We start from the raw sequence: 57,287 nt of genomic DNA on the forward strand, positions 1-57,287 counted from the left end.
AGCCGCGAGCCGGCAACGGCCGGCTCCTATGGCCCGGCTCCCGTCCGCCTCTTTACTGTGCGACGGCTGTTCGAACACCACCGCATCGGGCGGAACGTTACCGTATCGCGATCACATGACCACTTCGACGCCCTCGCCGGGCGACTTGCCTGACACCCGTTCGGATTCCAGGGCTTGCTGAAGGATGACGACGGCTGCCGCCTGGTCGATCACGGACCGGCCCTTCTTCGACTTCACGCCCGAGGCGCGCAAGCCCTGACTGGCCGTGACCGTGGTCATCCTCTCATCCACGAGCCGTACCGGAACAGGAGCAATCCCTTCCGCGAGCTCCTGGGCGAAAGCACGGACCTTGACCGCGGCGGGACCCTCGCCCCCCTTGAGGGAGCGAGGGAGTCCGACGACGACCTCGATCGGCTCGTACTCCTCGACGAGCTGCCGCAACCGGCGGTGGGCGGCCGGGACGTCACGTCCCGGGACCGTCTCCACCGGTGTCGCCAGGATCCCGTCGGGGTCGCACGAGGCGACCCCGATCCGGGCGTCCCCGACGTCGATCGCGAGCCGACGTCCTCTGCGCATGTCCGCGGCCCTTACTTGGCCGTCTCGGCGACGAGGCGCTGCACCGCGTCGATGGCGTCGCCGACGGCGGCGGGGTTCTGGCCACCGCCCTGGGCGACGTCCGGCTTGCCGCCACCGCCGCCACCGAGGGTCTTGGCGGCGGCCCGGACCAGCTCGCCGGCCTTGAGGCCGCGCTCACGGGCGGCCTCGTTGGTGGCGATGACCGTCAGCGGCTTGCCGCCCGACAGGGTGAACAGGGCCACGACGGCGGCCCGTCCGCCCTGGATGCGGCCGCGCACGTCGAGGACCAGCTTGCGCAGGTCGTCGGCGCCCGTGCCGTCCGGGACCTGACCGGTGACCAGGGCCACTCCGTTGACGTCCTTGGCGGACTCGACGAGACCGGCGGCGGCCTGGAGGACCTTCTCCGCGCGGAACCTCTCGATCTCCTTCTCGGCGTCCTTCAGCTTGCCGAGCATGGCGGAGATCTTCTCCGGAAGCTCCTCCGGGCGGCCCTTGACCAGTTCCTGGAGCTGGGCGACGACCGTGTGCTCACGGGCCAGGAAGTTGTACGCGTCGACGCCGACCAGGGCCTCGATGCGTCGCACGCCGGAGCCGATGGACGACTCGCCGAGCAGCTTGACCAGGCCGAGCTGGGAGGTGTTGTGCACGTGGGTGCCGCCGCACAGCTCCTTGGAGAAGTCGCCGATGGTCACGACGCGGACGCGCTCGCCGTACTTCTCGCCGAACTCGGCGATGGCGCCCTGCTTCTTCGCCTCGTCCAGGCTCAGGATCTCGGCGTGCACGTCCAGGTCCCGGGCGAGCACCTCGTTGATCTGCTGCTCGACGTCGGTCATCACGGCCGTCGGGACGGCGGACGGGGAGCCGAAGTCGAAGCGGAAGCGGCCGGGCTGGTTCTCGGAACCGGCCTGGGCGGCCGTCGGGCCGAGGGCGTCGCGCAGCGCCTGGTGCGTCAGGTGGGTGGCCGAGTGGGCGCGGGCGATGGCCGTACGACGGCGTACGTCGATGGCGGCCTGGGCCTTGGCGCCTACGGTGACCTCGCCGACCTGGACGACGCCCTTGTGGACGTACACGCCCGGGACGGGCTTCTGGCAGTCGCGGATCTCGATGACGGCACCGGTGTCGACCCGGATGCGGCCCGTGTCACCGATCTGGCCGCCGCCCTCGGCGTAGAACGGGGTGCGGTCGAGGACGATCTCGACCTCGTCGCCCTCGGTGGCGGCCGGGGAGGAGACGCCGTCGACGAGGATGCCGACGACCGTCGACTCGACCTCGGTGCGGTCGTAGCCGATGAAGTCGGTCTCGCCGGCGGCGTCGGCGATCTGACGGTAGGCGCCGAGGTCGGCGTGGCCGGACTTCTTGGCCCGGGCGTCGGCCTTGGCCTTGTCCCGCTGCTCCTTCATGAGCCGGCGGAAGCCGTCCTCGTCCACCGAGAGGCCCTGTTCGGCGGCCATCTCGAGGGTGAGGTCGATCGGGAAGCCCCAGGTGTCGTGGAGCAGGAACGCCTTGTCGCCGGCGAGGACCGTGCCGCCGGTCTCCTTGGTGTCGGTGATGGCCGTGTCGAGGATGTTCGTGCCGGCCTTCAGCGTCTTGAGGAAGGCGGCCTCCTCGGCGAGGGCCACGGTCTCGATCCGCTGCCGGTCGCTGACCAGGTCCGGGTACTGCTGGCCCATCATCTCGATGACGACGTCGACGAGGTCCTTGACGACCGGACCGGTGGCGCCGAGCAGCCTCATGTTGCGGATGGCGCGGCGCATGATGCGGCGCAGCACATAGCCGCGGCCCTCGTTGCCGGGGCTCACGCCGTCGCCGATGAGCATCACGGAGGTGCGCATGTGGTCGGTGACCACGCGCAGCGACACGTCGGACTCCGGGGCGGCGCCGTACGCGACCCCGGTCAGTTCGGTGGCCTTCTTGATGACGGCCATCGAGGTGTCGATCTCGTACAGGTTCTGCACGTCCTGCAGGATCATCGCGAGGCGTTCCAGGCCGAGGCCCGTGTCGATGTTCTTGCTGGGCAGGTCGCCGAGGATCTCGAAGTCCTCCTTCGAGGTGCCCTCGCCGCGCTCGTACTGCATGAAGACCAGGTTCCAGATCTCCACGTACCGCTCGTCGTTGACGGCCGGGCCGCCCTCGACGCCGAACTCGGGGCCGCGGTCGTAGTTGATCTCGGAACACGGGCCGCAGGGGCCGGGAACGCCCATGGACCAGTAGTTGTCCTTCTTGCCGAGGCGCTGGATGCGCTCGGCCGGGACGCCGATCTTGTCGCGCCAGATGGTCTCGGCCTCGTCGTCGTCGAGGTAGACCGTGATCCACAGGCGCTCCGGGTCGAGCCCGTAACCACCCTTGTCCTGGGGCGTGGTGAGCAGCTCCCAGGCGTAGGTGATGGCACCTTCCTTGAAGTAGTCACCGAAGGAGAAGTTGCCGCACATCTGGAAGAACGTGCCGTGCCGCGTGGTCTTGCCGACCTCTTCGATGTCGGGCGTGCGCACGCACTTCTGCACGCTGGTGGCGCGCGCCCAGGGAGCCTTGACCTCACCGAGGAAGTACGGCTTGAAGGGGACCATGCCGGCGGGGACCAGGAGCAGAGTCGGGTCGTCCGCGATGAGCGACGCCGAAGGGACGACGGTGTGACCGCGCTCCTCGTAGAAGCTCAACCAGCGGCGGCGGATTTCAGCCGACTCCATCAGTGGTCCTCATTCCGGTTGTACGAGTACGTCGTGTTGTCGATGTACTTGATCTGCTTGTTGTCGCCCGACTGCTCGCCGCCGATCGCGGCGATGCGGCGCTGCGTGGGCAGTTCGGGATCCGGGTGCGCGTTCAGACCGAGCACCTCGCCGAGTTCGGCCTCTCGCTGGGCCATCCCGTCGCGGACGTCGAGGGCGAACTCCTTGAGCCGGTGGCCCGCGTCGATCGCCTTGTTCGCGGCCTGTGCCGCGAGGCTCTCGGGGGTCAGCTTCTTGAGCTTGCGGTTGACCTTGGTGGTGGCCCATACACCCGCGGCTGCGCCCGCGGTGAACCAGAACGTACGGCGGAACATCGCTGCGTCAGTCCTTCTTCCGCTTTCCCCGCCGCGCGGACGGGACGGTGCGGCCCACGATCACGGTACGCCGGGACGCTTTGTCGGGCACATTCTCACGACGGCCTCCGATGGCCCGGCGCACGCCGTACCCGAACGCCGCGACCTTGACCAGCGGGCCGCCGAACGTGGAGGCGACGGTCGTCGACAGCGCCGAGGCGTTCGACGTGACCTCCTGGACGTCCGACGCGATGGCGTCGACCCGGTCGATCTGCGTCTGCGCGGAGCGCACCGCCGCCGAGGCGTCGGCCAGGAGCGGGACGGCCTGGTCGGTCACGTCCGCCACGAGCTTGGTGGTCGCCCTGAGCGTCTGGGCCAGCCTCACCAGCGCGACGGCGAGGAAGGAGACCAGGATCGCCCAGAAGACGGCCACCAGGATCCCGGCCACCTCACCACCGGACACTGTGCACCCGCTCCCTGACTGTGTGCCTGAACATCGAAAAGTCGTCACCCGAGCCTATCGCGCCGGGGCCGGGGCTCCGTACCGCATTTATCCGCTCCGGAGTGTGGAGTTGCGGGAACCGATTGTACGGAGCGCTAACGGGTCAGTACGCTCCGTATCTCATGCAGCGTTCTCAGCCCGCCCGACACTCCGGTCCTGCCGCACCCGGCAATCTGCCCCTGGAACTCGACGCGTTCGTGGGGCGCTCCGCCGAGCTCGCGCGGCTGGCCGAGGCACTGGAGACGGTCCGCCTGGTGACCGTGACCGGCATGGGAGGTGTCGGCAAGACCCGGTTCGCCACGCACGCCGCGGCGGGGACGTACCCGCGCGACGGCGTGTGGCGCGTGGACCTGTCCGCGGTGCAGGAACCGGAACTCGTCGAGTACGCCGTGGCCGAGGCCCTCGGCCTGACCGACCACACGGCGAAGCCGGTACGCCGGACGCTGCTCGACCACCTCGCCGGGCGCCGGCTCCTGCTGGTCCTGGACGGCTTCGAGCATCTGGTCGACGTGAGTGCCTCCTTGGCGGGCGAGTTGCTGCGGCGGGCGCCGGGACTGCGGGTGCTGGCCGTGGGCCGCAGACCGCTGGGCATCGCGGGCGAGCGGGTGTTCCCGCTGGCTCCGCTGGCCGCGGCGGAGGCGGTCGAGCTGTTCGCGGACCGGGCGGCGGCCCGGGTGCCCGGCTTCGCACTGGACGAGGGCAACAGCTCCGACGTCCGGGAGCTGTGCCGGCGGCTGGACGGGATCCCGCTGGCGCTGGAACTGGCGGCGGGACGCGTCGGCGCCCTGGCCCCCGCGCAGCTCCTGGCCCGCCTGGAGGACCGGTTCCGGCTGCTGACCGGCGGCGTGCGCGACGCGCCGCCGCGGCACCAGACCCTGCGGACGGCGATCGGCTGGAGCCACGAACTGTGCACACCGGCTGAACGGCTCCTGTGGGCCCGTCTTTCGGTGTTCGCCGGGCAGTTCGACCTGGAGGCCGCCGAGTACGTGTGCAGCGGGGACGGGCTGCACGCCGACGACGTACTGGACGTGCTCGGCGAGCTGCTCGCGCAGTCGGTGCTGTCACGCGAGGAGACCGCGGCGGGTGTGCGCTACCGGATGCTGGACACGGTCCGGGCCTACGGCGCGCACTGGCTGGAGGCGACGGGGGACGCGGAGCGGCTGCGCCGCCGCCACCGCGACTGGTACATGGGCCTGGTCACCTGGTGCGAGCTGGACTGGTTCTCTCCGCGGCAGGCCGAGGTGGCGGTACGCGTCGAGACGGAACTGCCGAATCTGCGCTGCGCGCTGGAGTACTCGCTCGGCGAACCCGACGAGGCGCATCTGGGCCAGTATCTGGCGGGCGCCCTGTGGTTCTACTGGGTCGGCTGCGGCCGCATCTCCGAGGGCAGGCACTGGCTGGAGCGCAGTGTCGAACTCGACGGCGACCGTGACCAGTCACGGCTGAAGGCCCTGTGGGTGCTCGGCTATGTGGCGGTCCTCCAGGGGGACTCGGTGCCCGCGCTGTCCGCGCTCCAGGAGTGCCGCGAGGAGGCGGAGCGCTGCGAGAACGCCGTCGCGGTCGCCTACGCCGAGCATCGCACCGGCTGTCTGGCCCTGGTCACGGACGACATGACGCGTGCCGAGGAACTGCTGCGCTCGGCGCTGGACCGCTATCACGAGATCGGCGAGCTCAACAGCAATGTGCTGATGGCCCAGGTCGAACTGGCGATGGCGCTCGCCTTCCAGGGCGATCTGCCGGGCGCGGTGAAGCTGTGCGAGGACGTCCGCGGGGTCTGCGAGGACCACGGGGAGCGCTGGGCGCTGGCGTACGCGTTGTACGTCCTCGCGTACGAGGCCCAGGCCGAGGGCGATCAGGCGCGGGCCCGCGGACTGCTGGAGCAGGGGCTCGGTATCGCGCACGGCTTCCACGATCTGCTCGGTGCCGTTCTCGCGGTCGAGCTGCTCGCCCTGGTCACGGTGGCGGAGGGCGATCCGGCCGAGGCCGCGGTGCTCCAGGGGGCGGCGTCGCGGATGTGGCCGTCGGTGGGCCTGCCGCTGTTCGGTTCGGCGTACTACAACGCGCCGCACGAGCGCTGTGCGGCTCTTTCCCGGCAGCAGCTGGGCGACGAGCGCTACGAGGAGTGCGTACGGGCGGGAGCGCTGCTCGGGCAGGACGCGGCGGTCGCCCGTGCGCTGGGTGGTGCCGGGGTGCCTCCGCTCGGGGCGGTGCCGTCGCCGCGCAGACTGCCCCCGGACGTGCGAGAGCCCGCCGTCTCGCCCACCTCGAAGGGCGGGGAGACGACGGGCTGACACTGACGCGCAGGTGGTACCGCGTCCGCTGTCGGAAGATCAGCGGGCGTAGTACTCGACGACGAGCTGCTCGTCGCAGATCACCGGGATCTCCTTGCGGTTCGGCTCGCGGTCCAGGCGGAACGCCAGGGCCGGGAGGTTCACCTGGAGGTAGCGCGGGGTCTCACCGTCGGGGGCGAAGCCGCCCGCGCGGGAAACCTCGAACAGCGTCTTGCTGCGGCTGCGCTCGCGGACCATCACGACGTCGTCGGGACGGACGCGGAACGAGGGCTTGTCGACCTTCTGGCCGTTGACCTCGATGTGACCGTGAACGACCATCTGGCGGGCCTGGTAGATCGTGCGGGCGATGCCCGAACGAAGGACCAGCGCGTCGAGACGACGCTCCAGCTCGATGATCAGGGCCTCACCGGTCTTGCCCTGGACCTTGGAGGCACGCTCGTAGGCGCGGACGAGCTGGCGCTCGGACACGTCGTACTGCGCGCGCAGACGCTGCTTCTCGAGCAGACGGACCTTGTAGTCCGAGTTCTGCTTGCGGCCACGGCCGTGCTCACCCGGCGGGTAGGGGCGGGCCTCGAAGTACTTGACAGCCTTCGGGGTCAGCGCGATACCGAGCGCACGCGACTTCTTGACCTTGGGGCGGGACTGGTTCGCCATGAACCAAACACCTCATGTTTCTGATGCGAATACGGCTTCACCAGGGTTAGGGGAGGTCGCAATCCGCAGCCCGGGAAACCCTCCTCGCCGCCGTGGCGAACCACGTGGACGGGGCGGGCAGCCGCTCCTGGGTCTGGGCACATACGTGCAGCACGCGAATAACCCACCGGCCGGTCCCGGAAATCCGGGTGGTGGTGGGCTGCCCGCGACACCTTCGACGGTGCGCGACGCTCCTGGAATCCCCCCGTGGAGGCAGGGGCTCCGGCTGGATGTCCCGTTCTGGTGGTACCGACCGGAGCCGGACACGGGACGCAGCGCTTCGAGCCATGCTACAGGGTGCTCAGGACCGCCCTCTACCGAGGCGTTTCCTGGTCCACTCCACCGCGTCGGCGTACCGGGCCTCCGCGCCGTGCCGGGTCGGTGTGTAGTACTCCCGGTCCGCGAGCTCCTCGGGCGCGTACTGCTGGGCGGCGATGCCCTCGGGCAGGTCGTGCGGATACACGTACCCCTGGGCGTGCCCGAGCTTGGCCGCGCCCTTGTAGTGCCCGTCGCGCAGATGCGTCGGCACCGGGCCGGCGTGGCCCTTGCGCACGTCCTCCATGGCGGCGCCGATGGCCATGGTCGCGGCGTTGGACTTCGGGGCCAGCGCGAGGGCGATCGTGGCGTGGCTCAGGGTGAGCGCGGCCTCGGGGAAGCCGATCATCGCGACGGCCTGGGCGGCGGCCACGGCTATGGGCAGCGCGTTCGGGTCGGCGAGGCCGATGTCCTCGCTGGCGGAGATCATCAGGCGGCGGGCGATGAAGCGGGGGTCCTCGCCCGCCTCGATCATCCGGGCCAGGTAGTGCAGGGCGGCGTCCACGTCGGAGCCGCGGATGGACTTGATGAGCGCGCTCGCCACGTCGTAGTGCTGGTCACCGTCGCGGTCGTACTTCACGGCGGCGCGGTCGACCGTCTCCTCCAGCGTCTGGAGGGTGATCTCCGGCTCGCCCTTGTCGAGCGCGGCGCCGGCCGCGGCCTCCAGGGCCGTCAGGGCGCGGCGGGCGTCACCGCCGGCGATCCTCAGCAGGTGGTTCTCGGCGTCCCCGGGCAGGGCCACGGACTCCTTGAGGCCACGTTCCGAGCCGAGCGCGCGGCGCAGCAGGCCGCGCAGGTCGTCGTCGGTGAGCGGTTCGAGGGTCAGGAGGAGGGAGCGGGAGAGCAGGGGCGAGATCACCGAGAAGTACGGGTTCTCGGTGGTCGCCGCGATCAGGGTCACCCAGCGGTTCTCCACGGCGGGGAGCAGGGAGTCCTGCTGGGCCTTGCTGAAGCGGTGGATCTCGTCCAGGAAGAGGACGGTCTCCTTGCCGTAGCCGCCGGTGGCGCGGCGGGCTCCTTCGATGACCGCGCGTACTTCCTTGACGCCCGCGGTGATCGCGGAGAGCTCGACGAAGCGCTTGTCGGTGGCCTTGGAGACGACGTACGCGAGGGTCGTCTTGCCGGTGCCCGGCGGGCCCCACAGGATCACCGAGGACGGTCCGGCGGGGCCGCCGCTCCCCTCGGCGACGAGTCTGCGCAGGGGCGAGCCCGGCTTCAGCAGATGCTGCTGTCCCACGACCTCGTCGAGGGTGCGCGGACGCATCCGCACCGCCAGCGGGCTGGCGGACGGGTCCTTCTCCTGGCGCTCTTCGGCGGCGGCGGTGAACAGGTCGGGCTCCACGTCCGAAACCCTATGTCACCCCGCTGACAATCCCCGCGGGACCGTCAGCTGGTCCAGAAGTCCCACCAGCGGGTCAGGATCAGCACGCCGATGATGCCGATGTGCAGCGTGGGCAGGACCCAGGTGAACTCGCCGAAGAAGCTCTTGGCCCAGCGCGGGGCGGGCAGGAAGCCGTTGCGGACGTTGAAGGAGGTCACGTACCAGAACATGATGATCGTGGCGACCCAGGCCAGGTTGCACCACAGGCAGAGCGAGCCGATGCGGTACAGCGACTGGAACTGGAGCCAGGTGCAGAACGCGACGCCGAAGAGCGTGCCCGCGTTGAAGGTCAGCCAGTACCACCGGGGGAAGGCGGCCCGCGCGAGCAGGCTCATGCCGACGCAGATCACGATGCCGTAGGCGACGAGCCCCATCATGGGGTTCGGGAAGCCGAAGGCCGAGGCCTGGTCGCTCTTCATGATGTTGCCGCAGGAGACCACCGGGTTCAGGCTGCACCCCGGGACGAAGTTCGGGTTCTCCAGCAGCTTGAACTTGTCGATCGTGATGACCCACGAGGCAAGGAGACCGGCCGCACCCGTGATCACCAGCAGCACCGCGAGGGCGCGACTGCCGCCGGCCGTCCGCACAGCGGTGGCGGGGCGTTCCTGATCGGTCGGGACGTCCTTGACTGTCGTCTGGTTCATCACGCCGTTTCCGTAGCTTCGAAGGGGCCTGCGGGCAGGCTCATTGTGCCGCACCCGCCCGCTCGTCCACCGTTCGGTGGACATAAGAAGGTACGCACGGTCGTTCCGGAGCGTTCGGTTCGGCGGGAGGCTCGCCGTCATGACAACAGACGCGGACCGGCTCGTGGTGGACGTACGGGGACTGCGCAAGCGGTACGGGGACGTGACCGCCGTCGACGGCATCGATCTCGGCATCCGGCAGGGCGAGGTGTTCGGCCTGCTCGGACCCAACGGGGCGGGCAAGAGCACCACCGTGGAGATCCTCCAGGGCAACCGGCGGCGGGACGCGGGCGAGGTCTCCGTGCTCGGCTCGGACCCGGCGACCGCCACGCGCGCGTGGCGGTCCCGTGTCGGAATCGTCTGGCAGGACGAATCCGCGCCCGCCGAGTTGACGGTGGGCGAGACGGTGAGGCATTTCTCCCGTTATTACCCGAATCACCGTGATCCGGAGGAGGTCATCGGCCTGGTCGGCCTGGAGGAGAAGGCGGGCAGCCGGATCAAGTCGCTCTCGGGCGGCCAGCGGCGACGGCTCGATGTCGCCCTCGGGGTGATCGGCGGCCCCGAACTGCTGCTCCTGGACGAGCCGACGACGGGCTTCGACCCGGCGGCGCGACGGCAGTTCTGGGACCTGATCCGCAAGCTGGCCGACGAGGGCACGACGATCCTCCTGACCACGCACTACCTGGAGGAGGCGGAGTCCCTCGCGGACCGGCTGGCGGTCGTCGCGCGGGGCCGTGTCGTCGCCGAGGGCGACCCGGCCGCGCTCCGCGAGCGCTTCGGCACCGGGGCGACGGTCGAGTGGACGGAGGCCGACGGCAGCCCGCGCAGCGAACGCACGGACACCCCCACCAGGACCGTCGCCGCGCTCACGCGCCGCTTCGACGGGGAGATCCCGGGGCTCCGGGTGAGCCGCCCCACCCTGGAGGACGTCTATCTGCGACTGACCGGCCCGGAGGACGCGCGATGACCACGACCGACGTACGACCGGGCACGAAGAACGCGTCCGGCCGGCTGCCCGGCGCCTGGGGACTGGGGCTGCGCCGCGGCGGCCTGGAGCTCCGGCAGTTCTTCCGCCAGCGCGACCAGGTGGTGTTCACCTTCGCCTTCCCGGTCGTCTTCCTGTTCCTGTTCGCGTCGATCTTCAGCGACGACGTGGCGGGCGCGGGCATCACCGCCTCCCAGCTGTACGTCCCGGCGATGATGGCCGCGGGCATCATGTCGACCAGCTTCCAGTCCCTCGGCATCTCGATCGCGATCGAGCGGGACGAGAAGGTGCTGCGCCGGCTGCGCGGGACACCGATGCCTCCGGCCGCGTACTTCCTCGGCAAGATATGGCTGGTTCTCGCGACCGGCGCCCTGGAGACGGCGATCCTGCTCCTCGTCGGCACCTCTCTGTACGACGTCGACCTGCCCTCGGACCCCGGCAAGTGGGCGGACTTCGCCTGGATCTTCGTGCTGGGGCTCACGGCCTGCGCCCTGCTCGGCATCGCGATCAGTACGGTCCCGAAGTCGGGCAGGAGTGCCACGTCGGTGGTCGTCCTGCCCTTCCTGGTCCTCCAGTTCATCTCCGGCGTCTACATCGCCATCGACACCATCCCCGACTGGATGCTGAACATCGGCGCGCTGTTCCCCCTCAAGTGGATGTGCCAGGGGCTGCGCGGGGTGTTCCTGCCCGAGTCCGCCAAGGTCCTCGAACAGGCGGGAGGCTGGGAGTTCGGGCGGATCGCCCTGGTGCTCGGGGCATGGTGCGTCGGAGGATTGCTGCTGTGCCTGCTGACCTTCCGCTGGAAGAACCGGCGCGACGGATGAGGGCTCCGGCCGCGCGCCCCGGCCCGGCGCCGGACGCACCGCGTCCGGCGCCGGAGCCGGACGGTGCTCAGGGGCGTCCCGCGCCGGGCGGGGCCCGCGCTTCGAACACCTGGGAGCTCTCGTTCCGGCTCTGGGACGCGTACTTCGCGGTCGTGTGGGTGGCCACCCTGGTGTTCGTGCTCGGCACGGCCCACCCCGGGTTCCACGTCCGACTCGCGGCCGGCGGGCTCCTTCTGCTGCTGATCCCCTGGTATCTGCTGGTCGGGCGCCCGGTCCTCACCTCCGGCGCCCCCGACGAGCGCCGCGCCCTCGGCTACATCGCGGGCGCGGTCCTGCTGTTCCTGCCTCCCGGAGTACTGGTCGGTGAGACCCGGCTGATGACCTTCGCGCTCATCCCCCAGTGCTTCAACGCGCTGCGGCTGCGCCGGGCACTCGCCGCCACGACCGTCATCAACATCGCGCCGGTGGCGGGCTGGGCCCTGCTGTGGCGGCCCGAGGGACAGGTCCTCTTCTTCAACACGGTCTTCGCCGTGGTCACGCTCGTGTTCTCGACGGCCATGGGCAGCTGGATCATCCGCATCATGGAGCAGAGCCGGGAACGGGCCGCGCTGATCACCGAGTTGGACGCCAGCCGCCACGAGATCGCCCGGCTCTCGGCCGCGCACGGAGCGCTGGCGGAGCGCGAACGGTTCTCCAGGGAGATCCACGACACCCTCGCCCAGGGCTTCACCAGCCTGCTGATGCTGGTCCAGGCCGTCGAGGCCGAGCTCGACCACGACCTGCCGCAGGCCCGCCGCCATCTGGCCCTGATGGACGAGACCGCCCGGCAGAACCTCGCCGAGGCACGGGCCCTGGTGACCGGGGGCACGCCCGCCGACCTGGACGGCGCCACGCTGCCCGACGCGCTGCGCCGGCTGGCCGCCCGCCATGACGCGAGCCTCGACGTGACCGGACCGGTACGGCCCCTGCCCGCGGGCCCCGAAGTGGTGATCCTCCGCTCGTGCCAGGAGGCGCTGACCAACGCCCGCAAGCACGCCGGGAGTTCCCCCGCCGTCGCGGTCGCCCTGACCTACACCGCCGACTCGCTGGCCCTCTCCGTACGCGACGACGGCAGGGGTTTCGACCCCGGTGTGCCGGTCGGCGGGTACGGTCTTGCGGGGCTGCGCGCGCGGGCGGCCGAGGTGGGCGGTACCGCGCTGATCCGCAGCGCGCCGGGCGACGGCACGACCGTCACCGTGCGCCTGCCCGTCCCCAGGAGTGACGCGTGATCCGGATCATCCTCGCCGACGACCATCCCGTCGTACGCGAAGGGCTGCGCGCGATGCTCAGCGCGGAGCCCGATCTCGAGGTGGTCGCCGACGCGTCCAGTGGGCCCCGCGCGGAGGCGCTGGCCGCCGAACTCCGGCCCGACATCGTGCTCATGGACCTGCGGATGCCCGAGGGCGGGGGCGTCGACGCGATCGAGCGGATGACGCGGACCGGGCTGCCCTGCCGGGTGATCGTGCTGACGACGTACGAGACGGACCGGGACATCCTGCGGGCGGTGGAGGCCGGGGCCGCGGGATATCTGCTGAAGGATCTGCCCCGTGCCGAACTGGCGGACGCCGTACGGGCCGCCGCGCGGGGCGAGACCGTGCTGGCCCCGTCCGTCGCGGCCCGGCTGGTCGATCAGCTCCGTACCAGGCCGGAGCGGCCCCGCCTCTCCGCGCGGGAGACCGCCGTGCTGCGACTGGTGGCCGAGGGCTGCACGAACGCGGAGATCGGACGCCGGCTCTTCATCGGCGAGTCCACCGTGAAGACGCATCTGCTGCGGGCCTTCGGGAAGCTGGGCGTGGACGACCGGACGGCCGCGGTGACGAGCGCGATGCGCTTCGGGCTGCTGGAGTGAGGCTCCCCCGGCCTGTCCCGCCGCTTCCCCGAGGCCGGTGGGGCTGAAGAGTCCTCCAGCCCCACCGGCGTTCGCGGAGATTGGTCCGGGGTGGAGCCCCCGGGGCCGGACGGACGGCAGAAAGCGTCCGGCCGACACCGGCGGGCCCGGCGTCACCGACGCCGAGACCGCCACCTCCCCGGGAGAACCCCGTCGCAGGAGTCGGCCCGATGCCTGACCGGGCCGGCCGGGAGACCGGCCCTGGCAGGGCGGCCGCCGAGGCGGGAGGATCCGTCTCGGCCCAGGCTCGCCCTCAGGCCAGGCGCGACCGCAGTTCGGCCACGATCGCGTCGACCGCGACCGCAGCCTGCTCCCCGGACTCCATGTCCTTGAGCTGCACGACACCCTCGGCGAGGTCACGCTCACCGGCGACGACCGTGAAGCGGGCCCCGCTGCGGTTCGCGTTCTTCATCGCGCCCTTGAGCCCCTTCGCGCCGTACGAGAAGTCGGCGGCGACGCCGAGCCTGCGCAGTTCGGTGACCACACCGAAGAGCACCCGGCGGGCCTCCTCCCCGAGCGGCACCGCGAACACACTGGTGGCCGCGGGGAGTTCGAGCTCCACGCCCTCCGCCTCCAGCGCCAGCACCGTACGGTCGACGCCCAGCGCCCAGCCGACGGACGGCAGCGCGGGGCCGCCGATCATCTCGGACAGCCCGTCGTAGCGGCCGCCGCCGCCGACCGCGGACTGCGAGCCGAGACCGTCGTGCACGAACTCGAAGGTCGTGCGCGTGTAGTAGTCCAGACCGCGCACCAGCTTCGCGTCGTCCTCGAAGGAGACGCCCGCGGCCGTGATCAGGTCGCGCACCTCCTCGTGGTACGCCTTGCAGGCGTCACAGAGGTAGTCACGCAGCAACGGCGCCCCGCCGAGCTGCTTCTGGACGTCCTCGCGCTTGTCGTCGAGCACGCGCAGCGGGTTGATCTCCGCGCGGCGCAGCGTGTCCTCGTCGAGTTCCAGGCCGCGCAGGAAGTCCTGCAGCGCGGCCCGGTACACGGGACGGCACTCCTTGTCGCCCAGGCTGTTGAGCAGGATGCGGAAGTTCCGCAGACCCAGCGAGCGGTACGCCTGGTCGGCCAGGATGATGAGCTCGGCGTCGAGCGCCGGGTCCTCGGCTCCGATCGCCTCGGCGCCCACCTGGGAGAAGTGGCGGTAACGGCCCTTCTGGGGGCGCTCGTAGCGGTAGTACGAGCCCGAGTACCAGAGCTTGACGGGGAGGTTGCCGGTCTTGTGCAGGTTGGCCTCGAGGGCCGCGCGCAGCACGGAGGCGGTGCCCTCCGGACGCAGGGCCAGCCTGTCGCCGCCCTTGGTCTCGAAGGCGTACATCTCCTTGGTCACGATGTCGGTGGACTCACCGACACCGCGGGCGAACAGTTCGACGTTCTCGAAACCGGGCGTCTCGACGTAGCCGTAGCCGGAGTTGCGCAGCGGGGCCGCGATGGCCTCGCGTACAGCGAGGTACTTGGCGCTGTCCGGCGGAATGAGGTCGTACGTGCCCTTGGGGGCCCTGAAGGTGCTCACGGAAGTCTGGTCACATTCCTCGTCGAGGAGCGGAGTTCGGGTCCGCTCCCAGGCCGGCGGCCACCTGCCGCAGATACGGGTTGGTGGCGCGTTCCTGGCCGATGGTCGTCTGGGGGCCGTGGCCGGACAGCACCACGGTCGAGTCGTCGAGCGGCAGGCACACACGGCCCAGCGAGTCGAGCATCTCGTCCATGCTGCCGCCCGGCAGGTCGGTGCGTCCGATGGAGCCGGCGAAGAGCAGATCCCCGGAGAAGAACACGGACGGGATCTCCGCGCTCTCGGGCATCCGGAAGGTCACCGACCCCTTCGTATGGCCCGGCGTGTGCGCGACGGAGAGGTCGAGGCCCGCCAGCTTCAGCTCCGCGCCGTCGGTCAGCGTCCGCACGTCGTCGGGCTCCCCCACGGTCAGCTCGCCCATCAGCGGCATGCCGATGGACCGGCCGAGCGCCTTCTCGGGGTCGCTCATCATGTACCGGTCCTCGGGGTGGATCCAGGCCGGAACGTCGTGCGCTCCGCACACCGGGACGACCGAGGCGACGTGGTCGATGTGGCCATGGGTGAGGATGACCGCGACGGGCTTGAGCCGATGCTTCTTGAGCGCGTCCTCGACTCCCTGGGCGGCCTGATGGCCCGGGTCGATGATCACGCACTCCTCACCCGCGGCGGGGGCGACCAGGTAACAGTTGGTCCCCCAGGCCCCGGCGGGGAACCCGGCAATGAGCACGATCGTCCTTCGTGGTGGCGTACGCGCGAGCGTCGTACGGGCGGGCGGCTGTGGATCAGAGCCTACCGGCGCTGCCGATTCCTCAGCTAACCCATATACGGTACGGGTCACACGCAGGCGGTCGGCTCAGGCGACGCACGCGTCCCACTCGACGTACGAGACGCACGAGGAGAAACCCGGTGGTCAGCCAGGAACAGCGGCGGCGTCAGCTCGCCCGGGAGAAGTTCTTGCGACAGCAGCAGCGCCGCACATCCGCTCGACGAAGGACCCATACACGTAACGCGGTGATCGCGGCGGTCGTCGGCGTGGTCGTCGCGGGCGGTGCGACGGCGTACGCGACCGGGGTCTTCGAGAGCGACGGGAAGAAGGCCAACGCGGGCGCCGAGGCGACGCCCAGCGCGACGCCGACGAGCAAGGCGCCCGATCCGTGCGAGAAGCCCGCAGAGGGCCAGGTGAAGTCGCTCACGTGGAAGAAGGAGCCGGCGGTCACCATCGACAAGGCCGCCGCCTACACCATGAAGATGGCGACGACCTGCGGCGACATCGACATCGCTCTCAAGGCGTCCGCCGCCCCGCACACGGTGAACTCGTTCGCGTTCCTCGCCGGCAAGGGCTATTTCGACCACACCAAGTGCCACCGGCTCACCACCAACGGGATCTACGTCCTTCAGTGCGGTGACCCGACGGCCCAGGGCAGCGGCGGTCCCGGCTACACGATCCCGGACGAGAACCTGAAGGACACGACGCTCAAGGGCAACGTGTACCCGGCGGGCACGATCGCCATGGCCAACACCGGGCAGAAGCACACCGGCGGCAGCCAGTTCTTCCTGGTGTACCAGGACAGTCAGCTTCCGCCCAGCTACACACCGTTCGGAACTATTTCCAAGTCCGGCATGACGGTCCTGAAGAAGATCGCGGCCGCCGGTGAGAACACGGGTCAGGGCGACGGCGCACCGAACGCGACCGTCGTCGTCAACAAGCTGACCGTGACGAAATCCTGACCGTCAGCTGCTGAATTTCGGTCGCGCGGGATGCGGACAGCCGCCCCGCCGGTCGCCTATGTTGGCCGTGACGAAACTGTGGACGATGCCAGGGGGCCCTGAAGCCCCACACAGGCATCATGTGGAGGAGGCGCTGTGAGCAGCGACCCGTGGGGCCGCGTCGACGAGACGGGGACCGTGTACGTGCGTACGGCCGACGGCGAGCAGGTCGTCGGTTCCTGGCAGGCCGGCACCCCTGATGAGGCGCTGGCCTACTTCGAGCGCAAGTACGAAGGCCTGGTTGTCGAGATCGGCCTCCTCGAAAAGCGAGTGAAGACCACCGACCTGTCGGCGAAGGACGCCCAGACCGCCATCGATCACATCCGCGGGCAGGTGGACGCCCACCACGCGGTCGGTGATCTGGACGCGTTGAAGGTGCGGCTGGACAAGCTCGTGGAGACCGTCGACGCGCGCCGTGAGGAACGCAAGGTCCAACGGGCCAAGCAGTCCGACGAGGCCCGGCACTCCAAGGAGGCGCTGGTCGTCGAGGCCGAGGAGCTGGCGCAGAGCGACCAGTGGCGGGCGGCCGGTGAGCGGCTGCGTGCGCTGGTGGACACGTGGAAGGGGCTGCCGCGACTCGACCGCAAGTCGGACGACGAGCTGTGGCACCGCTTCTCGCATGCCCGCTCGGCGTTCTCCAAGCGGCGCAAGGCGCACTTCGCGTCGCTGGACGCGCAGCGCGAGGAGGCCCGCAAGACCAAGGAGAAGCTGGTCGCGGAGGCCGAGTCGCTGTCCGGATCGTCGGACTGGGGCCCGACCGCGGCCCGTTACCGCGAGCTGATGGCGGACTGGAAGGCCGCGGGCCGTGCCCAGCGCGAGCACGAGGACGACCTGTGGAACCGCTTCCGCGGCGCCCAGGACGTGTTCTTCGCGGCGCGCAGCTCGGTCTTCGCCGAGCGCGACGCGGAGCAGACGGAGAACCTGAAGCTCAAGGAGGAGCTGGCCGAGGAGGCCGAGAAGCTCGTCCCGGTGCAGGACCTGAAGGCGGCTCGTGCGGCCTTCCGTTCCCTCAACGAGCGCTGGGAGGCCATCGGCCACGTGCCGCGCGACTCCCGCCCGAAGGTCGAGGGCCGGATGCACGCGGTGGAGCGGGCTCTCCAGGAATCGGAGGAGACCGAGTGGCGCCGGACGAACCCTGAGGCACGCGCGCGTGCCGAGGGTCTGACCGGTCAGCTTCAGGCTGCCGTGGACAAGCTCCAGGGCCAGATCGAGGCGGCGCGCTCCGCGGGCAACACCGCGAAGGCCGACAAGCTCCAGAGGGAGCTGGACGGCCGTCAGGCGCTGCTGGACCAGGCTCTGAAGGGTCTTCACGAGTTCGGCGGCTGACAACGCCGCAGACACGCGAAGGGGCTCCCGTACGGTCCGTACGGGAGCCCCTTCGCGTGTCTGCGCCCCGCTGCCCGTCCGCCCGGCCGTGAGGCCGGGCGGACGGGCGGACGGGCGGACGGGCGGACGGGCGGACGGCGGGCGTCAGGCTTCCGAGGGCCTGCGCGCCGATGTCACGCGGTACACGTCGTAGACGCCCTCGACGCCTCGTACGGCCTTCAGGACGTGCCCCAGGTGCTTGGGGTCGCCCATCTCGAAGGTGAACCGGGAGGTGGCGACCCGGTCGCGCGAGGTCTGGACGGCCGCGGACAGGATGTTGACGTGCTGGTCGGACAGGACGCGGGTGACGTCCGACAGCAGCCGGGACCGGTCCAGGGCCTCGACCTGTATGGCGACCAGGAAGACCGAGGACTGGGTGGGCGCCCACTCGACCTCGAGGATGCGTTCGGGCTCGCGCGAGAGCGAGTCGACGTTGACGCAGTCGCTGCGGTGGACCGAGACACCGCTGCCGCGGGTGACGAACCCGATGATCGGGTCGCCCGGCACCGGTGTGCAGCAGCGGGCGAGCTTGACCCACACGTCGTCGACGCCCTTGACGACCACCCCGGGGTCGTTGTTGCTGCGCCGCTTGCGGCCACGGCCCCGAGCGGACGGTACGGCCTCGTCCATCTCCTCGGTGGCCGCCTCCTCGCCGCCGAGCGCCTGGACGAGCTTCTGGACGACGCTCTGGGCGGTGACGTGCCCCTCGCCGATCGCCGCGTACAGCGACGAGATGTCGGGGTAGCGCATCTCGTGGGCGAGAGTGACCAGGGAGTCGCCGGTGAGGATCCGCTGGATCGGCAGGTTCTGCTTGCGCATCGCGCGGGCGATGGCGTCCTTGCCGTGCTCGATCGCCTCGTCACGGCGTTCCTTGGAGAACCACGCGCGGATCTTGTTGCGGGCCCGCGGCGACTTCACGAAGCCGAGCCAGTCGCGGGAGGGGCCCGCGCCGGCCGCCTTGGAGGTGAAGACCTCCACCAGGTCGCCGTTGTCCAGGGTCGATTCGAGGGGCACCAGGCGGCCGTTGACCCGTGCTCCTATCGTCCGGTGGCCGACCTCCGTGTGGACGGCGTACGCGAAGTCCACCGGTGTCGCACCGGCCGGAAGCGCTATGACGTCGCCCTTCGGCGTGAAGACGAAGACCTCGTTGCGCGACAGGTCGAAGCGCAGCGACTCCAGGAACTCGCTGGGGTCCTCGGTCTCCTTCTGCCAGTCGAGCAACTGGCGCAGCCACGCCATGTCGTTGACGGTGTCCTGGCCCGCGCTGCCCTTGGCCGCCCGGGGCACGTCGGTGCGGATCTTGGAGGAGCCGGCGACGGTCTCCTGCTTGTACTTCCAGTGCGCGGCGATGCCGTACTCGGCACGGCGGTGCATGTCGAACGTACGGATCTGGAGTTCGACGGGCTTGCCGTTGGGGCCGATCACCGTCGTGTGCAGCGACTGGTACATGTTGAACTTCGGCATCGCGATGTAGTCCTTGAACCGGCCGGGGACCGGGTTCCATCGCGCGTGCACGGTGCCGAGTGCCGCGTAGCAGTCGCGGACGGTGTCCACGAGGACGCGGATGCCCACCAGGTCGTAGATCTCCGCGAAGTCACGGCCGCGGACGATCATCTTCTGGTAGACGCTGTAGTAGTGCTTCGGGCGGCCGGTGACGGTCGCCTTGATGCGGGCCGCGCGCAGGTCGGACTGGACCTCGTCGGTCACTATGGCGAGGTACTCGTCGCGCTTGGGGGCGCGCTCGGCGACCAGGCGCACGATCTCGTCGTACATCTTGGGGTAGAGGATCGCGAAGGCGAGGTCCTCCAGCTCCCACTTGATGGTGTTCATGCCCAGGCGGTGGGCGAGCGGCGCGTAGATCTCCAGGGTCTCGCGCGCCTTCTTCTCCTGCTTCTCGCGCTTGAGATAGCGCATGGTGCGCATGTTGTGCAGGCGGTCGGCGAGCTTGATGACCAGGACGCGGGGGTCCTTTGCCATCGCCACGACCATCTTGCGCACGGTCTCGGCCTGGGCGGCCTCGCCGAACTTGACCTTGTCCAGCTTGGTGACGCCGTCGACGAGCAGCCCGACAGGTTCGCCGAAGTCGCGGCGCAGGGTGTCGAGGCCGTACTCGGTGTCCTCGACCGTGTCGTGCAGCAGACCGGCCATGAGCGTCGCCGGGTCCATGCCCAGCTCGGCGAGGATGGTCGTGACGGCGAGCGGGTGCGTGATGTACGGGTCGCCGCTCTTGCGCTTCTGGCCGCGGTGCCAGCGCTCGGCGACCTGGTACGCCTTCTCGATCTGCCGGAGCGTCGACGTCTCGATCTTGGGGTCGTTGCTGCGGACTATGCGCAGCAACGGTTCCAGAACCGGGTTGTACGGGTTCGAGCGCTGGACGCCCAGACGGGCGAGGCGGGCTCGGACGCGGTTCGAGGAGCCGCCGGAGCGGGTGGGCTGCGCTGCCGTGGGACGGACCGCCGGGGTGTTCGCGGGGCGCTCGGGCGGCACCGGCTTGGGACGTGCTCCCTCGGCCGCCGCTCCGTCGGGCGCGGACTGGGCGTGCTCGACCGGCCCGCTCGCTCCGTTTTGTGCGGGCTTCTCCGCGGCACCCGGGGCGGGCTCGGGCTGGGTGGAGGCGGTTCGCTCCAGGCGTTCCGCGCTGGGGGCGAGTGGCTGGGCCTCGTCTGGCAAGAGGGCTCCTCGTGCGCGATCCGGGTCCCCCGGTCAGGCTCCGGAAACCCCATGGTAGCGATCCTTCGCGCCGGACTCGCTGTCGGCCGCCGGCAGCGGCCTCACAGGGGAAACGCCGGAGGCGGGCGCCGGATTCCTCCGGGCCCGCCTCCAGGGTGTCCTACGGGTGCCTCAGGCCTTTCGGGGGCCTTTCCGGGAGCGGACTCCCGGGTGGCGCGCACGCGGTCCTCAGACCGTCAGGAGCGCCTCCAGGGGAGCCCCGGCCAGGGCCGGCTCCAGACGGCCGCGGCCGCCCAGGAAGCCGAGCTCCATCAGCACGGCGACGCCCGCGACCTCGGCGCCCGCCCGGCGGATGAGCTGGAGCGACGCCTCGGCGGTGCCGCCGGTGGCGAGGACGTCGTCGACGACCAGCACGCGGTCGGCCGCGCTCAGGTCCTCGGCGTGCACCTCGATCTCGGCGGAGCCGTACTCCAGGTCGTACGCCTGCGACAGGGTCGCTCCGGGGAGCTTGCCCGCCTTGCGCACGGGGATGAAGCCGATGCCCGCGTGGACGGCGACCGGGGCCCCGAGGATGAAGCCGCGGGCCTCCAGACCGACGATCTTGGTGGCGCCGTTGCGCACGGCGATCTCCGCCAGGGCGCCGGTCAGGGCGCCGAACGCGGCCGGGTCGGCCAGGAGCGGGGTGATGTCCTTGAACATCACTCCCGGCTCCGGGTAGTCGGCCACGTCACGGATACGGCTGGTCAGCAGCTCTTCGATGCCGGTCATCGGCGCTTCCCCGAGGGGCGGCCGCGGCCGCGGGCGCGGGACGCGGGCTGGTTACGGGGGCCGACGACCGCCGGGGTGACGTCGTCCGGCTCGCCGTCCTCGTACGACGGCTCGGCGGCCTGCGGCTCCAGGGACTCGCCCTTGGCGGCCGCCTGGGCCCGCTTGGCGAGGACCCGCTTGCGCAGGGCCTTCATCTCCGGCTCGCGCTCCTTGAGGTCGGCGACGAGCGGCGTGGCGATGAAGATCGAGGAGTACGCACCGGCCGCGAGACCGACGAACAGCGACAGCGAGATGTCGTTGAGCATGCCGGCGCCGAGCACACCGCCGCCGATGAACAGCAGGCCGGCGACCGGCAGGAGCGCGACCACCGTGGTGTTGATGGAACGCACCAGGGTGCTGTTGATCGAGCGGTCGGCGACGTCGCTGTAGGTCCAGCGGGTCTGCTTGGTGATGTCCTTCGTCTGCTCCTTGAGGCTGTCGAAGACGACGACCGTGTCGTAGAGCGAGTAACCGAGGATCGTGAGCAGACCGATCACGGTGCCCGGGGTGACCTCGAAGCCGACCAGGGCGTAGATGCCGACCGTGATGGTGATGTCGTGGATCAGGGCCACCAGGGCGGCGATGGCCATGCGCCACTCGAAGGCGATCGCCAGGTAGATCACGACCAGGACCATGAAGATCGCCAGGCCCTCCCAGGCCTTGTTGGCGATCTGGTCACCCCAGCTCGGACCGACCAGGTCGGCGTTGATGTCCTCGGAGTCGACCTTCAGGTCCGCGGCGAGCTTCTGCTTGATCGAGTCGGACTTGTCGGTGTCGATACCGGCGATCTGGATGCGCAGGCCGCCCTTGCCGAGCTGCTGGACGATCGCGTCGTGGCCGGAGGCCTCCTCCGCGATCGTCTCGGCCTGGCTCACCGAGACACTGCTCTTCCCGGTGGTGGTGAAGACGGCGCCGCCCTGGAACTCGATGCCCATGTTCAGGCCGCGCACCGTCAGGCCGAGGATGGCCGTGATGGTGATCAGGATCGAGACGCCGTACCAGATCTTGCGCTTGCCGACGAAGTCGTAGCCGATCTCGCCGCGGTGGAGCCGGGCGCCGAGGGTGCCGAGTTTCGACATCTCACGCCTCCTTCGTGTCGACGGGGGCGGACGCGCGACGGGTGCGGCGCAGCGGCGGCTTGGCGCCCAGTCGCTTCGGGTCGAGGCCGGACCAGCTGTGACCCTCCGCGAAGAACTTCCTGCGGGCGAGGATCGTCATCAGCGGCTTGGTGAAGAAGAACACGACGACGACGTCGAGCACGGTGGTCAGACCGAGGGTAAACGCGAAGCCCTGGACCTTGCCGACGGTGACGATGAAGAGCACGGCGGCGGCCAGGAACGACACGAAGTCGGAGACCAGGATGGTGCGACGGGCACGCGGCCAGGCACGCTCGACGGCCGGGCGCAGGGTGCGGCCCTCGCGGATCTCGTCACGGATGCGTTCGAAGAACACGATGAACGAGTCCGCGGTGATACCGATCGCGACGATCGCACCGCAGACGGCCGGGAGGTTCAGCGCGAAGCCGATGGCCGGGCCGAGCAGCGCCATGAGCACGTAGGTGAGGATCGCCGAGACACCCAGGGACGCGATGGCGATGACCGACAGGCCCCGGTAGTAGATCACCAGGTAGAGGACGACCAGGGCGAGGCCGATGGCGCCCGCGATCAGACCGGCGTGCAGCTGCTCGCCACCGAGCGCGGCGGTCACCGTGGTGACGCTGGACTCCTTGAAGCTGAGCGGCAGGGCGCCGTACTTCAGCATGTTGGCCAGGTCTTCGGCCTCGGTCTGGGTGAAGCTGCCGGAGATCTCGGCGGGACCGCTCAGCGACTGGCTGACCGAGGGGTCGGAGACGACCTGGCCGTCGAGGACGATCGCGAACTGGTTCTGCGGCTGCTGGTTCTGGGCGAGCTTGCCGGTGATGGCGGCGAACTTCTTGGAGCCACCGGACGTGAAGTCCATGGTGACCTTCCAGCCCGCGGCGGTCTGCGTGTCGAAGAGCGCGCCGGCCTTCTTGATGTCCGTGCCGGCCACCTCGGCCGGGCCGAGGATGTACTTCTGCCACTCACCCGCGGAGTTCTTGTCCTGGCCGCAGGCCACGATCGGGTCGGTCGGCTTGGTGCCAGCACCGGCCTTGGCACGGACCGACTTGTCGGTGCAGTCGATCGCGGCGTACTCGGCCTGAAGCTTGGCGGTCGCCGGGTCCACGCTGGCGCTCGCGGACGGCGAGGCGCTGGCGGAGGCCGAGGCGCTCGGGGTGCTGCTCGCGGACGGCGAGGAGCCCGCCTTCAGGGCGTCGGTGACCACACGGCCCTGGGTGGTGGCGGAGGCCGACGGCGTCGCGGAGGACGAGGAGGACGGGGTCGCCTTGTCCTCGGCCTTGCCGGAGGCACTGCTGGAGGCGCTCGGCGACGGGCTGGACGATGCCGCCGCCCCGGAGACGTCGGTGATCAGCACGGGACGGAAGTAGAGCTTGGCGGTGGTGCCGACCTGCGCGCGGGCCTGCTCCGAGTTCGTGCCCTTGGGGATGTTGACAATGATGTTGTCGGAGCCCTGGGTCTGAACCTCGGCCTCGGAGACACCGAGACCGTTGACACGGCGGTTCATGATGTCGACCGCGGTGTCCATGTTGGTCTTGTTGATCGCGTTGGGCTGGCCCGGCTCGTTCTTCGCCGTGAGCGTGATGCTCGTGCCGCCGGCGAGATCGATGCCAAGACGCGGAGTGGTGTGCCCGGAGGCGAACATCCCCCCGGTGAGCGCCGCGATGGCGATCAGGATCAGGGCCAGCGAGCGCCCCGGCCTGCTCTGGGCGCTCGCGCTCCGGCCCTTCTTCGGTGCTGCCACCTTCTCGTACTCCCTCTCGGGCCGCCCTGCGCCGGGTGAGCGCGGAACGGCCATGCCATGGTGTCGGGACTCCGTGCGAGAACAGCACGTCCCGGGAGGTGTGCGGCGCGAGCGGATCGGGCCGTACTCCCGGGTCGTGACTACTTCGCGTCGGCCCCGCCGTCGGTCTTCTTCGGCTCCGCGTCGGCGACGGCCTCGTCGGCCTTCGCCGCGACGGCCTCGTCGGCCGGCTTGTCCGCCGCGTCCTTCTTGCCGAGGTCGAGGGGCTTGTCGTCGGAGGCGTCGGAAGAGGCGTCGGCGGCGGGCTCGTCGGTCTCGGTGAGGGAGGAGGCGTCGTCCGGCACGACGGTTCCGTCGGCCTTCAGGTCGTGCTCGATGCCGTGAACGATGCGGTTGTACTCGTCGTCCGTGAGGACGGCGCCGATCGCGTTCTTCGCGAAGAGCAGGTCGACGCCCGGGGCGGCGTCGAGGAGGACCGTGTCCTCGTTGACCTCCTTGACGGTGGCGTACATACCGCCGATCGTGCGCACGCCCGAGCCGGGCTGCAGCTCATTGCGCATGGAAGCCGCCTGCTGCTGCTTCTTCTTGGCCGACCGGGTCATCAGGAACATGGCCCCGATGAGCACGATGAACGGGAGGAGGGTCAGAGGACTCACGGGTCGGGACTTCCTTCTTCAACCGCAAAGGTGAGCGGCCTGCTGGATGGGGGTATGTATGCCGTCGACAAGGGCGGCATCGGCGGAGTCTAAGCGAGTCCGCACTCAGGGAACAACGCTCAGCATGGCACCGGGGTTCCTGCCCCGGTACGTACGCACGCCGTCACGCCCCGAACAGGTCTTCTTGTCCGTTTCCGCCTGCCGAACGGCGGGGCGGCGTGAGGCCGAGATGCGCCCATGCCGCGGGTGTCGCCACCCGGCCACGGGGAGTGCGCGCGAGGAGTCCCTCCCTCACGAGGAAGGGCTCGGCGACCTCCTCCACGGTCTCACGCTCCTCCCCCACAGCGACAGCAAGTGTGGACAATCCGACAGGGCCGCCGCCGAAAAGCTTGATCAGGGCTTCGAGAACTCCGCGGTCGAGCCGGTCCAGACCCCGCGCGTCGACCTCGTAGACCTTCAGGGCCGCGTTGGCGATCTCCCTGGTGATGATCCCGTCCGCTCTGACCTGCGCGTAGTCGCGTACGCGGCGCAGCAGGCGGTTGGCGATACGGGGCGTGCCACGGGAGCGGCCGGCGATCTCCGCGGCGCCCTCGGCGCCGATCTCGACGTCCAGAAGGCCGGCGGAGCGGTGGACGACCCGCTCCAGTTCGGCGGGTTCGTAGAACTCCATGTGCGCGGTGAAGCCGAAGCGGTCGCGCAGCGGCGGGGGCAGCAGTCCCGCGCGGGTGGTGGCGCCGACCAGCGTGAACGGGGGCAGCTCCAGCGGGATGGCGGTGGCGCCGGGGCCCTTGCCGACGATGACGTCGACGCGGAAGTCCTCCATCGCCATGTAGAGCATCTCCTCGGCGGGCCGGGACATGCGGTGGATCTCGTCGAGGAAGAGGACCTCGCCCTCCTGGAGGGAGGAGAGGATCGCGGCGAGGTCGCCGGCGTGCTGGATGGCGGGGCCGCTGGTGATGCGGATGGGGGCGCCCATCTCGGCCGCGATGATCATGGAGAGGGTGGTCTTGCCGAGGCCCGGGGCGCCGGAGAGCAGCACGTGGTCGGCGGTGGCCCCGCGCGCGCGTGCGGCGCGCAGGACCAGGTCGAGCTGCTCGCGGACCTTTTCCTGGCCGATGAACTCGTCCAGGTCCTTGGGGCGCAGGGCGGCCTCGACGGCCTGGTCCTCTCCGTCGGCGACCGATCGCACCAGCCGCTCCGCGGTGGCGCCGACGAGCCGCTCGTCTGCGGCTTCGTCTGTCGTGTCGTCCCAGTTCATCGGTGGTGCCTCGCGGTCTCGTGGTGGTGGGGCGGTCGGCGGTGCGGCGGGCCGCACCGGGGCGCGCGCCCGTCCCGGGGGCCCGGGCCGTTCAGCGTGTCCGGTTCAGGGTCTGCAGGGCGGCCCGGAGGAGCCGGCCGACCTGCGGGGTGCCCTCGGCGGCCTCGGCCTGCGGGGCGACGGCGGCGACCGCCTCGTCGGCCTCGCGGGTCGCGTACCCGAGGCCGATGAGCGCGGCGTGCAGCTGTTCGCGCCAGCCGGCGGTGACCGCCGTGCCGATGGCGGGGCCGCCGGGGCCGAGGGGCTCGCCGAGCCGGTCCTTGAGGTCCAGCAGCAGCTTCTGGGCGCCCTTCTTGCCGATGCCGGGGACGGCGATGAGGGCCTTCTCGTCTCCGGTGGACACGGCGCGGCGCAGGGCGTCGGGGCTGTGCACGGCGAGCATCGCCTGAGCCAGGCGCGGGCCGACGCCGCTCGCGGTCTGGAGCAGCTCGAAGACCTGGCGTTCGTCGTCGTCGGCGAAGCCGTAGAGGGTGAGCGAGTCCTCGCGGACGACGAGGGAGGTGGCGAGTTTGGCCTGCTGTCCCGTGCGGAGCCCGGAGAGCGTATTGGGCGAGCACTGGACGGCGATGCCGATGCCGCCGACCTCGACGACCGCGGAGTCGGGGGCGAGGGCGGCGACCGGGCCGCTGACGAAGGCGATCATGCGGTACGGCCTTTCGATGCTTGGTGCGAGGCGTGCGCGGCTGCGGCCTGCTGAAGTCTGTTCTGCGCGACGGCCCGGTCGGGGCCGATCCGCGCGGCGGCCTGCTGAAGTCTGGTCTGGGCGGGGGCGCGCCAGATGTGGCAGATGGCGAGCGCGAGGGCGTCCGCCGCGTCGGCGGGCTTGGGCGGCGCCGAGAGCCGGAGCAGCCGGGTGACCATCGCGCCGACCTGGGCCTTGTCCGCGCGTCCGCTGCCGGTGACGGCGGCTTTGACCTCGCTCGGGGTGTGCAGGGCGACGGGGATGCCGCGCCGGGCCGCGCAGAGCATGGCGACGGCGCTGGCCTGGGCGGTGCCCATCACGGTCCGGACGTTGTGCTGGCTGAACACGCGCTCCACGGCGACGTACTCGGGTTCGTACTCGTCGAGCCACCGCTCGATCCCCTGCTCGACGGCGACCAGGCGAAGACCGAGCTCGGCGTCCGCGGGGGTGCGCACGACTCCGACGCCGAGCATGGTCAGGGGCCGCCCAGCGACTCCTTCGACCACTCCGACACCGCACCGGGTCAGCCCGGGGTCGACACCCAGCACCCGCACCCGGGCCCTCCTTCGATCGCGCACGTCGTCACCGGGGGTTTCCCCGGTTCGTGCAGGCTATCGGGTGCCACTGACAGAGCGACGGGCCGACGGGGGGTGTCCCGTCGGCCCGTCGCTTCGGGCAGGCCCTCGGTCAGGCGTCGACCTTCTCCATGACCTCGTCGCTGACGTCGAAGTTGGCGAAGACGTTCTGCACGTCGTCGCTGTCCTCCAGGGCGTCGATCAGCTTGAAGATCTTCCGGGCGCCCTCCTCGTCGAGCTCGACCTGCATGGTCGGGACGAAGTTGGCGTCGGCGGAGTCGTAGTCGATGCCGGCTTCCTGGAGCGCGGTGCGCACCGCGACCAGGTCGGTGGCCTCGGACAGGACCTCGAAGGACTCACCGAGGTCGTTGACCTCCTCGGCGCCCGCGTCGAGCACGGCACCGAGGACGTCGTCCTCGCTCAGCTCGCCCTTGGGGACGATGACGACGCCCTTGCGGTTGAACAGGTACGAGACGGAGCCGGGGTCGGCCATGTTCCCGCCGTTGCGGGTCATGGCGACGCGGACGTCCGAGGCCGCGCGGTTGCGGTTGTCGGTGAGGCACTCGATGAGCACGGCGACACCGTTCGGGCCGTAACCCTCGTACATGATCGTCTCGTAGTCCGCGCCACCGGCCTCGAGACCGGCGCCGCGCTTGACCGCGGAGTCGATGTTCTTGTTCGGGACCGAGCTCTTCTTGGCCTTCTGGATGGCGTCGAACAGCGTCGGATTGCCGGACACGTCGGCGCCGCCCGTGCGGGCCGCGACCTCGATGTTCTTGATCATCTTCGCGAAGAGCTTGCCGCGCTTGGCGTCGATCACGGCCTTCTTGTGCTTCGTCGTAGCCCATTTAGAGTGGCCGGACATCTGCCTGTCTCCTTCGCGTAACCCAACCTGTACGGACTCCCCCAGACATTGGGAGCCTGGGAAGACCCCACAGATCCTACAAGGACGCCGGTGTCCGGTTCGCGCGCACCATGTCGACGAACAGACCGTGCACGCGGTGATCGCCCGTCAGTTCCGGGTGGAACGACGTGGCGAGCGCGTTTCCCTGGCGTACCGCGACGATGTGGCCCTCATGCTCGGCGAGCACCTCGACCTCGGCGCCCACGGACTCGACCCAGGGGGCGCGGATGAAGACGCCCTCTACAGGATCGCCCTCGACGCCCTTGACGTCGACCGCCGCCTCGAAGGACTCGTTCTGCCGTCCGAAGGCGTTGCGGCGCACGATCATGTCGATGCCGCCGATGGTCTCCTGGCCCGAGCGCGGGTCGAGGATCTTGTCGGCGAGCATGATCATGCCGGCGCAGGTGCCGTAGACGGGCAGGCCGTCGCGGACCCGTGCGCGCAGCGGTTCCATCACTCCGAAGAGGACCGCCAGCTTGGAGATGGTGGTGGACTCGCCGCCGGGGATGACCAGGCCGTCGATCTCGGCGAGCTCCTCGGGGCGCCGCACCGGCCTGGCCACGGCGTCCGCCGCGGCCAGGGCGATGAGGTGTTCCCGTACGTCGCCCTGGAGAGCCAGGACGCCAATGACAGGAGTGCTCATGTGACTACCAGCCGCGGTTGGCGTAGCGCTCGGTCTCGGGGAGGGTGTCGCAGTTGATGCCGACCATGGCCTCGCCGAGATTGCGGGACGCGTCCGCGATGATCTTCGGGTCGTCGTAGAAGGTGGTGGCCTTCACGATGGCGGCGGCGCGCTTGGCCGGGTCGCCGGACTTGAAGATGCCGGAGCCGACGAAGACGCCCTCGGCGCCGAGCTGACGCATGAGCGCGGCGTCGGCGGGGGTGGCGACACCACCGGCGGAGAACAGCACGACCGGCAGCTTGCCGAGCTCGGCGACCTCCTTGACGAGCTCGTACGGGGCGCGCAGGTCCTTGGCGGCGGCGTACAGCTCGTTGTTGTCGAAGCCGCGCAGGCGGGCGATCTCGTTCTTGATCTGGCGCAGGTGGCGGACGGCCTCGACGACGTTGCCGGTGCCGGCCTCGCCCTTGGAGCGGATCATGGCCGCGCCCTCGGCGATACGGCGCAGGGCCTCGCCCAGGTTGGTGGCACCGCAGACGAAGGGGGTGGTGAACGCCCACTTGTCGGAGTGGTTGACCTCGTCGGCCGGGGTGAGGACCTCGGACTCGTCGATGTAGTCGACGCCGAGGGACTGAAGGACCTGGGCCTCGACGAAGTGGCCGATGCGGGACTTGGCCATCACCGGGATGGAGACCGCCTCGATGATCTCCTCGATCATGTTCGGGTCCGACATCCGGGCGACGCCGCCGTCCTTGCGGATGTCGGCGGGGACCCGCTCCAGGGCCATGACGGCCACGGCGCCGGCGTCCTCGGCGATCTTCGCCTGCTCGGCGTTGACCACGTCCATGATCACACCGCCCTTGAGCTGCTCGGCCATGCCGCGCTTGACGCGGGCGGTACCGATCGCAGTGTTCTCGGCGGAGTTGGGGAGGGTGCTGGACACGGGTTGACCTCACTCGGTGAAAGAGGATTTCTGCAGCTCCGAGGAAACGCGAGGTGACCAGTCCACTGCAAGGGCCAATGGGGAGGCGGTGGATCGTTTTCGTCCCCGCCCACCCCTGTACATCAGGTCGTCGGGCGGTCCGCCAGGGCCGTCGGGGGCTCGTCGTCCATCTCGAAGGCCATCGGGAACGGGGCATGGCCCGCGAGGCGGAACCAGCGGACCTTGCGGTGGCGGCGCAGGGCTCGGGCGGCGCGTACGGCGTCGTTGTGGAAGCGCCGCGCCATCGGCACCCGGCGCACGGCCTGGGCCAGCTCGCCGGCCGCCTCCTCGCCGCCGGGCACCTCGCGTACCGCCTCGACCTGCTGTGTCTCCCCGAACACCGCCCGCAGTGCCTGGCTCAGCTCGCTCTCGGCCACCTCACGCTGCTCCTCCTCGGCCTGCCGGGCCGCGTGCGCCGCTTCGTAGAGCACGATCGAGGCGGCCGGGTCGAGCACCCCGGAGGTGGCCAGCTCCTGGGTCACGGAGGCCCGGCGCAGCAGTTGCGCGTCGAGAGCGGCGCGGGCGGCGTCGATGCGGGCGTGCAGCCGGTCGAGCCGCCCGGCGGTCCAGCTCAGGTAGAGGCCGATCGCGACAAGGCCGACGAGGATCCAGATGAGGGTTGCGGTCACGGGCGGCAAGGCTACCCGTGCCGGTCACCGGCCCGCCGGGGCCCGCACCACGACGTGAGCCCCGCCCACAGGGCCGCCACCGCGGCCCACGGCAGGGCCGCGCGGCCCGGGGCGGTCCATCCCGCCGGGACGTGCGTGCGGGGTGTCAGTCCCGGGCCAGGCCGAAGCGGGCTCGGAGACCCGTGCGTTCGTCCGTGGCCACCGCGGCGGCGCCATCCGTCACCGTCTCGTACACGGACAGGATGTCCGCGCCGACCGTCGACCAGTCGAAGCGCCGTACGTGCTCGCTCCCCCGCTCCCGCAGCGCGGCCCGGCGGTCCGGGTCGGCGAGCAGCCGCAGCGCGGCGGCGGCCAGGTCGTCGGCGTCCTCGTTGGCGAACAGCTCACCCGCCGCGCCCTGGTCGAGGACCTGGGCGAACGCGTCGAGATCCGCGGCGAGCACGGGTGCTCCGGCGGACATCGCCTCGACCAGGATGATCCCGAAGCTCTCGCCGCCCGTGTTGGGCGCGACGTAGAGGTCGATGCTGCGCAGGAAGCGGGCCTTGTCCTCGTCGCTGACCATGCCGAGGAACTCGACGCGCGAACGCATCTCGGCGGGCAGAGACTCCACGGCCTCCTTCTCGTCGCCGCGCCCGGCGACCAGCAGCCGCGTCTGCGGGCGCTCGGCCAGGATCTTCGGCAGGGCCTTCATGAGCACCGGCAGGCCCTTGCGGGGCTCGTCGATGCGGCCGACGAACCCGATGGTGTCGCCCTGCCACTCGGGCTTGGGCTTGGCACGGGCGAAGAAGTCGACGTCGACGCCGTTCGGGATGACGACGGCGTCACCGCCGAGGTGCTCGACCAGGGTGCGCCGGGCGTACTCGCTCACGGCGATCCGCGCGCTGATCTTCTCCAGGGCGGCCTGAAGGATGGAGTACGCGGCGACCATCGCCCGCGAGCGCGGGTTCGAGGTGTGGAAGGTCGCGACGATCGGGCCCTGCGCCGCCCAGCACGTGAGCAGGCCGAGCGACGGCGAGGACGGCTCGTGGATGTGCACCACGTCGAAGGTGCCGTCGTGCAGCCAGCGCCGCACCCGGGCCGCCGACAGGAAGCCGAAGTTCAGCCGCGCCACCGAGCCGTTGTACGGAACCGGGACAGCGCGGCCCGCCGAGACGACGTACGGCGGCAGGGGCGTGTCGTCGTCCGCGGGGGCGAGGACGGACACGTGGTGCCCGAGGCCGATGAGGTGTTCGGCCAGGTCGCGGATGTGGAACTGGACGCCGCCCGGGACGTCCCAGGAGTACGGGCAGACGATGCCGATCCTCACGAGGCCCTCTTCTCGGGATCCGCTGTGCCGGACCCCTCTGGGGGAGCCTTCCCGGCGTCGAGGTCCTTGAGCCACAACCGCTGCAACATGTGCCAGTCCTCCGGGTGCTCGGCGATGCCGTGGGCGAAGGCGTCGGCCAGCGCCTGTGTCATGACAGACGTCTTTTCGGCACGGGTGCCTGCCTCGGGGACCTCGACGGGCGGATGAATCTGGCCCCGCATGACGGGCGAGTCGTCGTACCAGAGCGTCACGGGCAGCAGGAGGGCGCCGGTCTGCTGGGCGAGCAGGGCGGGCCCGGCGGGCATCCGAGTCGTCTCGCCGAAGAACTCCACCTCGACGCCCGAGGCGGACAGGTCCCGTTCGGCGACCAGGCAGATCAGTCCGCCGTCGCGCAGGCGCCGGGCCAGCGTGCCGAACGCGGCACCCCCGCTGTGCGGCAGGACCTCCATGCCGAGGCCCTCGCGATAGGCGACGAAACGGTCGTACAGCGATTCGGGCTTGAGGCGTTCCGCGACGGTCGTGAACGGCGTCTTGAGGCCGGTGGTCACCCAGGCGCCGGCGAGGTCCCAGTTCGCCATGTGCGGAAGGGCCAGGATGACGCCCCGGTCGGAGGCGATGCCGTCGGTGAGGCGGTGCTCGTCCTTGGCCTCGAAGCCGTTCGCCACCCGCTCCTCGCTCCACGCGGGAAGCCGGAACGACTCCATCCAGTAGCGCAGGTACGAACGCATGCCGGCCCTGGAGAGCTCCGCGAGCCGCTGCGGTGTCGCGTCCGGCACCACGCGCGCGTAGTTGCTCTCCAGTCGCTGGACCCCCTTGCCGCGCCGCTTCCAGGCGATGTCGGCGATCGTGCGGCCTAGGCCCACGGCGACCGGCTCGGGAAGCTTCTTGACGACGCTCCAGCCCACGGCGTAGGCACCGTCGACCAGCCTGTCCCGCAGGCTGGTCACGAGGTGGCCTCACTGCTCTGCCCGGCGACCCCGGCGTCCGCCTCGGCGGCCTCCCGGCGGACGGTGACGACGCGCTGGATCAGCGTGACGAGGCTGCCGACGGCGACGATCCACAGCGCGATGGGCAGCAGCACCTGGACGCCGGGCACACCGAACGTGTGCAGTCCCGCCAGACCGGCCGCGACCAGCGAGATCACCAGCCGCTCCGCGCGCTCGACGAGACCGTTGACCGCGACCGGCAGGCCGATCGACTCGCCGCGGGCCTTGGTGTACGACACCACCTGGCCGCTGGCGAGACAGAAGATCGAGACGGCGCACAGGACGTTGTCGTCACCGTTGCCCGCGTACCAGAGCGCGAAGCCGCCGAAGATCGCGCCGTCGGCGACCCGGTCGAGGGTGGAGTCCAGGAAGGCGCCCCAGCGGCTGGAGCGGCCGAGCTGGCGCGCCATGTTCCCGTCGACCAGGTCGGAGAACACGAAGAGCGTGATGACGATCGTTCCCCAGAAGAACTCTCCCCGGGGGAAGAAGACCAGCGCCCCCGCCATGACTCCGGCCGTGCCCAGGAGGGTGACCGTGTCGGGGCTCACCCCCCGGCGGACGAGAAACGCGGCGAACGGTGTGAGGACACGCGTGAAGAATGCACGCGCGTACTTGTTCAGCATGGCCTTCCCGAGGGTCGGTGTCGCCGGGGGCCCCTGCTGGCCGTCGGCTGGCCCATCGTAGTCACGCGTGCGCTTGTGCGATGGCCGGGCACCCGCGCCCCGTGTCACGACCCGATGCCGCCGGTGTCACGGCGCGATCGCGTCCCTTGTATGGACGCACAGTGACGCGAGTGCAAAGCTCGAAGGACCGCGGGCGTCACCGGTGCCGCCACCGCACGCGGCTTCGGCATGTCCCGCGCCCACAGAGACCTCACCGTGCACGGGAGGCAAGGCCATGGGCGACAAGGCGAACACACACACCGGAGCCGCCGGCAGGGCTACGGCGGCCGACCACCCCGCGTCCGTACGGAATGTGGTGCTGGTCGGCCACAGCGGATCGGGCAAGACGACATTGGTGGAGGCTCTCGCGCTGACGGCGGGAGCGGTGAACCGGGCGGGCCGCGTGGAGGACGGCGGCACCGTCTCGGACTACGACGAGATCGAGCACCGGCAGCAGCGTTCGGTGCAGCTCTCCCTGGTGCCCGTCGACTGGGACGGGCTGAAGATCAACCTTCTCGATACTCCTGGATACGCCGACTTCGTCGGCGAACTGAGGGCCGGTCTGCGAGCGGCGGACGCGGCCCTCTTCGTCGTCTCGGCCTCGGACGGGGTCGACGGCTCGACCCGCATGCTGTGGGAGGAGTGCGCGGCCGTCGGCATGCCCCGGGCCATCGTGGTCACCCACCTCGAATCGGCCAGGTCCGACTTCGAGGAGATGACCGCGATCTGCGCGCAGGCGTTCGGCGGCGACGACCCCGACGCCGTCCTGCCGCTGTACCTTCCGCTGCACGGCGCGGCGGGGCCGGACGGGCACGCGCCCGTGACCGGCCTGATCGGCCTGCTCACCCGGCAGTTGTTCGACTACTCCTCCGGGGAGCGCAAGGAGGCGGATCCGGGGCCCGAGCAGCAGCCGTTCATCGACACGGCCCGCAACCGGCTGATCGAGGGGATCATCGCCGAGAGCGAGGACGAGACGCTCATGGACCGCTACCTCGGCGGCGAGGAGATCGACCTCAAAACGCTCGTACAGGACCTGGAACAGGCCGTGGCCCGCGGGAGCTTCTTCCCCGTGCTGGCCGCCGCGCCCGCCGCCGAGGGAGCCCGGCAGGGCCTCGGCACGGTCGAACTCCTCGAACTGATCACCGGCGGCTTCCCCACCCCGCTGGAACGTCCGGCGCCCGCGGTGACCACGCCGGACGGCGCACCGCGCGAGGTGAGGGCCTGCGACCCGGACGGCCCGCTGGTCGCGGAGGTCGTGAAGACCGCGTCCGACCCCTACGTGGGCCGGGTCTCCCTGGTCCGGGTCTTCTCCGGGACCCTTCGCCCCGACGCGACGGTGCATGTCTCCGGGCACGGGCTGACCGACCGCGGACACGAGGACCACGACGTCGACGAGCGGATCGGCGCCCTGTCCGCGCCGTTCGGCAAACAGCAGCGCGCCCTCACCCACTGCATCGCGGGCGACCTCGCCAGTGTGGCGAAGCTGAGCCGCGCCGAGACGGGAGACACTCTTTCGGCCAAGGACGACCCGCTGCTGATGAAGCCGTGGCGGATGCCCGACCCGCTGCTCCCGCTCGCCATCGAGGCGCACAGCAAGGCGGACGAGGACAAGCTCTCCCAGGGGCTCGGCCGGCTGGTGGCCGAGGATCCCACGATGCGTCTGGAGCAGAATCAGAACACCCATCAGGTGGTCCTGTGGTGCCTGGGCGAGGCACACGCGGACGTCGCCCTGGAACGGCTGCGCAACCGCTACGGCGTGCAGGTCGACGTGGTGCCGCACAAGGTCTCCCTGCGCGAGACGTTCGCCGGCCCGTCCGCCGGGCGCGGACGCCATGTCAAACAGTCCGGCGGGCACGGCCAGTTCGCGATCTGCGAGATCGAGGTCGAACCGCTGCCGAACGGCTCGGGCATCGAGTTCGTGGACAAGGTCGTCGGCGGCGCCGTGCCCCGGCAGTTCATCCCCTCCGTGGAGAAGGGGGTGCGCGCCCAGGCGGCCAAGGGCGTGGTCGCCGGCTATCCGCTCATCGACGTACGGGTCACGCTGAAGGACGGCAAGGCGCACTCGGTGGACTCCTCCGACGCCGCGTTCCAGACGGCGGGCGCGCTCGCGCTGCGCGAGGCGGCCCGTGACGCCACGATCCATCTCCTGGAGCCGGTGGCGGAGGTGACCGTCCTGGTCGGCGACGACTACGTGGGCCCGGTGATGAGCGACCTGTCGGGACGGCGAGGCCGGGTGGTCGGCACCGAGCAGGCGGCCGGCGGGCGCACGCTCGTCCGTGCCGAGGTGCCCGAGATCGAGATCGGGCGGTACGCCGTGGATCTGCGGTCCGTCTCGCACGGCACCGCGCGCTTCGACCGGAGCTACGCACGGCACGAACCCATGCCGCAGCACATCGCCGAGCGGCTCCGCGAACAGGAGGCGAGCGCCTGAGGCCAGGGGGACTTCGGGCGCTTCGCCGGGGGTTTCATCCGTCGGTGGGCGGCTTCGGCCGTCCGCCGACGAATGTCGGCCGCGGCCGATACTCTGAGAACTGATCAAGACGAAGACCTGATCAACAGGTGTGCGGGACACCGAAGTCGGGAAGGCCGCAGGAGCGGGTGCGGCGGCGATGGGGGCGGAAGTGGCGTTCGACGGTTTCGATTTCACTCCCGGGGCGCAGGTGCCGCTCACGGGCTCCGCGGGGCAGACGGCGGCGACCTTCGCCCTGGCCTCGGCGGCGTACCGCGACAGTCCGATGGAGGAGATCCTCAAGGCCGACAACGAGTGGCACCAGTCCACGGTGAAGGCCGGCCGCATCAAACTGTTCACGCCGAATCTCGGCGAGGCCTTCGCGGGGGCCGTCACGGCCCGCATGCTGGGCGCGGGCCGCGGTGCGCTCATCCAGTCCTTCGGCACCGAGCCGCAGGTCGTCGTGGAGCACTGTCTCGCGGCCACCAACATCCGCCGGGAGCGCGACAACTGGCTCTCGGCCGTCATGGTGCTCTGCGGGCTGCTGTTCCTGCCCGGACTGCTGATCTGGCTGATGGTCTTCCAGATCCGTACGCAGATCGCCAAGCGCGCGGACAAGCGGGGGTCCGCGCTCGGCACCACGCTCCTGTTCGCCGTCGGCGCCCTGGCCGTCCTCTTCCTCATCCGTATGCCGTTCACCGGCTTCTGGGCCTGGTACGCGCGCGCCGCGGTGGTCCTCCCGGTCGTGGGCTGGCTGTGGGCGAAGCGGATCTGTGAGCGCACCGCCAAGGATCTGCGGGAGCGCTGGGACAGCATGCTGTCGGGCGGCGGCATCGGCGCCAAGATCCCCGAGGCGGTGCCCGGCAGCCCGGGTGAGACGGCGGCGGAGCAGCTGCGCCAGTCGCTCGCCCGGCTCACCGCGGAGCAGCAGTCCAACTCGGTCTTCTACGCGGGCCCCAAGGGCATACTCGGCATGGGCACCCGCTGGGGGAGCTGGCAGCTCGCCGAGAACCTGGTGGCGCAGGACCCGAAGAAGGAGATCCACCCCTTCCGCAGCTGGGACGTCATCCGCAGCATCCACGACAAGTTGCGCATGCTGGAGCGCGGCCCGCTCAACACCGGTGGTTTTCCGGCGCCTTCGATAAAGCACTGGATCGTCACACCGATCGGCGAGAACGCGAAGTCGGTGTCCCGGCCGGGCGGCACGGACGTCGACGCCTACACGATCAAGACGCACGCCGTGCAGGACATCTGCAACAAGCAGCAGTTCGGCAGCGGCGACCGGCACTATCTCGGGGTCCAGTGGACGCTCTGGGACGGCCAGTTGATCATCACGATGATGATCACGGTGACCGTCCTGCACGAGACGCTGCGCATCGAGGTGACCGGGCATGCGCTGGGACCGGTGAACCCGCTGTTCACCAGCAAGCCCGAAGCCCCGTCCAAGCAGATCGCGAAGACCGTCAAGTTCTGGGAGACCCGCACGGTGAGCCTGCCGCTGGTCACCGCGGACGAGGTCGTGCGGCTCGCGGCGCGGGCGCCCCTGACCTGGTATCCGCCGCTGCTGAACTGGCTCGGCGGCAGCCTCGCGCTGCCCGAGCCGTTCGGGCTGCGCCACGCCTGGGCCGATCAGCCGTGGCGGCACCGTTTCATGGCGGACGACGCGCTGCGGGCCGCGACGCCCGTGCTGCGCGTGGTGCACGCGGCGGCGATCAGGGTCCTTGAGGAGAACGGCGTCGACACGGAGAAGTTCGGCAGCCGCTCGGCGTTCCTGAGCACGGCGGTCCAGGACCCCTCTCCGCGCAAGGCCGACGTGTACGACGCGTAGCCGCACGCCTGAAACGAGACCCGGACGCGGACACCGGACGGGCTCCGGACGGCGGACGAGCCCCGACGCGGAGGCGGACGGGGCGCCCGGTGGGGCGCCCCGGGCCGGCTAGGCGGTGGGCCAGGCCTCCGCCAGCATCGTGCGGGTGTCCGCGAGAAGCTGCGGCAGGACCTTGGTGTGGCCGACGACCGGCATGAAGTTGGTGTCGCCGCCCCAGCGGGGCACGATGTGCTGGTGCAGATGGGCGGCGATGCCGGCGCCCGCGACCGTTCCCTGGTTCATGCCGATGTTGAAGCCGTGGGCGCCGGAGGCGGTGCGCAGGGCGGTCATGGCCTGCTTGGTCAGCTCACCCAGTTCGGCCGTCTCCGGCCCGGTGAGGTCCGTGTAGTCGGCGACGTGCCGGTAGGGCACGACCATCAGGTGTCCACCGTTGTACGGGTAGAGGTTGAGCACCGCGTACACGTGCTCCGCGCGCCTCACGATCAGCCCGTCCTCGTCGGACTTGGCCGGTATCGAGCAGAACGGACAACCGTCGTCGGCCCCCGGGCCGGTGGGCTTGTTCTCGCCCTGGATGTAAGCCATCCGGTGGGGCGTCCAAAGGCGCTGGAACGCGTCCTGCGTTCCCACTCCGATCTGCTGCTCCGGCTCACTCGTCATGTGTTGCAGCATATTGCTTCGCCCGTTCGCGGCGTGTCGGCGGGTGCCGGGCAAAGGAGCCTGCGGCCAAGCTGTGGCCATGGACGACGACAGCCCGATGATCCGATGGGAGCACCGCACCGAGGTACCGCTGGCGGTCGCGTCTCTGCTGTTCCTCGCCGCCTACGCCGTGCATGTACTGGCGCACGGCCTGTCCGAGGGCGGGCGCGACGCCTGCCTGGCGGTGATCGCGGCCGCCTGGGCGGCGTTCCTCGTCGACTACCTGGTGCTCTGGCGGCTGAGCGGACAGGGTCCGCGGTTCGTCCGGACCCATCTGCTGGACACCGTGGTGCTCGTCCTGCCGCTGCTGCGCCCGTTGCGGGTCGTCAAGCTCTACGACGCCGTACTGCGACGCCGCGGAGAGCCCCGTCTCCCGCTGTACGCACGGGTGATCTTCTACGCGAGCATCGCGGTCCTGCTGCTCGGCTTCTCGGGTTCCCTCGCCGTCTACCAGGCCGAGTACCAGGCGCCGCACGCGACGATCGTCACCTTCGGCGACTCGGTGTGGTGGGCCGCCTCCACCCTTTCGACGGTCGGGTACGGGGACGTGACACCGGTGACCCCTCGGGGCCGCACGATCGCCGTCGCCATGATGGTCTGCGGTCTGGCGCTGCTCGGCGCGGTGACGGGTTCCTTCTCCTCGTGGCTGTTGCAGCTGTTCTCGCGCGAGGGCGACGAGAAGCCCCCGGGAAGCTGAGCTTCCCGGGGGCTTCGGGCTCGGCCGAAGGGGCCGGTCAGATCTGGGCGCGCTCCTCGACGACCTTCGCGATCTTGGCGATGGCCTCGTCGAGCGGGATGCCGTTCTCCTGGGAACCGTCGCGGTAGCGGAAGGAGACGGCACCGGCCGTCATGTCCTCGTCGCCCGCGATGACCATGAAGGGCACCTTCTGCTTCTGCGCGTTGCGGATCTTCTTCTGCATCCGGTCCGAGGACGCGTCCACCTCGACGCGCAGGCCCTTCTTCCTGGCCTCGGCGGCGAACTTCTGGAGGTACTCCACGTGCGCGTCGCCGATCGGGATGCCGATCGCCTGGACGGGCGCCAGCCACGCCGGGAACGCGCCCGCGTAGTGCTCCAGGAGCACGGCGAAGAAGCGCTCGATGGAGCCGAAGAGCGCACGGTGGATCATGACCGGACGCTGCTTGGAGCCGTCGGGGCCGGTGTACTCCAGGTCGAAGCGCTCGGGCAGGTTGAAGTCGAGCTGCACGGTCGACATCTGCCAGGTGCGGCCGATGGCGTCCTTGGCCTGCACCGAGATCTTGGGGCCGTAGAAGGCGGCGCCGCCCGGGTCCGGGACCAGCGGGAGGCCCTGCTTCTCGGCGACCTGGCGCAGCGTCTCGGTGGCCTCTTCCCAGATCTCGTCCGAGCCGACGAACTTCTCCGGGTCCTTGGTGGACAGCTCCAGGTAGAAGTCGGTGAGGCCGTAGTCGCGGAGCAGGTTCAGGACGAAGGTGAGCGTCTTGTCGAGCTCGTCCGCCATCTGCTCCTTGGTGCAGTAGATGTGCGCGTCGTCCTGCGTGAAGCCCCGGGCGCGGGTCAGGCCGTGCACGACGCCCGACTTCTCGTACCGGTACACGGTGCCGAACTCGAACAGGCGCAGCGGCAGTTCACGGTACGAGCGGCCGCGCGCGTCGAAGATCAGGTTGTGCATCGGGCAGTTCATGGGCTTGAGGTAGTAGTCCACGCCCTCGTCGAGCTGCATGGGCGGGTACATGCCGTCGGCGTACCAGTCCAGGTGGCCCGAGGTCTCGAAGAGCTTCCCCTTGGTGGCGTGGGGGGTGTAGACGAACTCGTAGCCCTCCTCCTCGTGCCGGCGGCGCGAGTAGTCCTCCATGACCCGGCGGATGATGCCGCCCTTGGGGTGGAAGACGGCGAGGCCGGAGCCGATCTGGTCCGGGATGGAGAACAGGTCCAGCTCGTTGCCCAGCTTGCGGTGGTCGCGCTTCTCGGCCTCGGCGAGGAAGTCGAGGTGCGCCTTCAGCTCCTCCTTGGAGGGCCAGGCGGTGCCGTAGATGCGCTGGAGCATGGGGTTCTTCTCGCTGCCGCGCCAGTACGCGGCGGCGTTGCGCATCAGCTTGAACGCCGGGATGTTGCGGGTGGTGGGCAGGTGGGGACCGCGGCAGAGGTCCTTCCAGCACAGCTCGCCGGTCTTGGCGTCGAGGTTGTCGTAGATGGTCAGCTCGCCGCCGCCCACCTCGACGTTCGCGCCGTCGTCCGAGGACGCGGAGCCCTTGATGCCGATGAGCTCCAGCTTGTACGGCTCGGCCGCGAGCTCCTCGCGGGCATCCTCGTCGGTGACGACGCGGCGGGAGAAGCGCTGCCCGCGCTTCTGGATCTCCTGCATCTTCTTCTCGACGGCCTTGAGGTCCTCGGGCGTGAAGGGCTTCTCGACGTCGAAGTCGTAGTAGAAGCCGTCCTTGACCGGCGGGCCGATGCCCAGCTTGGCGTCGGGGAAGAGCTCCTGCACGGCCTGGGCCATCACGTGCGCGGTGGAGTGGCGCAGGATGTTCAGGCCGTCCTCGGAGGAGATCTCGACGGGCTCGACCTCCTCGCCGTCCTGCACCTCGTACGCGAGGTCCCTCAGCTCGCCCGCGACACGGGCCGCGACGATGGTGCGGTCGCCGGTGAAGAGGTCGGCGGCCGTAGTCCCCGTCGTCACCACGCGCTCTTCCCGCTCGGAATCGCGTTGGATGATCACACGGACGTCTGACACCGGTCTCTCCTGACTGAAGGGGTGCCACACCACATACGGGATGGCATGGCAATGCCCCGAATCCTACCGAGCCCGGGGTGCCCTCCGCGAAACGGTTGTGGACAGGGCGTCTCGGCCCTCCCCGCGCGCCCCTCGGTCCTCGCCGCAGAACCGCCTCGGTCCTCGCCGCTGAACCGCCTCGGTCCTTGCCGCAGACGTGCCTCGGTCCTCCCCGCCGGACCGCCTCAGTCCTCGCTGCACGCCTCCTCGAAGAAGTCCAGATTCTCCTGGAGCGACTTCATCAGCCGGTCCCGTTCGGCCTCGTCCACCTGGACGGGTACGACACCGGTGGCGTCCGTGAGCCTGCGGAAGCCGCCGCGGCTCTCCAGGCGGCCGTGCACCCGTACCGGCAGCCCCACCAGATGGGCCTGGCCCGCTATCCGGTACGCCTCCTCGTCCAGGGTCATCCGGACGTGCGGGACCTCGGCGCCCGCGATGACCCGCAGCCGTACCGTGCCCGCCCCGCGCGGACCCGACCTGCGCATCCGGACCACGGCACCGGTGAGCCGTACCGGCACGGACGGCTCCTCGCGCAGATAGCGGGCCCCGGCCTCGCGCAGCACGGGCAGGTCGCCGGGCGAGAACTCGACGGGCTCGGCGGGGTTCGCGCCGCCCTCGGGGACGCCCGCGGCCGGTGACCACTCGACGGTGATCCGGGCGCCCTCGGTGCCCCGGACGAGGGCCACCAGGGCTTCCATCAGTTCATGACTGACACCCGCCTCCACGGCCGCGTCGAAGGCGTCCATGCCGCCGGTGGCCCGCTGGTAGTCGATGGCCTCGCGGGCGGCGCACAGCGCCTCGTGCAGGCGTACGGCGAGCGGCCGGCCCGTGGTGACGGGCACGAACGCGGTGAGACCGCGGCCGCCCGGTTCCGCGCCCACCAGGACGTTCTCCAGGGAGGCGGTGGCCGCCCTGCGGTGGCGGGCGCCGTAGTAGCCGGCACGCGCGTGTGCCGCGAGCGCGCCGGCGACCAGGATCTGGCGGGCGGCCCCACGCGTCTGTTCCTCGACGGTCCAGGGCGCCGCGCCCACGGGACCGGTCGGCACGTCCCGCCACCAGCGGATCTCGTCGCTGGGCACGGCGAGGGCGACGAGCACGTCCCGCGCGGCCGGGGAGCCGCTGCGGGAGAGCGCGACGAGTGCCTCGCCGAGGAGGTCGTCGCTGTCGGGGAAGGCCCGGTTCTCCGGCACCAGCAGGCTGGTGCCGCCGCCCCCGGGCCCGGGTGGGGTCCACCGGCCGTACCGCCCGGCGGCTCCCCCGCGGCGCTGCCAGCCGTGCCGCCGCAGCAGCGCGCCGAGCACGGCCGGGTCCACCTGGTCGGGGGCCGGCGGATCGTTCCAGAAGGCTTCGGCGGGGTGGGGCCTGACCGGCCGGAGCGCCTCGTCGATGGGGCGGTGTGTCATGGTCTGCCTCCCGTCCCGACCCTCGCCATGATCTCGCACAGGGCCCGGTCGTCGAAGATCCGGGCCGTCGGGATGCGGACGGTGGTCCGGCGCCGGCCCGTGATGGCGTGTCCGGCGAGGTTGATCCAGTAGCAGCAGTGCCTGAGGTCGAGCCGGTCGTGGCTGGCGCGCAGCCAGTCGTCCTGGGATCTGGGCACGAGCATCACGACCAGGATCTTGTGCACCGAGACCGGGGTGCGCGCGAGCTTCGCCAGGTGCTCGTTGTCGAGCGTGAAGGAGAAGGCGGGCCCCGGGGGGTTGGGCGGGATCTGGTACGTGCACTTGAGCTGCACCTTGATGGTGACTTCGTCGTCGACCGTGTGCCCGGGGGCGCTGTGGCTGACGTGCCAGTCGATGCCGTTGTCGGGAAACGGCTGGGACAGCGAACAGCCCGCGGCCGCCGCGACCGCGTGAAGGTAGCCCACCTGCAAGGTCTCCATGCAGGCGGTGGTGGCGAGTGATCCACGATGGGGTGCCGTCCGCTGGGGCAGCAGCCCGCCCCGTTCGGGCTGCGCGAGTGCCATGAGTCCAACAGCCTTCCAGGCTTGATGTATCCCCGCGACGGGTCGCTGAACTGCAAAGACCCGTACCTCTGTTGTCTCCTTCCGGCGTACGGCGCAAACAGCCCGGGTATCACCAAACGGGCAGAAGACGGTGCGTCAGCTGCCGTGGTTGAACGAGGAGTTGTGTACGTATGACGTGCTGGTACGAAGGCCCTTTGGCCGCGTTCGACACGGAGACCACGGGCGTGGACGTCGAGACCGACAGGATCGTGTCGGCCGCCGTCGTCGTCCAGGACGCCCCGGGTTCCCGTCCGCGGGTGACCCGATGGCTGGTGAACCCGGGAGTGCCGGTGCCCGCGGGGGCGACGGCGGTGCACGGGCTCACGGACGAACATCTGCAGCGCAACGGCCGCTGGCCGTCGCCCGTGATGGAGGAGATAGCGAGAGAACTGAGTGAGCAGGCCGCGGCGGGCCGGCCGCTGGTGGTGATGAACGCCCCGTTCGATCTGACGCTGCTGGACCGGGAGTTGCGCAGGCATCGGGCGTCGTCCCTCGACCGCTGGTTCGAGTCGACGTCGCTGCGCGTGCTGGATCCCCGGGTCCTGGACAAGCATCTGGACCGCTATCGCAAGGGCCGCCGCACCCTGACCGATCTGTGCGCGCACTACGAGGTGGCGCTGGAGGGCGCGCACGACGCGGCGGCCGACGCACTGGCCTCGATGGAGGTCGTCCGAGCGGTGGGGCGGCGTTTCGCGGCCCGTCTCGAGCGGTTGTCGCCGTCCGAGCTGCATACGCTCCAGGCGGTGTGGCACGCGGCACAGGCGCGCGGGCTCCAGGCCTGGTTCGCGCGCAGCGGTACACCGGAGGCGGTCGATCCGGCGTGGCCGCTGCGACCGGACCTGCCGGCGGCGGCCTGACCGGGCACGATGCCGTCGGGCACAACGAAAAAACCGGTCCGTCGATGACGGACCGGTCTTCTCCCGGTGGGCGATACTGGGTTCGAACCAGTGACCTCTTCGGTGTGAACGAAGCGCTCTCCCACTGAGCTAATCGCCCGGGAACGGACTGAACAATACAGGTCCCGGCGGGTGGGGTTCAAACCGCTTCGAGGTGAGCCCGGAGGCCGCGCCGTCCCGCGCGCATCATCAGGGCGTGGTTGGCACGGAAGAACGGGCGTCCCGGCACGGCGAGCCGCCGCAGCAACGGTGTGGTGACGTGCACGTTCTGGTCGTAGCGGGCACGGGTTCCCGGGCCGGCCGCGTCGAGCGTCCAGCGTGCCCAGCCGTCGAGATCGCCCGACATCTCCGTCTCCAGGACACCGGCCGCCGGGTCCCGGCGCGCCTCGTGAGCGGTGATGGTGATGTCGTACGGAAGGACGGAGCGGATCCGGATGACGGCGCTGTGTCCGTCGACGGGGGTCACCTCGCGCACCTGGGGCCACCAGCGCGGGTAGGTCTCGGCCTGTTCCAGGACCGTGTAGACGTCCGCGGGCGGCGCGGGCAGCTCCCACACGGTGTGGAAGCGGTAGTGGGTCCAGTCCATGGACCGAGTGTGCCGACGCGGCGGAGGTACCGGAAGTACCCGCTGGGCATGTCCGCGGATCTGAGTACGGCGTGAGTACGTGCGCTCATGTCCGGGGGCGTGACGCGGACCACACTCCCAACCATGACCCAGATCCCGTCCCCGGCCGAGGAGTTGCGGCTCCTGGACACCGAGTTGCGGCAACTCGACGCCCGCCGGGCCATGTTGCTGACCCGCCGCGCCTGGCTGGTCCACGTGCTCCAGCCGACACCCGTACGGACCGCGCCCCCGGCGCCCGGGGTCCGGCGGCCCGAGACCAGCGCACCCGGGGTGCAGAACGCGCTCCTGCTCCTCGGCGGCATCCTGCTGGCCGTCGCCGCCGTCGCGTTCACCCTGGTCGGCTGGGGGCACCTCGGGATCGCGGGACGGTCGCTGGTGCTCGGCGCGGTGACGCTCGCCGCGCTCGGCGCTCCCGTGCCCCTGCTGCGCCGAGGGCTGCGCTCGACGGCCGAGGCGCTGGCGGGGACCGGCCTCGTACTGACGGTCCTGGACGCGTACGCGCTGTACGCGGTGGCGCTCCCCCGGACGGACGGCGTCGGCTACGCGGCGCTCGCCTCGACGGCGCTGGCCGCCGTCTGGGCGGCGTACGGCATCGCACTGGGCGCGCCGCTCCGGACGGTCGGCCCCGGCGCGCGTGCGTCGCTGCGGCTGCCGCTGCCCGCCGCCGTGGTCGCCGCACAGCTTCCGCTGCTCCTGTGGGCGGTGGCCGCCTCGGCGGGCGCGTACGCCGTCACGGCCGCCCTGCTGGTCACGGCGGCGCTCGACACGGCGCTCGCCCTGCGCCTGCCCGTGCGGTCCGTCCGCGCCGTCGCCGCCGTCGGGGCGTACGGTCTGGGCGGCTGGGGCACCTTCGCGGCCGGCTGGCTGTCCTGGACGTCCGCCGGCCCGGGCGCCGCCGCCCGTGCGGCGGCGCTCCTCCTCCTCGCCGCGTCGATCGCGCTGACGGCGGCGTGGGGCGCCCCGAAGCCGGGCCTCACCACGAACACCGCGACGGGCGTCGCGACGGCCGGCGGACTGATCGGTGTCGTCGCGTTCGGCGGGCTGCTGCGCACGTCCCTGCCGGGCGAGTGGACGGTCCCCGGTCATCTGGCGTGCGCGATCGCCCTGCTGGCCGTCGCCGGAGCGGGTGTCCCCACGCCGGTGCGGCGGGGGATCGCCCTGGCCTCGGGGTGCGTGGGCGCCCTCGCCGTGGCCTGGGCCCTGCCCGTGGTCGTGATCACCCTGCTGGGCCCGGCCGGCCGGGCGGGCTCCGCCTGGTCCGGTGCTCCGGAGAACGCGCGGGACGCGATGACGAACGGCCTGCCCTGGCCCGCGGACGCGGTCACGGCACCGCTCGTGCTCGCGCTCGTCGCCGCCGTCCTGGTGGTGGCCGTCCGCGCCGCCGCCTGGCGTCCGTACGCCCTGGCCTGCGCGCTGACCCTGGCGTGGGCGACGGCCCTCGTCCTTCCGGCGACCCTCGAACTCCCCTACGTGGCCGCGCTGTCGGTCCACGGCATCATCACGGCGGCCCTGCTCGGGTATGCCCGCCGGACCGTCCTCCCGCCGACGGCGCTGGTGCTGGCCCTGGTCACCTCCCTCGGTCTCGCCTTCCTCGCGCTGGCCTCCGAGGGCGCGACCCTGACCGTGCTCGCCGCGCTGACCGTCCTGTTCGCGGCGGCCGCCGTGCGGCCCGGCCAGGGCCCGGTCGCGGCGCCCGCCGCGCTCGGATACGCGTCGGCCCTCGCCTGCGCGGCGGGCGCCTCACTCGGCTTCCAGCCCCAGCACACGGCGCTGCTCGTGCTGGTCGTGCCCGTGGTCGCCGCGCTGCTCGCCGCACGCGCCGAGGACGTGCCGACGACCGTGTCGATCGAGATCACCGGTGCCCTCGCCGGGCTGCTCGCCGTCGGGCTCGCGGTGGCCGAACCGGCGCTGCTGGCCACGGTCCTGGCCCTGTGCGGACTGATCGCCGCGGGTACGGCCGTACGGGAGGACCGGCGCGCCGTCGGATACGCGGCCGCCGCCCTGTTCGTGCTGGCCTCGTGGGTGCGCCTCGCGTCCTGGGACGTCGGCTCCCCGGAGGCGTACACGCTGCCGGTGACCGTGCCGGCACTGCTCCTGGGCGCGTTCAGGCGCCGCTCGGACACCTCGGTGTCGTCGTGGACGGCATACGCGCCGGGCCTGTCCGCGACCCTCGTGCCGAGCCTGTTCTCGGCGTGGGGCGACGGGCAGTGGCCGCGTCCGCTGCTGCTGGGCGCGGCGGCGCTCGCCGTCACCCTGCTGGGTGCCCGGCACCGGCTCCAGGCTCCGCTGGTGCTGGGCGGCGCCGTGCTCGTCCTGGACGCGCTGCACGAACTCGCCCCGTTCATCGTGCAGGTGGTGGACGCGCTGCCCCGCTGGACGCCTCCCGCGCTCGCCGGCCTGCTGCTGCTCGCGCTGGGCGCCACCTACGAGCAGCGGATCCGCGACGCACGGCGGGTGCGGGAGGTACTGGGGAGGATGGGCTAGCGGGCGGTCACCGGGGACCGGTCACGACGGCATCCGGTCCCCGAGGAGCGCCAGGTTCTCGATGGCGGCGAGGCCGTAGAGCGCTGTGTCGTTCGTATAGACCCAATTGGCCTCGCTGCCCGGCACCAGCGTGACCGGTCCGCTCAGCTTCTCCGTCTTCCAGGGCGAGGCCTCGGTGTAGCCGTCGGAGCTGTAGAACTTCGCCCAGGCGCGGGTGGCGAGTTGGGCCTCGCCGGTCTGCACGGCGGCGTACGCGTCGAGGCGTGAATGGCCCTGGAAGAGCAGCAGGGTGCCGAAGTTGGTGCCGTAGCGGGCCGCCTGTTCGGTCTTGGTGGCGTTGAAGTAGCGGCAGTAGTCGAGGTAGGCCTCCTTGAAGGCGGGCATGTCGACGAGATCGATGAGTTCGGCGCACAGTTCGTTCAGGCCGAAGACCGCGGACAGGTGCGAGACGCCGACCACCGGCTCGGCGGCGACGGCGAACCGGCCGGTGTCGAGGTCGTACAGGCCGGTGCCCTGGACGAATCCGTTGGGCTGCGCGGCGATGGTCTCCATCGTCGACAGCACGCGCGCCCTGGCCTTCTCCCACTTGGGGCCCTTGCGCTCCCATTCGGTCAGCCACGCCGAGACGAGCCCGCTCCAGTCCGTACCGAAGCCGATCGACAGGGCGTGCCGGTCGGGTGTGTAGGGCTCGGTGCGGATCTTGCGGATCGGGTCGAGGACGAGGAAGGTCTCGTCGGAGTCGACGTTCGCGTGCATGAGGTCGCCGACGCGTTCGTCGGCGGTGAGGAAGTAGTAGTAGCGCCGGTAGGTGGTGTTGGCGATGCGCTGCTGTTTGGCACTGTCGGCGTAGTGCTGCACGCCGTGCCGGGTGCCGAGGCCCGCCCACTGGCCGAGGTGGTAGACGTCGACCTCGCCGGTGTGCCGGGTCATCGCCTCGGCGAAGCGGAAGATGTCCGCGCGGCCGCTGCGCAGGTACGCGAACCACAGCCAGAGGTCCGGCGACAGCTCGGAGTTGTCCCAGGCGTAGCCGCCGACGTCGTAACGCCACTGGTGTCTGACCGGGTCGTAGGAGTGCATGATGTCGCCGTAGTCCCAGAAGCCGTACCAACGGCGCATCTCCACCTGGTCCTTGTAGTAGGTGAAGAGGAAGTCGAGGTGGTCCTCGATCTTCGCCTTGGCGGGGGTGGACCGGTCGGGCTCCGAGTAGAGACCGGGGCCGAAGACCTGCGCCTCGATCAGCTGCCTGGGCGGGGTGGCGAGCTGCGGCAGCACGCGTACGGCGTCGACCTGTTCGGCGAGCTTCTCGGGCGTGGGGGTCGACTCGTTGGCCCAGAAGAGCAGTTCGGAGGTGCGGGCGATGCCGTAGGGGGTGCCGAAGCACGGCTCGTAGTCCTCATAGGTGATGTTGAGGCCTTCGAGCTGTTCGGCGTACGTGTCCTGGCCCATGCCGTCGTGGTAGAAGCGCAGGTCCATGGGCTGTGCCTCGGGCGACCAGAGCCAGAGGGTGACCTCGGCCTCGTCGGTGTGGGCGTCGCGGATGTCGAGCTGGGCGGGGAACTTCTCCCAGAAGTCCCGCAGCCCGAAGGAGAATCCGCCGCTCGGCCCGCCGACGTATCCGAATCCGGAGGCGCGCCGGCCACCGCCCGCGGCGATCCAGCCGTGGCCCTTCTTGGTGCGCTTGCGCAGGGTGAAGCCGTCGGCCGAGAGCTGGGAGAGGGTGTAGTCGCCCCACTCGGGGATGTACTGGAGCCGGGTGGTGACCCGCTGGTCCCAGGTGGACGGGTCGGCGAGCCTCTCGCCGGCGAACTGGGCCGCCTGGACGGCCGCTCCGGGGTCGCGGCGCAGCCCGGTGACCCCCTTGACCGCCTCGCGCAGCAGACCGGTGCCGTCTCCGCCGATCCGGATGTGCCGGTCGTAGGCGGCGTCCCGCATCGGCACGGTGAAGCGGACGCCGAGCCCGCCCACGAAGTCGCCGCTGCTCTTCCCGGGTTCCTGCTTCCCGTCGAAGGTGATCGTGTGCACCATGCGGAAGGAGTCGGCGCCCGCGTAGAAGTAGAGGCGGACCGAGAAGGGCAGCCAACTACGGTCGCCCTTGCGGTGTTTGCCGTCGATGCGGACGACGGCCCGCACCGGGCCGTCCTGTTCGACCTCGGTCGCGGAGATCACGCTCTCGAAGCGCTCGGACTTCGCGGTGCCCTGGTCCTCGTCCTCGATCTCCGGCCGGCGGATGAGGACCAGGCGGCCGTTCCTGGCGATCTCGGTCGTACCGCGGGTCACGGACTTGACCAGTGCCGAGCCACTCCTGCCGATCTTCGCGGTGATGACCCCGGTCGAGACGGTGACGGTGCCTCCGCTCGTGTCGACGGTGACCTTCCGCTCCGGCGCGGCGGGTTCCCCCGCGGTCAGCGTGAGCTTCCCGGCGTCCGAACTCACCGCGTGGGCGGTCCACTTGAGGGAGCCGTCCGGCCAGTAGGCGATCGGCCAGGACTGCACGGGTACGGCGTTGCCGTCGGCATCCGCCAGCGCGAACGTCTGGTCCTGCCGGTAGGTCCCCCTCGGCCAGGGCACGCCGACGGTGGAGCCGGGGGCGGCGCCGAGGCCACCGTCCTCCAGCCAGTCGAGGCTGACGGGATCCGGGTCGGCGGCCTCGGCTCCGGAAGCGGCCTGCGCGTTCGTGGTTCCGAGGGCCCAGCTGAACTGCGCGGCGGCACCGGCGACGGCGGCCGCCTTGAGAAGGGACCTGCGAGGGATGGGCGACATGGCCTTTCCTCTCCTTACGGGATAGTCAGGGGCATGACAGTCTTGAGGGCGCGGCGGAACAGGGCCGGGCGCTCGGCGCTCCGGCCCGCTGGAGTGCGCGCTCAGCGGCGCCGCCGGCGCTCCTCGACGGCGACGGCCGCCGCGGCCAGGGCCCCCAGGACGGGAACCGCCAACGGCGCGACGAGCAGAGCGGAGCAGACCACCACGGCCAGCCCGCCGACGAGCAGGAACGACCCGGCGGGATCGAGCACGGTCCGGCGTCCGGCGTCCGCGAGCAGCCCGCGCCAGGCCGCTCCCGGCTCCCAGACAGCGGCCGCGCGCAGTCCGGCGACGACTCCCCCGATCAGCGCGAGGATCCCGACGGCCCCGACGAGCGGACCTCCGGGGATTCCGGCACGTACGGCCTGGACGTCCACCCGGACCGCCGCCGCCCCGGCCCATCCGGCGATTCCGACGAGCCAGCCGCCGCGTGCGGCCGCCCGGAAGTCGGCCACGAACTCCCGCCGCCCGCCTCCCTCATGAGCCGTGCGCCGGCGCAGATGCCGCGCTCCGGCCGCGAACGCGGCGGGAACGGTCACGAGGGGCAGCGAGGCCACCGCGATCCACACACCTGTCAGCAGACACTCCGCGAAGACGGCGAACCTCTCGGCGAGAACGGACTCCCGGGGCGCCCGGCGGGCCCGCGCCCGGGCGCGGGCCTTCGGCTGAGTGACCGTCATGTCAGCCCTTCAGCCCCGAGGTCGCCATGCCGTCGATCAGATAGCGCTGGAAGGCGAGGAAGAAGAGGAGCACGGGCAGCAGCGCCACCAGCGACATCGCGATCATGCCGCCGTAGTTGGCGACCCCCTCCTGGTCGCGGAACATCATCATGCCGAGCGAGACCGTGTACTTGCCGGGCTCGTTGAGGTAGATCAGCGGGCCCATGAAGTCGTTCCAGGCGTTGATGAAGGTGAAGATGGCGCTGGTGATGAGGGCCGGGCGGCACAGCGGCAGCACGATCGACCAGTAGATCCGCAGGTGCCCGCAGCCGTCGAGCCGCGCCGCCTCGTCCAGTTCGCGCGGCAGGTTCCGCATGAACTGCACCATGAGGAAGACGAAGAACGCCTCGGTGGCCAGGTACTTGCCGATCAGCAGCGGCACATAGGTGTTGATCAGCCCCGCCTTCTGGAACATCACGTACTGCGGAATGAGCAGCACGTGATACGGCAGCAGGAGCGTGCCGATCATCAGCGAGAACAGCACGTTCCGCCCGGCGAACCGGATCCTGGCGAAGGCGTACGCGGTCAGCGAGCAGGAGATCAGGATGCCGGCGACGGAACCGAGCGCGTAGAAGAGGGAGTTCTGGAAGAAGGTGGCGATCGAGATGTCGGCGATCCCGTCGGCGAGCCCCCTGAAGTTGGCCAGGATCGGACCGGCCGGGAACAGTTCCAGGCTGCCGATGATCTCGCGGCTGGGTTTGAAGGAGGCGCCGAGCACCCAGAGCACGGGGTAGAGGACGACCGCGAGGATCAGCAGGGCCCCGATGTGCCAGCCGAGGGAGGCGGCGCGCTTGCGTCCGGACCTCCCGGGGTTTCCCGAGGCGGTCGCGGCCCCGGAGCCGATCGCCTTGCCGGTGATACTGCTCATCGGGCGTCCTCCTCGTAGTGCACCCAGCGCTTCTGCGACCAGAAGAGGACGGCCGTCACCAGTGCGACGGCGAGCAGCAGCATCCAGGCCATGGCGGAGGCGAAGCCCATCTGGGACTCCCTGAATCCCTTCTGGTAGAGGTAGCAGGTGTAGACGAGCGTGGCGTCGGCCGGACCGCAGGTGGTGTTGGAGACCACGTACGCCGAACCGAAGATCTGGAACGAGTGGATCGTCTCCAGGAGCACGTTGAAGAACAGCACCGGGGACAGCATCGGCAGCGTGATGCTCCAGAATCGGCGCAGTGGTCCGGCGCCGTCCACCTCGGCCGCCTCGTACAACTCCTTCGGCACCTGCTTGAGCCCGGCCAGGAAGATGACCATGGGGGCGCCGAACTGCCAGACGGTGAGTGCCACCAGGCTGTAGAGAACCCGTTCCGGGTCGCCGACCCAGCCTCCGGAGGAGAAGCCGAGGAAGGACTGCGTACGGTCCACGACGGCGTCGTCGGAGAACAGCGCGCGCCAGACGAAGCCGACCGAGACGCTCGCGCCGATCAGCGACGGGGCGTAGAACGCGGCCCGGTAGAAGGCCTGGCCGCGGCGGCTCTGGGCGAGGAGCAGCGCCACCCCGAGCGCCAGCAGCAGTTTGAGCGGCGTACCGATGACGACGTACTTGGCCGTCACCTCGACGGACTTCTGCCACCGGGGGTCGTCGAACATGGTGGTGAAGTTGTCGAAGCCGATCCACCGCGGTGCGTCGAACAGGTTGTAGTCGGTGAAGGCGAAGTAGAGGGAGGCGGCCATCGGGCCCGCGGTCAGGAGCAGGAAGCCCGCGATCCAGGGCGACATGAAGAGATAGCCGGCGAGATTGTCCCCGCTCCGCCGGCGCTTGGCGGCGCCGGGTGCCTCGGGGCGTCTTTGTGCCGCGTCGGGCGGAGAGTCCTTGACGAGCGTCACTGCGGTTCCCATCAGACGGCGAGGGCGGTCTTCGCCTCGGAGAAGAACTGCTTCACCGCGTCGGAGACCTTGGTGGTGCCCTGCGACATGTCACCGCCTATGCGCAGGAAGGCGGATTCGACGGTGTCGGCGCCTGCCGGATGCGGGGTGATGGTGCCCAGTACCCCGGCCGCGGCGACGTCCTGCTCGTACTGCGCGATGGCCTTGCTGGGGGCGTCGGCGGGCTGGAACGCGTCGAACTGCTCGGTGGTGGCGAGAATTCCGCGGTCGTAACCCATGATCTTTCCGACCTCGGGATCGTGGACCATGAAATCGATGAACTGGGCCACTTCTTTGGGGTGCTTGGTGCGCGCGGACGCGCTGAGCATCAGCGAGGCGAGGTACTGGCCGGTCTGCTTGCCGTCGGTCGTCGGGATCGGCGCCAGACCGTAACTGCTGTCACCCTCGGCCGTATAGCGCACCGTGAAGTTGTCCCACGTGAACTCGGAGGCCGCGTGGCCCGCCGAGAGGGAGGACTTGGGCTTGTCCTGTTCGACCCGCTTGGGATCGGTGACGATGCCGGCCTTCACACGGCTGTAGCCGTCGGTCCACCACTCCGTCAGGTCGGCCTCGTCGAAACCGAGTCCGTCCGCGGTGAAGAACGCCTTGCCGTTCTGCCGGAGGTAGAGGTCGTACAGGTACATGATGCTGAAGTAGCCCGTGTCGCCCGCGACCTTCTGCGTGTCGTGAATCTTCTTGAGCGCGGCGAAGTACTCGTCCCAGGTCCAGCCCTGCTTCGGCTTGATACCGGCCTTCTCGAACACCTTCTCGTCGATGACAAGTGACATGGTGTTGGATCCGACGGGAATTCCGAGCTGCTTTCCGTCGACCTGGCCGACCTTCTCCACGCCGGCACGGAAGCCTTTCAGGCTGAGATTTCCGGCGTCCATCTGGGACTTGAGGTCGAGCAGGATCCCTCGCTTGTCGTACTTCCGCAGAAATCCGACGGCGTTCTGGAATACGTCCGGCGGATTTCCGCCGGCGGCCTGGGTCTGGAACTTCTCCCAGAAGGCCACATAATCCTGGAAGTCCGTCTGCACCTTGATCTTCGGATACTTCTTCTCGAAGAGCGCGATGGACTGGTTGATCCGCTTCGCCCGCTCGTCCGCACCCCACCAGGCGTAACGGATCGTCACCGTCCCGTCCCCGGCGCCGCTTCCGCTCCCACCGCAGCCCGTCGTCGCCGCCAGCCCCAGCGCGGCCACCGAAGCCCCGGCCGCCTTGAGCACCGTCCGCCTCTCGACACTCCCGTTGTTCCCCACTGCCGGGCCTCCCCGCAACGTCGACGCCGCCTGCATGAATCGTTTCAAGTAAGCGCTTGCTGGCACAAGTTACGGAGGCACTCGGGGCGCGTCAATGATTCGGACAGGAATTGATGTGCGGCGGTCGGATCCCGTCGCGGCGGCCGCCGCACCCCTTCCGGGGCACTCGCACGGGAGTACGCAGGTCGGGCCCGCGCGGTCGGCCGGCCGAACATCCCGTGGACGACAGGACGGCTTGGCGGCGCGGCCGAAAACGTACTGCCGCGAGGGGTGCTGACGGGGTGTCGGCGGCCCCGACGGAAACGGAGCGTGAGCTTGCGGCAACGCTGCCGGGACCCCGCCTCCCGCCCCCGGGTACAGCCGCAGCCCGCTTTCACCCTCTCTCCACCCACCCGACCCGCGCGTGCAGCTCCGCCCGGCACCGGCGCTCACCCCCTGGGGCTCCGCCCCGGACCCCGCTCCTCAAACGCCGGAGGGGCTGATTTTTCCCCCGCACCCGAGGACGCGCCCAAGGCGCTGGAATGCACGCACCTGTAGTCGGCAGGGCGCCGGGATGCACCCGTCGGAACCACGACGCACCCGCAGTCGGGAGCGCACGGGAGGGGCCGTGCCGGTACATCACATGCCCGTCGCTTACGTCCGGATCGAGCAGCGGTTCGCTCCCGGACCCACGTCTGATCCAACGGCGACGGGCGGATGTACCGGCACGGCCCCGACCCACCCACCGAACCGGACCGAGACCCGCAGACGCCGGCGCAGCGAACCCGCAGCCCCCGGCAACACGAAAACGGCCCCGGTCCACGGTGTCGTGGACTGGAGCCGTCTTTCCTACGTGTGGGCGATACTGGGTTCGAACCAGTGACCTCTTCGGTGTGAACGAAGCGCTCTCCCGCTGAGCTAATCGCCCGGGCGCAGGGAGAACATTACCCCATGTCAGGGGGTGGCTTCGACCAGCCGAGACGGCCCGGACGGCGTCCGGGCCGTCCGCGTCATTCGGAGATGCTCCACGGCATCACGAAGCCGAACTTCCAGAGGTACACACCCACCAGGACGGCGACGATCACGAGGCCGATCGAGGTGAGGATGATGTTGCGACGCCGGACCCTGGGGTCGAGCGCCCGCTGCGTAGCTTCCGTGACCTTGCGCTTCGTCCAGCGAAGCACCAGCTGGGCCCAGACGAACTCGGTCGCCCAGATCGCCATGCCACCGAAGATCACCAGCCAGCCGGGCCCCGGCAGCGGAAGCATGATCACGCCCGCGGCCACCACCGCGAGCCCGACGACGAAGACACCCACCTGCCAGCTCACGTGCAGCGCCCGGCGAGCCTTGATGAATTGAGGCGCCCGTGAACCGAGCGCTCGCTCATTGTTCGCCTCGTCGCCCGCCGTGGCGACCTCGCCCGACTCGTCACTCCCCGTATTCATACGACCAAACCCTACCCGAGAGAAACCAGTCACCGGAATGGCCCTATCCGGAGAACGCGCCCTCGGCCGGATGAGTTACATAAAGACAGGCAAAACCCTCAGAGGGGTTTACAACGGCACCGTAGGTGGCATGTCGATTTCGCCGACGTGCGAATCCCCGAGCGCACACTGAGCGAAAGGCCCTGGCGCTTATGAACACCACGGTCAGCTGCGAGCTGCACCTGCGCCTCGTTGTGTCGAGCGAGTCCTCACTGCCTGTACCCGCAGGACTGCGGTATGACACGGCCGATCCCTATGCCGTGCACGCCACCTTCCACACCGGAGCCGAGGAAACCGTCGAGTGGGTGTTCGCCCGCGACCTCCTCGCCGAGGGCCTCCACCGGCCCACCGGTACCGGCGACGTCCGAGTCTGGCCGTCCCGGAGCCACGGCCAGGGTGTCGTATGCATCGCCCTGAGCTCTCCGGAGGGTGAAGCCCTGCTCGAAGCCCCAGCGCGGGCCCTGGAGTCATTCCTGAAGCGAACGGACGCAGCCGTGCCGCCCGGCACGGAACACCGGCACTTCGATCTCGACACGGAGCTCTCACACATCCTGGCCGAGAGCTGACGCGTCACCACAGAGCCGCCCGGCGCCGTCCACTCGGGGAGACGGCTCGGGCTCAGACAACCGCATAGGGAAGGCGCCGGCGTCGGCACCGCGGAAGGTTCGCGGTGGCGGCGCCGCTGCGCGTCCACCGGCACGGGCTCCCCGCTCTCGCACCCAACGCCCCCACGCCCGTCTCGGCCGCGCCGGGAAGCCACTACCATCGGCCAGCATCGGGCGGGCGCCCTCGCCCGACCCCCAGGCCAGGGAGCGAAACGTGCTGATCACCCACGACACCCGGTGCGCACTCGACGCCGTGGTGGATCTGGTGAACACCGCGCCGGAGGACGAGACGGCAGACGGGCTCGCCGATGTGCCGTCCCTCGCCGATTTCGTACGAAAGCACGACATCAGCGATGTCGGGGTGCTGTCGGAGCGGGATCTGGCGGCCGTACGGGACGTTCGCGGCCTGTTCGCCGGGATCTTCGCCGCCGATGATCCACGGACCGCCGCCTCACTCATCAACGAACTGGTCGCGGCCGCCGGCACCACGCCCCGGCTGACGGACCACGACGGCTATGACTGGCATGTCCACTACTTCGCGCCGGGCGCCTCGGTCGCCGACCATCTCGCGGCCGACTGCGGGATGGCGCTGGCCTTCTTCGTGGTCGCCGGAGAGCAGGACCGGCTGCGCCGCTGCGAGGCCCCGGACTGCCGGCGGGCCTTCGTCGATCTCTCCCGCAACCGCTCCCGCCGCTACTGCGACAGCCGCACCTGCGGGAACCGGCTTCACGTGGCCGCCTACCGGGCACGCCGCAAGGAAGCCGCGGGCTGAGCGGCTCGCACCACGGGGAGGGGTCCGGCTCCTGGCCGGACCGACGGAGCCCTCGGCGGGTGACGCCAGGGGCTCCGTGTACAGCTCAGAGCAGCAGCAGGTCGTGCAGCGAAGCCATGAGCAGCAGACAGCCGATCACCGCAAGGAAGATCATCAGCGGCGGCTGGGAGAGCGCGAAGAGACAACCGCGCCGCTCCTCGGGCGGAGCAGCGGTGTCGCTCGTTGTTGTGTCCAGCATCTCGCGGGCGATGATGACGCAGAGGGCGCCTGCTTCGCGATCAACACGCCCGGAATACACGGGAGTTCGCTGGATGATGTGACAGGCGCGCTCGAACGTGAACGGTTCCGCGCGTTCCCTGTGTCACGCATGTGATCTTGTGTCGCTTCTGCCGGTCATATGCCGTGCTTCTTCAGAATCGCCTCGATGTCACTGAAGTCGTCCCCGGAGCCCTTCGCCCCCGGTGTCGCCGCAGGCCGGGTGGCGGGAGGTGCGCCCTGGCCCAGCGACGGGGCCGAAGCCGCGGGAGCCGCCGCCTCGCGCCGGGCCGCTGCCTTCGCCGCCCTGCGTTCCTTCCGGGTCCCGCCGCCGCGTCGCTCCA

At 70.5% G+C, this 57,287-nt stretch carries 51 protein-coding genes and 2 tRNA genes (1 of these 53 cut by a window edge); 14 read left to right on the forward strand and 39 right to left on the reverse strand.

Annotated elements, in window-relative coordinates; genetic code table 11:
* Positions 1-111: 111 nt before the first annotated feature.
* Genes ruvX through OG410_RS08865 form a run of 4 tightly spaced genes read right to left on the reverse strand, consistent with a single transcriptional unit; the run spans position 112 to position 4,055 of the window.
* Positions 112-576 carry a Holliday junction resolvase RuvX gene (gene ruvX, locus OG410_RS08850; RefSeq protein WP_329298609.1) on the reverse strand — a complete coding sequence of 155 codons (465 nt, stop codon included), beginning with the start codon at positions 574-576 and terminating at the stop codon, positions 112-114.
* An 11-nt stretch (positions 577-587) separates the two neighbouring features.
* Positions 588-3,260 (reverse strand): alanine--tRNA ligase, encoded by a 2,673-nt coding sequence (alaS, locus tag OG410_RS08855; RefSeq protein ID WP_329298610.1) that lies wholly within the window; start codon positions 3,258-3,260, stop codon positions 588-590.
* Positions 3,260-3,613, reverse strand: coding sequence for a DUF6167 family protein (locus OG410_RS08860; RefSeq protein ID WP_329298611.1), 354 nt, complete (start codon positions 3,611-3,613; stop codon positions 3,260-3,262). Before OG410_RS08860 ends, alaS begins: the two co-directional genes overlap by 1 nt.
* A 7-nt stretch (positions 3,614-3,620) precedes the next feature.
* Positions 3,621-4,055, reverse strand: a complete 435-nt coding sequence (locus OG410_RS08865) for a DUF948 domain-containing protein (RefSeq protein ID WP_261702773.1) — start codon at positions 4,053-4,055, stop codon at positions 3,621-3,623.
* Between the two features lie 161 nt (positions 4,056-4,216).
* Between OG410_RS08865 and OG410_RS08870 the strand changes: the two genes are divergently transcribed.
* Positions 4,217-6,385, forward strand: a complete 2,169-nt coding sequence (locus OG410_RS08870; protein WP_329298612.1) for an ATP-binding protein — start codon at positions 4,217-4,219, stop codon at positions 6,383-6,385.
* 39 nt (positions 6,386-6,424) lie between these two features.
* Here the strand turns inward: OG410_RS08870 and rpsD are convergent, their stop codons facing one another.
* From rpsD to OG410_RS08885, 3 genes are all read right to left on the reverse strand, one after another.
* Complete coding sequence (gene rpsD / locus OG410_RS08875) at positions 6,425-7,039, reverse strand: 30S ribosomal protein S4 (RefSeq protein WP_054233962.1); 615 nt, start codon at positions 7,037-7,039, stop codon at positions 6,425-6,427.
* Between the two features lie 340 nt (positions 7,040-7,379).
* Positions 7,380-8,735, reverse strand: coding sequence for a replication-associated recombination protein A (locus tag OG410_RS08880; RefSeq protein WP_329298613.1), 1,356 nt, complete (start codon positions 8,733-8,735; stop codon positions 7,380-7,382).
* A gap of 44 nt (positions 8,736-8,779) precedes the next feature.
* On the reverse strand, positions 8,780-9,418 hold the full coding sequence (locus OG410_RS08885) for a vitamin K epoxide reductase family protein (protein ID WP_329298614.1): 639 nt from the start codon (positions 9,416-9,418) through the stop codon (positions 8,780-8,782).
* Positions 9,419-9,557: 139 nt separating this feature from the next.
* Between OG410_RS08885 and OG410_RS08890 the strand changes: the two genes are divergently transcribed.
* From OG410_RS08890 to OG410_RS08905, 4 genes are read left to right on the forward strand one after another with little or no spacing between them, the layout of a single operon-like run.
* Positions 9,558-10,424 carry an ABC transporter ATP-binding protein gene (locus OG410_RS08890; protein WP_329298615.1) on the forward strand — a complete coding sequence of 289 codons (867 nt, stop codon included), beginning with the start codon at positions 9,558-9,560 and terminating at the stop codon, positions 10,422-10,424.
* Positions 10,421-11,266 carry an ABC transporter permease gene (locus tag OG410_RS08895; RefSeq protein ID WP_329298616.1) on the forward strand — a complete coding sequence of 282 codons (846 nt, stop codon included), beginning with the start codon at positions 10,421-10,423 and terminating at the stop codon, positions 11,264-11,266. Before OG410_RS08890 ends, OG410_RS08895 begins: the two co-directional genes overlap by 4 nt.
* Positions 11,224-12,534, forward strand: a complete 1,311-nt coding sequence (locus tag OG410_RS08900) for a sensor histidine kinase (RefSeq protein ID WP_329298617.1) — start codon at positions 11,224-11,226, stop codon at positions 12,532-12,534. Before OG410_RS08895 ends, OG410_RS08900 begins: the two co-directional genes overlap by 43 nt.
* The gene (locus OG410_RS08905; RefSeq protein ID WP_329298618.1) at positions 12,531-13,154 is read left to right on the forward strand and encodes a response regulator transcription factor; all 624 of its coding nucleotides are present in this window, start codon (positions 12,531-12,533) and stop codon (positions 13,152-13,154) included. The genes OG410_RS08900 and OG410_RS08905 overlap by 4 nt, the downstream gene beginning before the upstream one ends.
* A 292-nt stretch (positions 13,155-13,446) precedes the next feature.
* Here the strand turns inward: OG410_RS08905 and hisS are convergent, their stop codons facing one another.
* Both hisS and OG410_RS08915 read right to left on the reverse strand, forming a co-directional pair.
* Positions 13,447-14,709, reverse strand: a complete 1,263-nt coding sequence (hisS, locus tag OG410_RS08910; protein WP_329298619.1) for a histidine--tRNA ligase — start codon at positions 14,707-14,709, stop codon at positions 13,447-13,449.
* A 10-nt stretch (positions 14,710-14,719) separates the two neighbouring features.
* Complete coding sequence (locus tag OG410_RS08915; protein WP_329298620.1) at positions 14,720-15,433, reverse strand: MBL fold metallo-hydrolase; 714 nt, start codon at positions 15,431-15,433, stop codon at positions 14,720-14,722.
* 179 nt (positions 15,434-15,612) lie between these two features.
* Here OG410_RS08915 and OG410_RS08920 point away from each other — a divergent pair, with 179 nt between their 5' ends.
* Together OG410_RS08920 and OG410_RS08925 are read left to right on the forward strand one after the other, a co-directional pair.
* On the forward strand, positions 15,613-16,434 hold the full coding sequence (locus tag OG410_RS08920) for a peptidylprolyl isomerase (RefSeq protein WP_329298621.1): 822 nt from the start codon (positions 15,613-15,615) through the stop codon (positions 16,432-16,434).
* Positions 16,435-16,569: 135 nt separating this feature from the next.
* Positions 16,570-17,799 carry a DUF349 domain-containing protein gene (locus OG410_RS08925; RefSeq protein ID WP_329298622.1) on the forward strand — a complete coding sequence of 410 codons (1,230 nt, stop codon included), beginning with the start codon at positions 16,570-16,572 and terminating at the stop codon, positions 17,797-17,799.
* 144 nt (positions 17,800-17,943) lie between these two features.
* On the opposite strand, the gene OG410_RS08930 is transcribed toward OG410_RS08925, so the two are convergent.
* The 15 genes from OG410_RS08930 to pgsA form a co-directional block, all read right to left on the reverse strand.
* Positions 17,944-20,508 carry a RelA/SpoT family protein gene (locus tag OG410_RS08930; RefSeq protein ID WP_329298623.1) on the reverse strand — a complete coding sequence of 855 codons (2,565 nt, stop codon included), beginning with the start codon at positions 20,506-20,508 and terminating at the stop codon, positions 17,944-17,946.
* Positions 20,509-20,736: 228 nt separating this feature from the next.
* Positions 20,737-21,276 carry an adenine phosphoribosyltransferase gene (locus OG410_RS08935; RefSeq protein WP_326788903.1) on the reverse strand — a complete coding sequence of 180 codons (540 nt, stop codon included), beginning with the start codon at positions 21,274-21,276 and terminating at the stop codon, positions 20,737-20,739.
* Positions 21,273-22,394 (reverse strand): protein translocase subunit SecF, encoded by a 1,122-nt coding sequence (gene secF, locus OG410_RS08940; RefSeq protein WP_329298624.1) that lies wholly within the window; start codon positions 22,392-22,394, stop codon positions 21,273-21,275. Before secF ends, OG410_RS08935 begins: the two co-directional genes overlap by 4 nt.
* Position 22,395: 1 nt before the next feature.
* Positions 22,396-24,156, reverse strand: coding sequence for a protein translocase subunit SecD (secD, locus tag OG410_RS08945; protein WP_329298625.1), 1,761 nt, complete (start codon positions 24,154-24,156; stop codon positions 22,396-22,398).
* Positions 24,157-24,296: 140 nt separating this feature from the next.
* Positions 24,297-24,812: a preprotein translocase subunit YajC gene (gene yajC, locus OG410_RS08950; RefSeq protein WP_329298626.1), complete on the reverse strand. Its 516-nt coding sequence runs from the start codon at positions 24,810-24,812 to the stop codon at positions 24,297-24,299.
* 163 nt (positions 24,813-24,975) lie between these two features.
* A complete protein-coding gene (gene ruvB, locus OG410_RS08955) occupies positions 24,976-26,070 on the reverse strand; it encodes a Holliday junction branch migration DNA helicase RuvB (RefSeq protein WP_328667091.1) in 1,095 nt (364 codons plus the stop codon).
* A gap of 91 nt (positions 26,071-26,161) precedes the next feature.
* On the reverse strand, positions 26,162-26,773 hold the full coding sequence (gene ruvA, locus OG410_RS08960; RefSeq protein ID WP_329298627.1) for a Holliday junction branch migration protein RuvA: 612 nt from the start codon (positions 26,771-26,773) through the stop codon (positions 26,162-26,164).
* Complete coding sequence (ruvC, locus tag OG410_RS08965; protein WP_326788897.1) at positions 26,770-27,366, reverse strand: crossover junction endodeoxyribonuclease RuvC; 597 nt, start codon at positions 27,364-27,366, stop codon at positions 26,770-26,772. The genes ruvA and ruvC overlap by 4 nt, the downstream gene beginning before the upstream one ends.
* Positions 27,367-27,499: 133 nt before the next feature.
* Positions 27,500-28,252 carry a YebC/PmpR family DNA-binding transcriptional regulator gene (locus OG410_RS08970; protein WP_116503363.1) on the reverse strand — a complete coding sequence of 251 codons (753 nt, stop codon included), beginning with the start codon at positions 28,250-28,252 and terminating at the stop codon, positions 27,500-27,502.
* Positions 28,253-28,328: 76 nt separating this feature from the next.
* Entirely contained in the window at positions 28,329-28,934 is a 606-nt protein-coding gene (pdxT, locus tag OG410_RS08975) for a pyridoxal 5'-phosphate synthase glutaminase subunit PdxT (protein WP_329298628.1), read from the reverse strand.
* A gap of 4 nt (positions 28,935-28,938) precedes the next feature.
* Positions 28,939-29,853, reverse strand: coding sequence for a pyridoxal 5'-phosphate synthase lyase subunit PdxS (gene pdxS, locus OG410_RS08980; RefSeq protein ID WP_103547817.1), 915 nt, complete (start codon positions 29,851-29,853; stop codon positions 28,939-28,941).
* A 122-nt stretch (positions 29,854-29,975) separates the two neighbouring features.
* Positions 29,976-30,521, reverse strand: coding sequence for a hypothetical protein (locus tag OG410_RS08985; RefSeq protein ID WP_329298629.1), 546 nt, complete (start codon positions 30,519-30,521; stop codon positions 29,976-29,978).
* Positions 30,522-30,666: 145 nt separating this feature from the next.
* The gene (locus tag OG410_RS08990; RefSeq protein WP_329298630.1) at positions 30,667-31,827 is read right to left on the reverse strand and encodes a glycosyltransferase family 4 protein; all 1,161 of its coding nucleotides are present in this window, start codon (positions 31,825-31,827) and stop codon (positions 30,667-30,669) included.
* Positions 31,824-32,774, reverse strand: a complete 951-nt coding sequence (locus tag OG410_RS08995) for a phosphatidylinositol mannoside acyltransferase (protein ID WP_329298631.1) — start codon at positions 32,772-32,774, stop codon at positions 31,824-31,826. The genes OG410_RS08990 and OG410_RS08995 overlap by 4 nt, the downstream gene beginning before the upstream one ends.
* Entirely contained in the window at positions 32,771-33,436 is a 666-nt protein-coding gene (gene pgsA / locus OG410_RS09000) for a phosphatidylinositol phosphate synthase (RefSeq protein WP_329298632.1), read from the reverse strand. Before pgsA ends, OG410_RS08995 begins: the two co-directional genes overlap by 4 nt.
* A gap of 274 nt (positions 33,437-33,710) precedes the next feature.
* Here pgsA and OG410_RS09005 point away from each other — a divergent pair, with 274 nt between their 5' ends.
* Positions 33,711-35,906 carry an elongation factor G-like protein EF-G2 gene (locus tag OG410_RS09005; protein WP_329298633.1) on the forward strand — a complete coding sequence of 732 codons (2,196 nt, stop codon included), beginning with the start codon at positions 33,711-33,713 and terminating at the stop codon, positions 35,904-35,906.
* Positions 35,907-36,084: 178 nt separating this feature from the next.
* On the forward strand, positions 36,085-37,752 hold the full coding sequence (locus OG410_RS09010) for a hypothetical protein (protein ID WP_329298634.1): 1,668 nt from the start codon (positions 36,085-36,087) through the stop codon (positions 37,750-37,752).
* 108 nt (positions 37,753-37,860) lie between these two features.
* On the opposite strand, the gene OG410_RS09015 is transcribed toward OG410_RS09010, so the two are convergent.
* A complete protein-coding gene (locus OG410_RS09015) occupies positions 37,861-38,421 on the reverse strand; it encodes an HIT family protein (protein WP_329298635.1) in 561 nt (186 codons plus the stop codon).
* Between the two features lie 67 nt (positions 38,422-38,488).
* On the opposite strand from OG410_RS09015, the gene OG410_RS09020 reads away from it, so the two are divergent.
* Positions 38,489-39,145: a potassium channel family protein gene (locus OG410_RS09020; protein ID WP_329298636.1), complete on the forward strand. Its 657-nt coding sequence runs from the start codon at positions 38,489-38,491 to the stop codon at positions 39,143-39,145.
* Between the two features lie 37 nt (positions 39,146-39,182).
* On the opposite strand, the gene thrS is transcribed toward OG410_RS09020, so the two are convergent.
* The 3 genes from thrS to OG410_RS09035 all read right to left on the reverse strand — a co-directional run bounded on the left by thrS (position 39,183) and on the right by OG410_RS09035 (position 43,164).
* Positions 39,183-41,159, reverse strand: coding sequence for a threonine--tRNA ligase (gene thrS, locus OG410_RS09025; RefSeq protein ID WP_329298637.1), 1,977 nt, complete (start codon positions 41,157-41,159; stop codon positions 39,183-39,185).
* Positions 41,160-41,383: 224 nt separating this feature from the next.
* Entirely contained in the window at positions 41,384-42,601 is a 1,218-nt protein-coding gene (locus OG410_RS09030; protein ID WP_329298638.1) for a hypothetical protein, read from the reverse strand.
* The gene (locus OG410_RS09035) at positions 42,598-43,164 is read right to left on the reverse strand and encodes a DUF4365 domain-containing protein (protein ID WP_328454474.1); all 567 of its coding nucleotides are present in this window, start codon (positions 43,162-43,164) and stop codon (positions 42,598-42,600) included. Before OG410_RS09035 ends, OG410_RS09030 begins: the two co-directional genes overlap by 4 nt.
* Positions 43,165-43,334: 170 nt before the next feature.
* Between OG410_RS09035 and OG410_RS09040 the strand changes: the two genes are divergently transcribed.
* Positions 43,335-44,060 (forward strand): 3'-5' exonuclease, encoded by a 726-nt coding sequence (locus OG410_RS09040; RefSeq protein ID WP_329298639.1) that lies wholly within the window; start codon positions 43,335-43,337, stop codon positions 44,058-44,060.
* 67 nt (positions 44,061-44,127) lie between these two features.
* Here the strand turns inward: OG410_RS09040 and OG410_RS09045 are convergent.
* A tRNA-Val gene (locus tag OG410_RS09045) sits at positions 44,128-44,199 on the reverse strand.
* Between the two features lie 39 nt (positions 44,200-44,238).
* Entirely contained in the window at positions 44,239-44,685 is a 447-nt protein-coding gene (locus tag OG410_RS09050) for an SRPBCC family protein (RefSeq protein ID WP_329298640.1), read from the reverse strand.
* An 87-nt stretch (positions 44,686-44,772) separates the two neighbouring features.
* On the opposite strand from OG410_RS09050, the gene OG410_RS09055 reads away from it, so the two are divergent.
* Positions 44,773-47,208: an SCO7613 C-terminal domain-containing membrane protein gene (locus OG410_RS09055; protein WP_329298641.1), complete on the forward strand. Its 2,436-nt coding sequence runs from the start codon at positions 44,773-44,775 to the stop codon at positions 47,206-47,208.
* Positions 47,209-47,229: 21 nt separating this feature from the next.
* On the opposite strand, the gene OG410_RS09060 is transcribed toward OG410_RS09055, so the two are convergent.
* From OG410_RS09060 to OG410_RS09090, 7 genes are all read right to left on the reverse strand, one after another.
* Entirely contained in the window at positions 47,230-49,968 is a 2,739-nt protein-coding gene (locus OG410_RS09060; RefSeq protein WP_329298642.1) for an exo-rhamnogalacturonan lyase family protein, read from the reverse strand.
* A gap of 101 nt (positions 49,969-50,069) precedes the next feature.
* Positions 50,070-50,687, reverse strand: coding sequence for a hypothetical protein (locus tag OG410_RS09065; RefSeq protein ID WP_329298643.1), 618 nt, complete (start codon positions 50,685-50,687; stop codon positions 50,070-50,072).
* A 1-nt stretch (position 50,688) separates the two neighbouring features.
* Positions 50,689-51,594: a carbohydrate ABC transporter permease gene (locus OG410_RS09070; protein ID WP_329298644.1), complete on the reverse strand. Its 906-nt coding sequence runs from the start codon at positions 51,592-51,594 to the stop codon at positions 50,689-50,691.
* Positions 51,591-52,559, reverse strand: coding sequence for a carbohydrate ABC transporter permease (locus tag OG410_RS09075; protein ID WP_443063729.1), 969 nt, complete (start codon positions 52,557-52,559; stop codon positions 51,591-51,593). The genes OG410_RS09070 and OG410_RS09075 overlap by 4 nt, the downstream gene beginning before the upstream one ends.
* Positions 52,559-53,848: an ABC transporter substrate-binding protein gene (locus OG410_RS09080; protein ID WP_329298645.1), complete on the reverse strand. Its 1,290-nt coding sequence runs from the start codon at positions 53,846-53,848 to the stop codon at positions 52,559-52,561. The genes OG410_RS09075 and OG410_RS09080 overlap by 1 nt, the downstream gene beginning before the upstream one ends.
* A gap of 835 nt (positions 53,849-54,683) precedes the next feature.
* Positions 54,684-54,755: transfer RNA gene (locus OG410_RS09085), tRNA-Val, on the reverse strand.
* 82 nt (positions 54,756-54,837) lie between these two features.
* Positions 54,838-55,272: a TIGR02611 family protein gene (locus OG410_RS09090; RefSeq protein WP_329298646.1), complete on the reverse strand. Its 435-nt coding sequence runs from the start codon at positions 55,270-55,272 to the stop codon at positions 54,838-54,840.
* Between the two features lie 191 nt (positions 55,273-55,463).
* Between OG410_RS09090 and OG410_RS09095 the strand changes: the two genes are divergently transcribed.
* Together OG410_RS09095 and OG410_RS09100 are read left to right on the forward strand one after the other, a co-directional pair.
* Positions 55,464-55,877, forward strand: coding sequence for an SsgA family sporulation/cell division regulator (locus tag OG410_RS09095; RefSeq protein WP_003959770.1), 414 nt, complete (start codon positions 55,464-55,466; stop codon positions 55,875-55,877).
* Between the two features lie 253 nt (positions 55,878-56,130).
* Positions 56,131-56,688: a CGNR zinc finger domain-containing protein gene (locus tag OG410_RS09100; RefSeq protein WP_329298647.1), complete on the forward strand. Its 558-nt coding sequence runs from the start codon at positions 56,131-56,133 to the stop codon at positions 56,686-56,688.
* A gap of 85 nt (positions 56,689-56,773) precedes the next feature.
* Here the strand turns inward: OG410_RS09100 and OG410_RS09105 are convergent, their stop codons facing one another.
* Together OG410_RS09105 and OG410_RS09110 are read right to left on the reverse strand one after the other, a co-directional pair.
* The gene (locus tag OG410_RS09105; protein ID WP_167455603.1) at positions 56,774-56,926 is read right to left on the reverse strand and encodes a hypothetical protein; all 153 of its coding nucleotides are present in this window, start codon (positions 56,924-56,926) and stop codon (positions 56,774-56,776) included.
* Between the two features lie 155 nt (positions 56,927-57,081).
* A protein-coding gene (locus OG410_RS09110) for a hypothetical protein (RefSeq protein ID WP_329298648.1) crosses the window boundary here: on the reverse strand, positions 57,082-57,287 show its 3' end. The gene runs 241 nt beyond the window's last position; 206 of the gene's 447 nt are visible here — the last part of the coding sequence; its start codon lies off the right edge, out of view — the gene reads right to left on this strand; its stop codon occupies positions 57,082-57,084.

The sequence above is a fragment of the Streptomyces sp. NBC_00659 genome, from assembly GCF_036226925.1.
Taxonomy (GTDB): Bacteria; Actinomycetota; Actinomycetes; order Streptomycetales; family Streptomycetaceae; genus Streptomyces.

Bases quoted from the DNA above. Each gene is read 5' to 3' on its own strand.
- ruvX (WP_329298609.1), bottom strand. From the start codon at position 576: ATGCGCAGAGGACGTCGGCTCGCGATCGACGTCGGGGACGCCCGGATC.
- alaS (WP_329298610.1), bottom strand. From the start codon at position 3,260: ATGGAGTCGGCTGAAATCCGCCGCCGCTGGTTGAGCTTCTACGAGGAG.
- OG410_RS08860 (WP_329298611.1), bottom strand. From the start codon at position 3,613: ATGTTCCGCCGTACGTTCTGGTTCACCGCGGGCGCAGCCGCGGGTGTA.
- OG410_RS08870 (WP_329298612.1), top strand. From the start codon at position 4,217: ATGCAGCGTTCTCAGCCCGCCCGACACTCCGGTCCTGCCGCACCCGGC.
- rpsD (WP_054233962.1), bottom strand. From the start codon at position 7,039: ATGGCGAACCAGTCCCGCCCCAAGGTCAAGAAGTCGCGTGCGCTCGGT.
- OG410_RS08885 (WP_329298614.1), bottom strand. From the start codon at position 9,418: ATGAACCAGACGACAGTCAAGGACGTCCCGACCGATCAGGAACGCCCC.
- OG410_RS08890 (WP_329298615.1), top strand. From the start codon at position 9,558: ATGACAACAGACGCGGACCGGCTCGTGGTGGACGTACGGGGACTGCGC.
- OG410_RS08895 (WP_329298616.1), top strand. From the start codon at position 10,421: ATGACCACGACCGACGTACGACCGGGCACGAAGAACGCGTCCGGCCGG.
- OG410_RS08935 (WP_326788903.1), bottom strand. From the start codon at position 21,276: ATGACCGGCATCGAAGAGCTGCTGACCAGCCGTATCCGTGACGTGGCC.
- secF (WP_329298624.1), bottom strand. From the start codon at position 22,394: ATGTCGAAACTCGGCACCCTCGGCGCCCGGCTCCACCGCGGCGAGATC.
- ruvB (WP_328667091.1), bottom strand. From the start codon at position 26,070: ATGAACTGGGACGACACGACAGACGAAGCCGCAGACGAGCGGCTCGTC.
- ruvA (WP_329298627.1), bottom strand. From the start codon at position 26,773: ATGATCGCCTTCGTCAGCGGCCCGGTCGCCGCCCTCGCCCCCGACTCC.
- OG410_RS08970 (WP_116503363.1), bottom strand. From the start codon at position 28,252: ATGTCCGGCCACTCTAAATGGGCTACGACGAAGCACAAGAAGGCCGTG.
- pdxT (WP_329298628.1), bottom strand. From the start codon at position 28,934: ATGAGCACTCCTGTCATTGGCGTCCTGGCTCTCCAGGGCGACGTACGG.
- pgsA (WP_329298632.1), bottom strand. From the start codon at position 33,436: ATGCTGAACAAGTACGCGCGTGCATTCTTCACGCGTGTCCTCACACCG.
- OG410_RS09005 (WP_329298633.1), top strand. From the start codon at position 33,711: ATGGGCGACAAGGCGAACACACACACCGGAGCCGCCGGCAGGGCTACG.
- OG410_RS09010 (WP_329298634.1), top strand. From the start codon at position 36,085: ATGGGGGCGGAAGTGGCGTTCGACGGTTTCGATTTCACTCCCGGGGCG.
- OG410_RS09015 (WP_329298635.1), bottom strand. From the start codon at position 38,421: ATGCTGCAACACATGACGAGTGAGCCGGAGCAGCAGATCGGAGTGGGA.
- OG410_RS09020 (WP_329298636.1), top strand. From the start codon at position 38,489: ATGGACGACGACAGCCCGATGATCCGATGGGAGCACCGCACCGAGGTA.
- OG410_RS09030 (WP_329298638.1), bottom strand. From the start codon at position 42,601: ATGACACACCGCCCCATCGACGAGGCGCTCCGGCCGGTCAGGCCCCAC.
- OG410_RS09035 (WP_328454474.1), bottom strand. From the start codon at position 43,164: ATGGCACTCGCGCAGCCCGAACGGGGCGGGCTGCTGCCCCAGCGGACG.
- OG410_RS09040 (WP_329298639.1), top strand. From the start codon at position 43,335: ATGACGTGCTGGTACGAAGGCCCTTTGGCCGCGTTCGACACGGAGACC.
- OG410_RS09050 (WP_329298640.1), bottom strand. From the start codon at position 44,685: ATGGACTGGACCCACTACCGCTTCCACACCGTGTGGGAGCTGCCCGCG.
- OG410_RS09055 (WP_329298641.1), top strand. From the start codon at position 44,773: ATGTCCGGGGGCGTGACGCGGACCACACTCCCAACCATGACCCAGATC.
- OG410_RS09060 (WP_329298642.1), bottom strand. From the start codon at position 49,968: ATGTCGCCCATCCCTCGCAGGTCCCTTCTCAAGGCGGCCGCCGTCGCC.
- OG410_RS09065 (WP_329298643.1), bottom strand. From the start codon at position 50,687: ATGACGGTCACTCAGCCGAAGGCCCGCGCCCGGGCGCGGGCCCGCCGG.
- OG410_RS09070 (WP_329298644.1), bottom strand. From the start codon at position 51,594: ATGAGCAGTATCACCGGCAAGGCGATCGGCTCCGGGGCCGCGACCGCC.
- OG410_RS09075 (WP_443063729.1), bottom strand. From the start codon at position 52,559: ATGGGAACCGCAGTGACGCTCGTCAAGGACTCTCCGCCCGACGCGGCA.
- OG410_RS09090 (WP_329298646.1), bottom strand. From the start codon at position 55,272: ATGAATACGGGGAGTGACGAGTCGGGCGAGGTCGCCACGGCGGGCGAC.
- OG410_RS09095 (WP_003959770.1), top strand. From the start codon at position 55,464: ATGAACACCACGGTCAGCTGCGAGCTGCACCTGCGCCTCGTTGTGTCG.
- OG410_RS09105 (WP_167455603.1), bottom strand. From the start codon at position 56,926: ATGCTGGACACAACAACGAGCGACACCGCTGCTCCGCCCGAGGAGCGG.